Source organism: Janthinobacterium sp. SUN026 (assembly GCF_030397625.1).
Classification (GTDB): domain Bacteria; phylum Pseudomonadota; class Gammaproteobacteria; order Burkholderiales; family Burkholderiaceae_D; genus Janthinobacterium; species Janthinobacterium kumbetense.
Map to the genome: position 1 here is coordinate 1 of NZ_JAPQNU010000001.1, position 54,251 is coordinate 54,251.

The 54,251-nt window shown below is 62.1% G+C and carries 62 protein-coding genes and 1 pseudogene (1 of these 63 running past the window's edge); 17 read left to right on the top strand and 46 right to left on the bottom strand.

Annotated elements, in window-relative coordinates; translation table 11 throughout:
- A pseudogene (locus OX459_RS00005) lies at positions 1-115 on the top strand (IS30 family transposase); the annotation flags it as partial.
- Positions 116-144: 29 nt separating this feature from the next.
- Here the strand turns inward: OX459_RS00005 and OX459_RS00010 are convergent.
- The 10 genes from OX459_RS00010 to OX459_RS00055 form a co-directional block, all read right to left on the bottom strand.
- Entirely contained in the window at positions 145-1,134 is a 990-nt protein-coding gene (locus OX459_RS00010) for a tyrosine-type recombinase/integrase (RefSeq protein WP_289903209.1), read from the bottom strand.
- Between the two features lie 19 nt (positions 1,135-1,153).
- Entirely contained in the window at positions 1,154-1,399 is a 246-nt protein-coding gene (locus OX459_RS00015) for a DUF4224 domain-containing protein (protein ID WP_289903210.1), read from the bottom strand.
- Between the two features lie 9 nt (positions 1,400-1,408).
- Positions 1,409-1,621, bottom strand: coding sequence for a hypothetical protein (locus OX459_RS00020; protein ID WP_289903211.1), 213 nt, complete (start codon positions 1,619-1,621; stop codon positions 1,409-1,411).
- The gene (locus OX459_RS00025) at positions 1,615-1,767 is read right to left on the bottom strand and encodes a hypothetical protein (RefSeq protein WP_175445254.1); all 153 of its coding nucleotides are present in this window, start codon (positions 1,765-1,767) and stop codon (positions 1,615-1,617) included. The genes OX459_RS00020 and OX459_RS00025 overlap by 7 nt, the downstream gene beginning before the upstream one ends.
- Positions 1,764-3,602: a replication endonuclease gene (locus OX459_RS00030; protein ID WP_289903212.1), complete on the bottom strand. Its 1,839-nt coding sequence runs from the start codon at positions 3,600-3,602 to the stop codon at positions 1,764-1,766. Before OX459_RS00030 ends, OX459_RS00025 begins: the two co-directional genes overlap by 4 nt.
- On the bottom strand, positions 3,592-3,945 hold the full coding sequence (locus tag OX459_RS00035; protein ID WP_070313738.1) for a hypothetical protein: 354 nt from the start codon (positions 3,943-3,945) through the stop codon (positions 3,592-3,594). Before OX459_RS00035 ends, OX459_RS00030 begins: the two co-directional genes overlap by 11 nt.
- 101 nt (positions 3,946-4,046) lie before the next feature.
- Positions 4,047-4,448 carry a hypothetical protein gene (locus tag OX459_RS00040; RefSeq protein WP_289903213.1) on the bottom strand — a complete coding sequence of 134 codons (402 nt, stop codon included), beginning with the start codon at positions 4,446-4,448 and terminating at the stop codon, positions 4,047-4,049.
- A 120-nt stretch (positions 4,449-4,568) separates the two neighbouring features.
- Complete coding sequence (locus tag OX459_RS00045; protein ID WP_071079002.1) at positions 4,569-4,832, bottom strand: ogr/Delta-like zinc finger family protein; 264 nt, start codon at positions 4,830-4,832, stop codon at positions 4,569-4,571.
- The gene (locus tag OX459_RS00050; RefSeq protein WP_086138170.1) at positions 4,829-5,017 is read right to left on the bottom strand and encodes a hypothetical protein; all 189 of its coding nucleotides are present in this window, start codon (positions 5,015-5,017) and stop codon (positions 4,829-4,831) included. The genes OX459_RS00045 and OX459_RS00050 overlap by 4 nt, the downstream gene beginning before the upstream one ends.
- 48 nt (positions 5,018-5,065) lie before the next feature.
- Positions 5,066-5,263, bottom strand: coding sequence for a hypothetical protein (locus OX459_RS00055; RefSeq protein WP_289903214.1), 198 nt, complete (start codon positions 5,261-5,263; stop codon positions 5,066-5,068).
- Between the two features lie 312 nt (positions 5,264-5,575).
- On the opposite strand from OX459_RS00055, the gene OX459_RS00060 reads away from it, so the two are divergent.
- From OX459_RS00060 to OX459_RS00070, 4 genes are all read left to right on the top strand, one after another.
- Positions 5,576-6,022: a helix-turn-helix transcriptional regulator gene (locus tag OX459_RS00060; RefSeq protein ID WP_289903215.1), complete on the top strand. Its 447-nt coding sequence runs from the start codon at positions 5,576-5,578 to the stop codon at positions 6,020-6,022.
- A gap of 121 nt (positions 6,023-6,143) precedes the next feature.
- Positions 6,144-6,296, top strand: a complete 153-nt coding sequence (locus OX459_RS28045; RefSeq protein WP_354669645.1) for a DUF1496 domain-containing protein — start codon at positions 6,144-6,146, stop codon at positions 6,294-6,296.
- A gap of 187 nt (positions 6,297-6,483) precedes the next feature.
- Complete coding sequence (locus tag OX459_RS00065; protein ID WP_289903216.1) at positions 6,484-6,954, top strand: hypothetical protein; 471 nt, start codon at positions 6,484-6,486, stop codon at positions 6,952-6,954.
- Between the two features lie 176 nt (positions 6,955-7,130).
- Complete coding sequence (locus OX459_RS00070) at positions 7,131-8,306, top strand: ATP-binding protein (RefSeq protein WP_289903217.1); 1,176 nt, start codon at positions 7,131-7,133, stop codon at positions 8,304-8,306.
- Positions 8,307-8,656: 350 nt separating this feature from the next.
- Here OX459_RS00070 and OX459_RS00075 read toward each other — a convergent pair whose 3' ends face one another.
- The 25 genes from OX459_RS00075 to OX459_RS00195 form a co-directional block, all read right to left on the bottom strand.
- The gene (locus OX459_RS00075; protein ID WP_289903218.1) at positions 8,657-9,229 is read right to left on the bottom strand and encodes a hypothetical protein; all 573 of its coding nucleotides are present in this window, start codon (positions 9,227-9,229) and stop codon (positions 8,657-8,659) included.
- Positions 9,230-9,428: 199 nt separating this feature from the next.
- Positions 9,429-10,664, bottom strand: a complete 1,236-nt coding sequence (locus OX459_RS00080; RefSeq protein WP_289903219.1) for a phage late control D family protein — start codon at positions 10,662-10,664, stop codon at positions 9,429-9,431.
- The gene (locus OX459_RS00085) at positions 10,661-11,269 is read right to left on the bottom strand and encodes a phage tail protein (protein WP_289903220.1); all 609 of its coding nucleotides are present in this window, start codon (positions 11,267-11,269) and stop codon (positions 10,661-10,663) included. Before OX459_RS00085 ends, OX459_RS00080 begins: the two co-directional genes overlap by 4 nt.
- Positions 11,270-11,284: 15 nt before the next feature.
- A complete protein-coding gene (locus OX459_RS00090; protein ID WP_289903222.1) occupies positions 11,285-14,125 on the bottom strand; it encodes a phage tail protein in 2,841 nt (946 codons plus the stop codon).
- Between the two features lie 30 nt (positions 14,126-14,155).
- On the bottom strand, positions 14,156-14,269 hold the full coding sequence (locus tag OX459_RS00095; RefSeq protein ID WP_071650284.1) for a GpE family phage tail protein: 114 nt from the start codon (positions 14,267-14,269) through the stop codon (positions 14,156-14,158).
- Between the two features lie 8 nt (positions 14,270-14,277).
- Positions 14,278-14,580: a phage tail assembly protein gene (locus tag OX459_RS00100; protein ID WP_289904798.1), complete on the bottom strand. Its 303-nt coding sequence runs from the start codon at positions 14,578-14,580 to the stop codon at positions 14,278-14,280.
- A gap of 45 nt (positions 14,581-14,625) precedes the next feature.
- Positions 14,626-15,135 carry a phage major tail tube protein gene (locus OX459_RS00105; protein WP_289903223.1) on the bottom strand — a complete coding sequence of 170 codons (510 nt, stop codon included), beginning with the start codon at positions 15,133-15,135 and terminating at the stop codon, positions 14,626-14,628.
- A gap of 50 nt (positions 15,136-15,185) precedes the next feature.
- Positions 15,186-16,361 carry a phage tail sheath protein gene (locus OX459_RS00110; protein ID WP_289903224.1) on the bottom strand — a complete coding sequence of 392 codons (1,176 nt, stop codon included), beginning with the start codon at positions 16,359-16,361 and terminating at the stop codon, positions 15,186-15,188.
- Positions 16,362-16,395: 34 nt separating this feature from the next.
- A complete protein-coding gene (locus OX459_RS00115; protein ID WP_289903226.1) occupies positions 16,396-16,938 on the bottom strand; it encodes a hypothetical protein in 543 nt (180 codons plus the stop codon).
- A 2-nt stretch (positions 16,939-16,940) separates the two neighbouring features.
- Entirely contained in the window at positions 16,941-18,506 is a 1,566-nt protein-coding gene (locus OX459_RS00120) for a phage tail protein (protein WP_289903227.1), read from the bottom strand.
- On the bottom strand, positions 18,503-19,123 hold the full coding sequence (locus OX459_RS00125; RefSeq protein ID WP_289903229.1) for a phage tail protein I: 621 nt from the start codon (positions 19,121-19,123) through the stop codon (positions 18,503-18,505). The genes OX459_RS00120 and OX459_RS00125 overlap by 4 nt, the downstream gene beginning before the upstream one ends.
- Entirely contained in the window at positions 19,116-20,027 is a 912-nt protein-coding gene (locus OX459_RS00130) for a baseplate J/gp47 family protein (protein ID WP_289903231.1), read from the bottom strand. The genes OX459_RS00125 and OX459_RS00130 overlap by 8 nt, the downstream gene beginning before the upstream one ends.
- Positions 20,024-20,368 (bottom strand): GPW/gp25 family protein, encoded by a 345-nt coding sequence (locus OX459_RS00135; RefSeq protein ID WP_289903233.1) that lies wholly within the window; start codon positions 20,366-20,368, stop codon positions 20,024-20,026. The genes OX459_RS00130 and OX459_RS00135 overlap by 4 nt, the downstream gene beginning before the upstream one ends.
- Complete coding sequence (locus OX459_RS00140; protein ID WP_289903234.1) at positions 20,365-21,027, bottom strand: phage baseplate assembly protein V; 663 nt, start codon at positions 21,025-21,027, stop codon at positions 20,365-20,367. The genes OX459_RS00135 and OX459_RS00140 overlap by 4 nt, the downstream gene beginning before the upstream one ends.
- Positions 21,028-21,274: 247 nt before the next feature.
- A complete protein-coding gene (locus OX459_RS00145) occupies positions 21,275-22,069 on the bottom strand; it encodes a hypothetical protein (RefSeq protein WP_289903235.1) in 795 nt (264 codons plus the stop codon).
- Positions 22,070-22,326: 257 nt separating this feature from the next.
- The gene (locus OX459_RS00150; protein WP_289903236.1) at positions 22,327-22,794 is read right to left on the bottom strand and encodes a phage virion morphogenesis protein; all 468 of its coding nucleotides are present in this window, start codon (positions 22,792-22,794) and stop codon (positions 22,327-22,329) included.
- Complete coding sequence (locus tag OX459_RS00155) at positions 22,791-23,279, bottom strand: phage tail protein (RefSeq protein ID WP_289903237.1); 489 nt, start codon at positions 23,277-23,279, stop codon at positions 22,791-22,793. The genes OX459_RS00150 and OX459_RS00155 overlap by 4 nt, the downstream gene beginning before the upstream one ends.
- Positions 23,263-23,775 (bottom strand): lysis system i-spanin subunit Rz, encoded by a 513-nt coding sequence (locus OX459_RS00160; protein WP_289903238.1) that lies wholly within the window; start codon positions 23,773-23,775, stop codon positions 23,263-23,265. Before OX459_RS00160 ends, OX459_RS00155 begins: the two co-directional genes overlap by 17 nt.
- Positions 23,772-24,332 carry a glycosyl hydrolase 108 family protein gene (locus OX459_RS00165; RefSeq protein ID WP_289903239.1) on the bottom strand — a complete coding sequence of 187 codons (561 nt, stop codon included), beginning with the start codon at positions 24,330-24,332 and terminating at the stop codon, positions 23,772-23,774. Before OX459_RS00165 ends, OX459_RS00160 begins: the two co-directional genes overlap by 4 nt.
- Positions 24,332-24,703: a hypothetical protein gene (locus tag OX459_RS00170; RefSeq protein WP_070224671.1), complete on the bottom strand. Its 372-nt coding sequence runs from the start codon at positions 24,701-24,703 to the stop codon at positions 24,332-24,334. Before OX459_RS00170 ends, OX459_RS00165 begins: the two co-directional genes overlap by 1 nt.
- 65 nt (positions 24,704-24,768) lie before the next feature.
- The gene (locus OX459_RS00175; RefSeq protein ID WP_070313760.1) at positions 24,769-24,978 is read right to left on the bottom strand and encodes a tail protein X; all 210 of its coding nucleotides are present in this window, start codon (positions 24,976-24,978) and stop codon (positions 24,769-24,771) included.
- Entirely contained in the window at positions 24,978-25,481 is a 504-nt protein-coding gene (locus tag OX459_RS00180) for a head completion/stabilization protein (RefSeq protein ID WP_289903240.1), read from the bottom strand. Before OX459_RS00180 ends, OX459_RS00175 begins: the two co-directional genes overlap by 1 nt.
- 105 nt (positions 25,482-25,586) lie before the next feature.
- Positions 25,587-26,303 (bottom strand): phage terminase small subunit, encoded by a 717-nt coding sequence (gene gpM, locus OX459_RS00185; RefSeq protein WP_289903241.1) that lies wholly within the window; start codon positions 26,301-26,303, stop codon positions 25,587-25,589.
- Positions 26,303-27,322 (bottom strand): phage major capsid protein, P2 family, encoded by a 1,020-nt coding sequence (locus OX459_RS00190; protein WP_289903244.1) that lies wholly within the window; start codon positions 27,320-27,322, stop codon positions 26,303-26,305. The genes gpM and OX459_RS00190 overlap by 1 nt, the downstream gene beginning before the upstream one ends.
- Before the next feature lie 46 nt (positions 27,323-27,368).
- A complete protein-coding gene (locus OX459_RS00195) occupies positions 27,369-28,157 on the bottom strand; it encodes a GPO family capsid scaffolding protein (protein WP_289903246.1) in 789 nt (262 codons plus the stop codon).
- Between the two features lie 136 nt (positions 28,158-28,293).
- On the opposite strand from OX459_RS00195, the gene OX459_RS00200 reads away from it, so the two are divergent.
- The 7 genes from OX459_RS00200 to galE all read left to right on the top strand — a co-directional run bounded on the left by OX459_RS00200 (position 28,294) and on the right by galE (position 35,752).
- Entirely contained in the window at positions 28,294-30,096 is a 1,803-nt protein-coding gene (locus tag OX459_RS00200; protein WP_289903248.1) for a terminase ATPase subunit family protein, read from the top strand.
- A gap of 14 nt (positions 30,097-30,110) precedes the next feature.
- Positions 30,111-31,157 (top strand): phage portal protein, encoded by a 1,047-nt coding sequence (locus tag OX459_RS00205; RefSeq protein ID WP_289904799.1) that lies wholly within the window; start codon positions 30,111-30,113, stop codon positions 31,155-31,157.
- Entirely contained in the window at positions 31,154-31,369 is a 216-nt protein-coding gene (locus tag OX459_RS00210) for a hypothetical protein (RefSeq protein WP_287770852.1), read from the top strand. Before OX459_RS00205 ends, OX459_RS00210 begins: the two co-directional genes overlap by 4 nt.
- Before the next feature lie 717 nt (positions 31,370-32,086).
- Entirely contained in the window at positions 32,087-32,713 is a 627-nt protein-coding gene (locus OX459_RS00215) for a hypothetical protein (RefSeq protein ID WP_289903252.1), read from the top strand.
- A 165-nt stretch (positions 32,714-32,878) separates the two neighbouring features.
- The gene (locus tag OX459_RS00220; protein ID WP_289903254.1) at positions 32,879-33,529 is read left to right on the top strand and encodes a hypothetical protein; all 651 of its coding nucleotides are present in this window, start codon (positions 32,879-32,881) and stop codon (positions 33,527-33,529) included.
- A gap of 376 nt (positions 33,530-33,905) precedes the next feature.
- Positions 33,906-34,586, top strand: coding sequence for a tRNA (guanosine(46)-N7)-methyltransferase TrmB (gene trmB / locus OX459_RS00225; protein ID WP_099394995.1), 681 nt, complete (start codon positions 33,906-33,908; stop codon positions 34,584-34,586).
- Positions 34,587-34,732: 146 nt separating this feature from the next.
- A complete protein-coding gene (galE, locus tag OX459_RS00230) occupies positions 34,733-35,752 on the top strand; it encodes a UDP-glucose 4-epimerase GalE (protein WP_289903255.1) in 1,020 nt (339 codons plus the stop codon).
- Between the two features lie 158 nt (positions 35,753-35,910).
- On the opposite strand, the gene OX459_RS00235 is transcribed toward galE, so the two are convergent.
- The 7 genes from OX459_RS00235 to OX459_RS00265 form a co-directional block, all read right to left on the bottom strand.
- Positions 35,911-37,197, bottom strand: coding sequence for a Glu/Leu/Phe/Val dehydrogenase (locus OX459_RS00235; protein ID WP_034785857.1), 1,287 nt, complete (start codon positions 37,195-37,197; stop codon positions 35,911-35,913).
- A 162-nt stretch (positions 37,198-37,359) separates the two neighbouring features.
- On the bottom strand, positions 37,360-38,337 hold the full coding sequence (locus OX459_RS00240) for a LysR family transcriptional regulator (protein ID WP_034785859.1): 978 nt from the start codon (positions 38,335-38,337) through the stop codon (positions 37,360-37,362).
- Between the two features lie 44 nt (positions 38,338-38,381).
- Positions 38,382-38,864: a hypothetical protein gene (locus OX459_RS00245; RefSeq protein ID WP_289903258.1), complete on the bottom strand. Its 483-nt coding sequence runs from the start codon at positions 38,862-38,864 to the stop codon at positions 38,382-38,384.
- A gap of 11 nt (positions 38,865-38,875) precedes the next feature.
- Positions 38,876-40,699: a DNA helicase RecQ gene (gene recQ / locus OX459_RS00250; RefSeq protein WP_289903259.1), complete on the bottom strand. Its 1,824-nt coding sequence runs from the start codon at positions 40,697-40,699 to the stop codon at positions 38,876-38,878.
- 6 nt (positions 40,700-40,705) lie between these two features.
- The gene (locus OX459_RS00255; RefSeq protein WP_289903260.1) at positions 40,706-41,551 is read right to left on the bottom strand and encodes an undecaprenyl-diphosphate phosphatase; all 846 of its coding nucleotides are present in this window, start codon (positions 41,549-41,551) and stop codon (positions 40,706-40,708) included.
- 167 nt (positions 41,552-41,718) lie between these two features.
- On the bottom strand, positions 41,719-42,867 hold the full coding sequence (locus OX459_RS00260; protein ID WP_289903261.1) for an MFS transporter: 1,149 nt from the start codon (positions 42,865-42,867) through the stop codon (positions 41,719-41,721).
- Between the two features lie 32 nt (positions 42,868-42,899).
- Entirely contained in the window at positions 42,900-43,670 is a 771-nt protein-coding gene (locus OX459_RS00265; protein ID WP_289903262.1) for a DeoR/GlpR family DNA-binding transcription regulator, read from the bottom strand.
- 145 nt (positions 43,671-43,815) lie between these two features.
- Here OX459_RS00265 and OX459_RS00270 point away from each other — a divergent pair, with 145 nt between their 5' ends.
- On the top strand, positions 43,816-44,052 hold the full coding sequence (locus OX459_RS00270; RefSeq protein WP_289903263.1) for a hypothetical protein: 237 nt from the start codon (positions 43,816-43,818) through the stop codon (positions 44,050-44,052).
- Positions 44,053-44,088: 36 nt separating this feature from the next.
- On the opposite strand, the gene OX459_RS00275 is transcribed toward OX459_RS00270, so the two are convergent.
- From OX459_RS00275 to OX459_RS00290, 4 genes are all read right to left on the bottom strand, one after another.
- Positions 44,089-44,361, bottom strand: a complete 273-nt coding sequence (locus tag OX459_RS00275; RefSeq protein WP_289903266.1) for a YkgJ family cysteine cluster protein — start codon at positions 44,359-44,361, stop codon at positions 44,089-44,091.
- A 70-nt stretch (positions 44,362-44,431) separates the two neighbouring features.
- On the bottom strand, positions 44,432-45,301 hold the full coding sequence (locus OX459_RS00280; protein ID WP_289903267.1) for a head GIN domain-containing protein: 870 nt from the start codon (positions 45,299-45,301) through the stop codon (positions 44,432-44,434).
- 181 nt (positions 45,302-45,482) lie between these two features.
- The gene (locus tag OX459_RS00285; RefSeq protein WP_289903269.1) at positions 45,483-46,730 is read right to left on the bottom strand and encodes an ATP-binding protein; all 1,248 of its coding nucleotides are present in this window, start codon (positions 46,728-46,730) and stop codon (positions 45,483-45,485) included.
- On the bottom strand, positions 46,720-48,072 hold the full coding sequence (locus OX459_RS00290; protein WP_289903270.1) for a sigma-54 dependent transcriptional regulator: 1,353 nt from the start codon (positions 48,070-48,072) through the stop codon (positions 46,720-46,722). The genes OX459_RS00285 and OX459_RS00290 overlap by 11 nt, the downstream gene beginning before the upstream one ends.
- 257 nt (positions 48,073-48,329) lie before the next feature.
- On the opposite strand from OX459_RS00290, the gene OX459_RS00295 reads away from it, so the two are divergent.
- The 4 genes in view from OX459_RS00295 to OX459_RS00310 are tightly spaced (at most 32 nt apart) and all read left to right on the top strand, a layout consistent with a single transcriptional unit that may run on beyond the window.
- Positions 48,330-49,625, top strand: coding sequence for an efflux RND transporter periplasmic adaptor subunit (locus OX459_RS00295; protein ID WP_289903272.1), 1,296 nt, complete (start codon positions 48,330-48,332; stop codon positions 49,623-49,625).
- Positions 49,626-49,657: 32 nt separating this feature from the next.
- Positions 49,658-50,338 carry an ABC transporter ATP-binding protein gene (locus OX459_RS00300; protein WP_289903273.1) on the top strand — a complete coding sequence of 227 codons (681 nt, stop codon included), beginning with the start codon at positions 49,658-49,660 and terminating at the stop codon, positions 50,336-50,338.
- On the top strand, positions 50,335-52,728 hold the full coding sequence (locus OX459_RS00305; protein WP_289903274.1) for an ABC transporter permease: 2,394 nt from the start codon (positions 50,335-50,337) through the stop codon (positions 52,726-52,728). The genes OX459_RS00300 and OX459_RS00305 overlap by 4 nt, the downstream gene beginning before the upstream one ends.
- A 16-nt stretch (positions 52,729-52,744) precedes the next feature.
- A protein-coding gene (locus OX459_RS00310; protein ID WP_289903275.1) for an ABC transporter permease crosses the window boundary here: on the top strand, positions 52,745-54,251 show its 5' portion. Its footprint extends 914 nt past the window's final position; only the first 1,507 of its 2,421 coding nucleotides appear in the window; the start codon lies at positions 52,745-52,747; the stop codon falls past the right edge of the window.

Below are 54,251 nucleotides of genomic sequence, written 5' to 3' on the forward strand. Positions count from 1 at the left end.
TTCGCAAGAGCAACTCGACGCGGTAGCCAGACGACTCAACGAGCGCCCCAGGAAGACGCTACACTACCAAACACCGGCTCAACGATTTGAACAGTGTGTTGCGTTGACCGATTGAATCCGCACATAAGAACGGTCATAGTATGGCTATTTCGTGGGTGCTACGATCTTTCCTCGCCGCAGGTAGTGCCGTTGTGTCGTTTTCACACTGTCGTGGCCCAAAAGATCGCTAGCCGCCTGGTCACCGCGATCATCCGAAGTATCATCGGCCGCCTTCGCGCGTAGGTCGTAAAACCAAAATTCCATGATGTCCTGCGCCAACTCGGGCGCATGTTCTGCGGCTTGCTTTTTTGCCGCGTCGAATTGGGTGCGCAGTGCCGGCGCCGTTAGGTGCTTACCATGCATATTGGTCAGTAGGGCACCTGTAACAACCTTGTGCGTTGTCTTGCGTGCCCGGATGCGTTCCATCAGCCTGGCCAGCTCGCCTGTAATCGTGATGCGCAGTGGCTGTTTGGTCTTTTGCTGCGTGATGATTAAGTAGCCGTCGACGATGTCCCGTTCTGTCATGCGCAACGCATCGGCAGGTCGCTGACCTGTCAGGTAGGCCAAGTCCATCGCATCGAGTAAAGGTGCACTGGCATGCTTGCGTACTGCGGCAAATACCTCGTCCGTAATATAGACGGTTCGTTTTGCCAAAGAATGGCCCTGGATGCCTTCGCATGGGTTTGGCAGGTCTGTATAGCCCCAGCCCCGTGCATGGTTCCACATGGTGGAGAAAACGCGTTTGCAACGGTTCGCTGTGGTCGGCTTGTCCGCATGGTCATCAAGAAACTGCCGAATGTGCATCGGCTTGATTTGATCCAGTGGAGCCTCGTGAAAGGCGGCCAGCAGATGCTTGATGTCTGATCGATACATACGGGCCGAGCTGACGGCCAGCTTCGGCACGGCCTCGACCAAGTAGCGCTTTTGCACATCGGAGAACGTCGCGTTGGCGGTAACCTCGACCACGATGTTCAGTTCAGCATATTTTTTCAGGGCCAGGATGAAGTCGGGCCCAAGTGGAATTTCCTTGCGCGGCTTGTCCTTGGTGTACATGTAGTAGTACACCTTGCCGCTGCGCTGGGTGCGCGGGTGCATACACGGCGGCATGTTCAAATTACGTGTGTTTCGTCGGCCCATTTTTATTGATCCTTGGCATTACCCATGTTTTTTCCCGTGGCGCTTCCTTGCGCCCCTCAACTGCAGCGACCGCGACAACCGGCCGCCCGATGGCATTGACCCAAAAGGGGAGGCCCATCTTCCGCAGTGCCTCAATTTGCTTCGTTTTCATCTTCCGGCCGGTCAGGGCGCAAATATCGTCCATCGACAGGAAGGTGGCATTCGTCGCGATGTGGTCCGCCATACTGTGTCCCTAACTCAATACGGGCATGATGGCCGCTAGCGGCACCGCCCGGAACATGCCCGGCCACTGGTGATCCAGCTCCACCCACGCGTGCAGTTCGCCATTGCCCACGTCGCGGCGCAGGTCGTTGACGGTGCCGGCCTGGTAGCCTTCGTCGGTATCGAATGTCACGCGGTCGCCCAGGGCGATTTGCCGCGGTGAATCGGTCAGGGTGGTCAGCATTGTGGTGCTCCTTTCAGTTTGGCGGTAACGCCGCACACGCCGTAGCGGTCGATGGCAGCGTCGATCACGTCGCCGCTGGATGCGGCGTCATCAAAAAATTCAAAGCGTTCGGTTTGGGTGCGAACGATCACGGCAAAGGTTTTCATGTGGTAGCTCCTTCATGCGATGGGTTGTCGGGGACGATCAGCCGGGGATATGGGCAGGCGTTGACGGCCGCCCAGGCGGCAATCAGTGCTGTTTTTGCCTCGTCCGATAGGTTCGGTATGGGTGCCGCTGGCGGCGTGGCCGGGGCAGGGCGGTCGGGGTGCGTACAGTTATTTACACGAGTCCGAGGAACGGCAACCCCAACAGCCACCCCGCGCCCGCCTGTGGCCTGTACCGGCGTCCACGTATGGCGCACGGACTTGAAGACCACCCCAATCAGATCGCTGCAGCGCACGCCGTAGGGCGTGGTGCGCAGCGTTTCGCCGTAGCGGCCGATGACGGTTTTTTCGTCCTTGGCCAAGGTGACGACCAGTTCCTTGCGCGGCACCAGCGCGCCGCCCTGGGCGCGCAGGTATTCAGCCCAGCAGGCGCGCTTTTCGCCGTCGATCTTTTGCACGGCGTCCCAGGCGCGGCGCATGGCGGCCGGGGCTTCGTTGAGCATGCTTTCCTCGATGCGGCGCAGTTCGCGCCACACGGTGACGGGGGCACCGCCCCATTGCTGGAATTGACGGATGCCCCAGCACGCCGCCCAGGACTCGACGCGTGCCGATGGCGTCAGCTCGACATCGCCTTCGGTGTCGGCCGCGACGACATAGCCTTCTTTCGTCTTGTGCTCGGCCACGCCGTCGATGTTCTTGGCCACATACTTGGCGATGTAGCCGGCGGCGCTGCCCTTGGCCCAGTCGATGCGTTTCACGTCCAGGCGGCGCGCGAAGGCGCCCGGCTCGCCACGGTCCACGCGCCAGGCGTAGCGCTTCATGATGCGGATGGCGCGGCTGGCCACGTCCTGCAGGTGGGCCGTCTTGTATTTCGCGGTGGGGCGCACGAACAGCAGCAGATGCCAATGCGGGCAGCCATCGTGATGCGGCTCGGCGATGCGGAAGCCGTACAGACCGATGCCACGACGCGCCAGCGCGGAGCGGCACAGCGATGTCATCTTGCCGAGATAGGTGTTTGCCTCGCGCGGCGTGGAGCCGTCGAATTTGTCGTTCGGTTTTCCGCTGTGCTGCATGGCGTGGAAGCGCGATGGGCACGTCCAGGTGATGAAAATGCCCTGGTCGCCGCACTCGCGGGCGATCTGCTCAAAGCCGTTGATGCGCAACATCAGTTCGCCGCGCCGGATGGCCTTGTTGGCGGTCGTTTTCTCGGCCAGCTCGGCGATGCTGAATTGCTGGCCGTGCTCGTTCTGCACCAGGGTGGCTGCCAGCGCTGCCGCGTTGCGGCGGTTTTGCGCCAGACGCGACAGCACGGCATCATTGCTGGCGTAGGGTTCGCCGCGATAGTTCACATAGCCCAGGCGGATATTGCCCGCCTCGAAGGCGCGCTTAACGCGCTTGCGCAGCTGGCGGCGCCACCAGCGGGCATCCACCAGGCGGGCGATGGTGTCGGCCAGCACGTCGAACTCGGGCAGCTTGATGCCATACGAGGCGCATTCGTCTTCCATGATTTGCAGGGCGTGCGTGTCGGATACTGCCATCCACAGCATTTTGGTAACGCCGGCCGCCGCGTGTTCGGCGGTGGCCACGATGTCGGCATCGCTTTGCGACAGGTCGACGCCGGCCGGCACGTACTGTTCGGCGAACTCGCGCACAAAGCTGCTGGCGATGGATTCATAGATTTTGTACCAGGACGACCAGGCCATTTTTGCCATGGCGGCTGTGATAACGCGGTTGCGCCACTTGAACGGAATGCGGGCCAGCTCGGGCGCGAACTGGGCGGATCGCAAAAAGGCTTCGTGGCGTTGCGGGGCAGGCAGCAGGATTTGTTTAGATTGCATTCAACAGTCTTTCGTACACACGGATAGCGGCAGAGGTGGCGGCGCGCAGCTCGATGCGCTCTTCTTCGGTAAATGAGTGGATGGGCGATTCCCAGCGGTCGGCGTCCATGCCGGCGGCGATCAGCACGGAGCGGCGCGCGCCACGCGGCGACAATCCCCAGGCCTGGGCAATGAAGGGCGCCAGGTTGCGCGGCTTGATGCTGCGCAACTGGGCCTTGGCTTCGGCGATGGCGGCCAGCGCATGCCCGGCGCCCGGTGGCGTCGGCATGTCCTTGTCGCGCGCCGCCAGAATCTCGGCGGCAGGCTGGAAAGACAGGTGATTGTCGATAAGGGACGCCGGCATGGTTCAGTCCTTGATGACGCCGATGGCCCGCAGCACGCTGGGGGTGATGAGGATCAAGACCGACAGCAGCCAGATGCCGCAGGTTTTGGCCAGGCGCAGCATCAGCGCGCCCCTGGCTTGAGAAAATGTTCTGCCCAGTACGGGAGCGTGTGCGATGTGCCGCAGCAGTGCCGGGAACCCGCTTCAGTAGCGAAAATGTAGTTCACCTCGATGGGCAGCTTGCCGACCAGGGCGCGTTGCTTGGCTGGCGCGAAAAAGCCGTCACGCTCCAGTGCCTGCGCATCGCTGACGATGAAGGTTAGATTGGCGGCGCCGTAGGCGTGATAGGTCTTGGCAATCTCATGGATGTGGGCGGTCAGCGCCGCGATGCCGATACCCGCGCTGGCTTGCAGCAGGAAACACGTTGGTGCCACGGGGACAATACAATTTTGCAAGGTCGGGCGGATCGTGTTTGATGCCATGGATTGGTCGTCATGACGGGTGGCGTGCAGCGTGTTTTCCATCGGTTTTCCTTATTTCAGGTTGAACGAATCCCGCACGCTCAAAAGGGAGCGCAGCAGGGCACAGCAAAAGAGGGGAGTTACGGCGGCCGGGCTACGGCGGCGCGAGGATCGGGATAGTCATCAGCAGCCCGCAGTCAGGTCCAGGGCCAGCTGGCTGGTGGCCGCCGTGCGCGCATGCTGGGACATCGGGATGCGGATATCAGGCTTGGGCATAGCGGACAGCGAGAGGGTGCGCAGCACTTCCAGGCCTGCCACGAAGGAGTGCCCGCAGTCCGGGTTCTGGCACATGTAGGTGATTTCCTTGAACATGGCGGACATCGTGCGGCTTTTGACGGCGCGAACGGTGTATTCGCAATGCGGGCAGGGCAGGCCGATGACTCTCATTTCAGCTTTCTTTCCACTTGGTACAGGGCGCGACCGCGACCCGTCATGTTTTTTGACTGCTTGCGTAAGCGCGACTTGACGAGCCATTCAGCCGCCTGCTCGATACTTGCCAGCCCTTGCCGTTGACGAACGACTTCCAGCGCTGCAAGTTCTTCGTCGTTGATATGAATTTCGTGATCGGGCATGTTCGGCAGCTTTTCAGTTACTCAAAAGTTACTATTCAGGGACTCGGTTTAAGCACTGCGACGCTGTACGCTGTCGATGTCGTCTGCAGCAATGGCGGCAAGAGCTTCACGCATGACGATCTGGCGTACCAGAACGGCTAATTCTTCACCCTGATAATTGGCGATCGAGGAAACGAGTTGGTGCTCATAGTCGTCCAGGCGCAGCATGACTTTATGTTTTCGGATACGTTTTGCATCGGGGTACATGGGCCTGCTCCTGCGCAGTTAAGCGTGATGGACAACGGATAATTGGACGAGTTCGGCCTCGTAAGAGTTCAGGCCGCGCAGTAGCATCAAGCGCATAAATGACGCCCGTGAACGGGAGTCTTGCTGTGCGAATTTTTCCACGCGCTCGATCTCAGGAGGGAGCAAGCGAATCGGGATTGGCTGCGAAAGTGGGTTCTTCGGCTGGCGCGTGACTGGAGCGGTAGATGTCATAGGATATGATTTGTATACGTCACATGGTAATGACGTCACTTTAGTACAAAAAATTGTACTTTGTAACTAAAAGATCGACATATGGATACATTCGGGCAGCGCTTAAAAAGCGAACGGAAACGACTTGGCATGACTCAACCGGAATTCGCACTGGTTGGGAAGGTCGAGAAGGGTACGCAAATTAATTATGAGCAAGACAAAAGATTTCCCAGTGCGGATTATCTAATTGCTATCGCATCAGTGGGCGTCGATACGCAATATGTGCTACATGGCACGGCGGCAAGTAGCGCATTGACGGATGACGAGAATGAGTTGCTAGTCGGCTATCGTAAGTTGGATCTGCGCGGGAAGGCGCGCGTACTCGGCGTTGTCGAGGGGATTATAGAACCGGCGACCGTATCGTCAGCAAGGTCAGTAGAGCGCAATACCCAGATGGTATTTCATGGCAAAGTAGGCCAGCAAATTCATGGAGATATTACGGCTCCCCAAACGATCAACGTTGGTCGCAAAAAAAAATCTCCTTCGTAAATTGCGGAGGAAAGATAGGCTGTCGTTGCTATGGTCAGCAGTCAGATGGAAAGTTGCAGTTTTAACCCCTTTGCTCTTTGCGTGCTGCTGGCCGCACTACCGATGTGACACGATGACTTCCATGGCCAACGGGATTGTCAGAAATTCATGCTATTTCGATGGTAAGGCCTACACTGTCGGTGTTGTCATTGAGACTGCACGAGGTATTAAATGTGAGTGTGCATCTGCAACTTCCGATGGCCTGCCCACGTGGGTGAGCGGCACATGGAGTTAGCTATATGTTCGCCGATGGCAATGCCGGGCATCGGCCAATACCAGAAGTGCCGCACCGCTGTCTCTGTTACCGTGCCGCCATCAAAATCTTCTTGTGACATTTTGCGTATTTTTGCGTTGGTCTGAATGTTATCCTCCGATTCGTAGCTTGCCGGACATTTTGAGCCGACACGCGTTTTACGAAGATTATGCAAAGATTAACTTACCTATTTGCGGCAGCGTTGATGCTGTCAGTTCCTGTTCTGGCAAATTCAGCGGCGAAAACAGTACCTCTTTCATCTGTTGAGGAGCGGCAGTGGATTAGCGCAGTGAAAGCTCACAAGACTTCAGACGGCAAGACTGTCATGGAGGTCCTTAGCCGTGTTGAAAAACGTGCGCTTGGCCGTTTCAAAGTAGCTTCCTACGATGTGTTTTACGACTGGAATGGGCAGCCCAGCACGGTCGTAATATCGTATTGGATTGGTACAAAGCGTAAGCGAGATTTAACGTTTTCAGATCTTGCTTATCCAATGAATCGTAATGGAACGATTGCGAAAATTTCGCTCGTTGACCGGCCAACTCTAGCGGCTTTAGAAAAGGGTGTTGAAGCAATGCTTGCTGAGGTTGATGAGCGCTACCATATGGACTGCCCAACTGACATGCCATCGGAAAACTGCTGAAAGATGCCCTGGCACTATCCGATACCTACTGGCGGGAATCAGCTGCCAAGAGCTGATGTCGTTGGTGGTGGCTGAAAAATCGAGGATGGTAAAAATAGATGAATCGATTATTTCGTGACGCGTAGGCTCAAAAAATTGTGGGAAATAGCCGAAACTAGCTGCCAACGGAGATTTGAATGCTGAAAATTGATATTAATTCAATTGATGAGAATTATTTGCGCCAGCTATGTGAAGACGCATGCCCAGAGTCTGAAACTTTGGATTTCAAACGACAGCTGCCAAGCAAGGCTGACCATGACAAGACCGAAATTTCAAAAGACATTTGCGCCCTAGCGAATTCAGAGGGTGGGGTTATCATCTATGGAATTGATGAGAAGGATGGCGTCGCCTCCTTAATATGCCCGATTACTTCAGAGACTGCAGATTCTGCCTTACGTCGAATTGCTCAAACCACGGATTCAGGTATCGAGCCGAGAGTGCCAAGTGTTCGCACAAGGGCAATTGACGTAGAAGGTGGCTACGTAGTGGTGATCCGTGTAGAGGCTTCTTATGATGGTCCACACTGCGTCCGTTCAAATAGTAACCGGAGATTCGTAATGCGAAACGGAACTACGACAACAGACATGATATACGATCAAATACGTACTGGTTTCACAAGAACAACTGCTTTAATCTCGAAAGCCCGACGGTTCGCGTCTTTAAGAAATATAGAAATTAAAGAGGGGCGCGCAGCGCTTCCTCTTACCGACGGTGCATTGTTAGTCGTTCACTTTACCTCATTGGTGACGCTGGCCGAACGGGCAAAAGTCGATATGGCATCGCTCTATAGCACCGGCTACCAGGAATTGATTGATCCGAATGATGGCGGTGGCACCCGTTCTCTGAATTTGGACGGATTGGTGATCCATGATTGGAGCGGGTCATCCCACGGGTATCGCTTCGTTTTTAGAGATGGAAGTATGGAAGCCGTTTTTCTTGCGGGGCAAGTGACAGAGTACGGTGGACAACAACCGCAACGTATTTTGTGGGGAAAAGAGATTACCCAGGATCTGCGCACCGTTACCCGACAGTTCCTGAAGGTCGCTAAACTCTTGGAGATGAATGGAGCGGCAATCCTGCAATGCTCTATAGTTAATGCAACAAACTATAAATTGGGCACCGGGAATACTTGGGCGGAGGTCAGCAAGCCCGGTGATCGTGGCTTTTACGAACTGCCTCCAGAATGGATAGACAGCATCGAAAACGCAGAAGTCGACAAGGTAATAGCGCCTGTCCTGCATACATTATGGCAGTCTTTCGGACGATCCACTTGCCCCCACTTTGACGGCAACGGGGACTATATCTTTAAGTGATGGCTCTGTTAGTCTATGCAGACGGTTTGGCGTAGCGGTCTTGAAAGGACGATTTTCTTCCTGTTTGGGCGTAGGAATATACGAAGGTTCGGAACGGGGGAAGCAGCCGTTGAGCAGAGGTGATTTGTGCACGTTCATGCCTCTTCTGCGTTGACTATTGCTTGCGTAGGCCACCAGGTTCCTCGCTATTCTCACGGATGATGTCCGGAACTTCGTCGATGCGTTTTCATGCATGCAGAGCCGCCCGCCTGGCGGCCTGTTTGCTCCTATAAAGATGCTCCAGCATCTCGAGCGTACCGAGTCATTGCCTTGCTACTGGCCCGCTTTTTTCTTTTCGCCGCCACGTCCTTCTACTTAGCGCCCCCCGTGATGCCCTCGTCCGGGGCTTGGAATTGTTGAATCGATGGTTCCAAGTTCACAAGACGACTAACACGTTCACTTAGACTTGGCGTTCCATATGGGTGAAATCCATCAAGGGAAATTACATTCTCAAGCTCAATTCCAAATTTTCTTTGAATTTCGTGAAATATTATTTCGATAGCTTTTTCGAATGGCGAGTATGACCTCAATCCTGCAATAAGATTTTTTTCCGCGCTGCAGTACTTCCATCCATCTGGATAAAGTTGGTTGACATTGGTTATGAAATTCTCACATAAGCTTACCATTTTTTCAAATTCTTCTTCGTAATTATCAATTTCCTCATGGGCTGCAAGATCTCTGGCTTCTTTTAATAAGTCCAATAATTCCCCAATCTTGCTGTCCATTTCTGCTATTTTTTTAAAACCATTCTTATGATTGCCATTGCCTATTGTCTTTGCCAACTTGCGTTCAATGCCCGTACGCGCAGAAATTATTGATCCTAATAAAATGGCATAATTTTGGTTAATTGAAATGTTGCCTTTGAAAAGTATTTTTGTTTTCATGTTTGCATTCCTTGAATTTTCAAAATTGAATTGAACGATATTTTTTAAAAGTACCATATTATTGTTATGGATACACTGTACTTGTGAGGTGTATTTCAGTCAAGTTATGAAAGGCCAGTTGAAGCTATCATGTAACCGGTCGTGAAACTTCAGTGCGATCCAGTTAGTATCTGCATCATTCGGTGTAAAGAGTGGCCGATTAAGCGTTTTTGTCGTCGTTTTCTTTGATAATCTCCCGCACTTCCTTGATGTGCTCCCACGCAAGTTTCGCCGCCCGCTTGGCGCCGTGCTTACTCTTGTAAACATGCTCTAGCGTCTTGAGCGTGCCCGTGGCGCCGGCCTGTTCCTGCCCCGCCTTTTTCTTCTTCGCCGCCACGTCCTTCCACTTGGCCACTACGCCTGTGATACCTTCGTCTGGGTCTTTCTCTTCCTCGCGCTCGGCCTCGACCGCTTCCGTCTTCGTTTCAAATTCCACGCGCGTGGTAAAGCCGTTGCCGCCCAGGCTGTGCGTGACCTTGACCGATAGCCATTCGGTGGCGTCGATCTCGGGCTTGAATCCTGTCACGGTGACGGGCGATTGCGGGAACACGGCCGGGTTGCCCAGGGCCAGGCTCATTTCAAACGTGGCCAGGCCGCGCAGGATACGCTGCCATTCGGCCACGGCCGCCGCGCGCGCGTCGGTTTCGCTGGCAAAGGTCGTGCGCAGGCGCTTGCTGTTGCCGGGCACGCCGGCCACGACGCTACGGCGGCGCGCGTAGCGATCGTCGTGCCAGAAGGCGCGCACGCCCGTGTAGGCGTCGCTTTCGGCGCTGTGGTAGCGGTGGCCGTCGCCCAGGGCGCGAGTGATGGGGATGACGGGTAGCGCCTTGCCGCTGGCGGTGCGGCTCTGGTTGATGGGGATGAAGAGTAAGGTGTCGTTCTTGACGGTGGCCACCGCGTCGTATTTCCTGCCCAGCCGGCGCAGGAAGGCTGCATCGCTTTCGTGGGTCTGGTCGATGTGCTCGATGGCGGTGTCGCGCAGGCGCGCCGACACGCCCGACGCCAGCTCGTTGCGAAAGGCGATGGCCTCGATGATGGCGCCCAGGGTGGTCTTGTGAAAGCTGTGTTCCTGCTGCTGTTTGAAGGTGTCGATCAGGTTGGCCGACCTGGCGCGCAGGGTGATGGTATCGGGTGCGCCGCTGTGCTCCACCTCGTCCACGGTGAACTTGCCCATGCCCACTAGACCGGTGGTTTGCCAGCCCAGCGCCAGGGCGATCTGCGCGCCGCGCGGCGGCAGGGCCAGTTTGCCGTCGCTGTCGTCCAGCGAGATATCGAGCTGGTCGCTCTCGTCGCCACGGCACAGAGTCAACGTCAGATTGATCAGCCGCGGCGAGACGATGGCCGTCAAATCCTTGTCCTCGATGCTGACCTTGAAGGCGGGGATATGCTCGCTCATTTGAACTTGTCCGCCGCGCTGCCGATGGCGCCGCTGATGCTGCCGCCGATCTTGTCTTTCATTTCGCTGACCACGCCGCCGTATTTCGACGTGATGCCGCCGACAACATTGCCGATCACGCTACCCACGGCATTCTTGGCCGCGCCAGCAATGCTGCTGGTCATGCCGTCGATGCTGAGCATGTTTTTCAGGTCGCCGATGTCGCCCAGGCCCACCATGGCCAGCACGCCGTCGTCGTCTCGCTTGAGAGAAATGGAAAATTCGACGCGGCGCGCGCCGCCGCTGCCGTCCAGGATGCTGCGCCCCTCGGTCATGCTGGTGATGCGGTATGAGCCGAGAATGCGGCCCGTGCCCTGGATCAGTATCCACGATTTACCGGTGCCGGCCATCATGCGCAGCGCATCGAGCGAATACAGGGAGCCGGTCAGTTCCGGCGCCACCCAGCCCGACAGGGTGATGGTGTCGTCGCCGGGCCCCACATACTGGTGCGCGTCGCGCAGGCCCACGCGGGCCGTGCTGGCGTGCTTCCATTCCGTTTGCCGCTGCAGCTCGTGATAGGCCAGCGTGGGCAGGCTGAAGACGAACATTCCTAAAATCATCATCATGGTGGTGTTTCCTTCTTAATCGTGGTCGCGCAGGGACGAGCGGATGCGTGCCGCCTTTTCGCGGTCGCGTTGTTCCATGGCCGCGTACACGGCGCGCGCGATGGCCTGGGGATCGGAACCGGCTTGTGCCTGGATCGTGATTTCGATCTTGTCGCCCTGAATCGTCATGCCGGCACCGAACCCGCCTTGTGAGAGCGGGGCGCGCGTGTCAAAGGCGCTGGCCGGCAGGGCAGTGGCCGTGCCGATGGCGATGCCGGCGCCCAGTTGCGTCAGGCGCTGCGCCAGGCCCGATACCTTGGCAATTGGCGCACCCTCGCTGCGGTCCAGGCCCACGGCCAGCCCCTGCATGGTGTAGTCGCCGAGCTGGGCAAACACGCGGCTCGGGCTGTGGATGCCCAGCTTTTCCTTGAACCAGGCAATGGTGCTGGAACCGGCATTGCTGATGGCGTCCTTGACGGCGCCCATGGAGCCGGTGATGCCGTTGACCAGGCCGCGCAGGATGTTGGCGCCGAACTCGGTGAACTGGGCCGGCAGCTTGATGCCGAACCAGCTCATGACGCCAGCGAACGCCTGGTAGAACACCCCTGCGGGTGACCAGTTGATGATCAGGGCGGTGATACCGGCCATACCGCCGCTGAAGGTGGTTTTCAGCTGCGACCACAGGCTGGCAATGAAGCCTGTCAGCGGAGCCAGTCCCTCGACAATGCTGTGCCGGATATTGGCGGCAAAGTCGGTGAACTTGGCCGGCAGCGCAATGCCGAACCAGCCCAGCACACCCGCGAAGGCGCGATAGAACAGGCCCAGCGGCGACCAGTTGGCGATCAGGCTATTCACGCCGACGAAGCCGCCGGAAAACGCCGTCTTGACGTCGGACCACAGGCCGCGAAAGAAACCCTTGATTGGCTCCCAGTATTGATAGATCAGGAAGGCGGCGCCGGCAATGACCGTGACGGCAATGCCAATCGGGTTCATCAGAAGAGCGCGGCCCAGCCACAGCACGGCACGCCCGGCCCACATGAAGGTGCCGCCCAGGCTGCGCAAGATGGGCGTGAGCACGCCGCCCGTCACGCCCATCTTGGCGAACATGACGTGCAGCATGGCATACGGGCCGATCAGGGCAGCAATGCCCAGCATCAGCGGGCCGAGCACCAGCAGCAAGCTCGCCAGCACGGCAAAGCCGGCGATCATGACCTTGGCCACGGTCGGGTTGCGTTCCATGAAGGCATTCAGGCGTGTAATTGCGCTGATCGCCATTTCCAGCCCCTGCGCGTACAGCGGCAGGATTTTTTCGCCCATGGTCAGTTTCAGGTTGGCCAGCCTGGCCGTCGCTTCCAGTTCGGCGCCGCCGGCCTGCTGCTTGCCCAAGTCATAAATCTGCTCGATGTCATACGCGCCTGCGTTCAGCTTGGCATTCTTGTGCATCTGGATGCGCTGCCGGAACATGTCCAGAAACTGATTACCGGCCGTGCGGTTGGAAAACAAACTGCCGATGGTGTCCTCAATTTGCTTGGGATCCGTGATGCCTTTCTTTTCCAGTTGTGGCAACAGCACTTGCTCCAGCCACTCAAATTGGCTGCGTCGGAAAATGTCACTGCCCAGCAGGGCGCCAGGGCCAAGGGTGGCACTCTGCGCCACTTTGTCGTGCTTGACCTGACCACGGTCTTTAATCAGCCCCAGTCTTTCCATGTTGCTGACGGCACGTTTCGTGGTGCGCCCCTGATACAAGTTCGTATAGCCGGACATCAGGGCCGTACCGGCGCGGTGGCCGCCGACTTCCTGCACCAGCGGTTCCATCTGGTAATAGAACTGCTTGTCGTCCATGATCTTGGCGGCAATGCCGCCCGTCTTGATGAAGTTCAGCCATTCCGTCGGCCCCACGCGCCCGCCCGTGGCCGTGATGACCTTTTGCATCATGTTGGCCTGGTCGTGGAATTTCTCCGAACTGGCCGTGCCGCCGCGCTGCTCGATGACTTTCAGCAAGTCCATGAAGATGCGCTCGTTCTCTTCGCCCGACTCGGCGCCAAAGAAAGCCTTGTTGGCAAACTTCATCTTGGCCAGGGTGGGCGCGACCATTTCCGCATGGTGTAAGTCGCCAAAGATCGACATCGCGTCGCGCACCAGTTCCAGGTTTTCGTTTTGGCTGGTGCCATAGGTTTTCATGTTTTGGGCGAACTGGATCGCCTGCCGGCTGGTTTTCGGCCCCAGGCCCAGCGCATTCACGCGGGCTTTCTCTAACTGGTAGTGCTTCGCCTCGTGCAGCCCCTTGGCGATGGGCATGGCCATGACCGCGCCGGCCGCTGTCGCGCCGGCGCCGGCCGTGGCAATGTTGCCCGCCTTGCTGCGTAGCTTGTCGGCGTGCTGGGTGGCGTTGGTGACGCGCTGCTGCTTGGCGGCGGAGGCGGCCAAGCGCTTGTGTTGCGAGGCCAGTTCAACGTTCGTCAACTGGATACTGTTTTTTAGCCATTCCTGGGTCTTGCCCAACTGGCGCGTGTCGATGCCGGCGTCTTTCAGACTGGTGCGCAGGACGCGGAATTGCTGGCTCTGTTCTCGGCCTTTCAGCGTCAAGGCCTGCGTGACTTTGACTGCCGCATTAAATTCGCGCGTCAGGGCGCGCGTAGGCGTTGTGGTCTGCTTCATTTTCGCCGCAAGATCATTCAGTTTGTCCTGCGCTTCCTTGAGCTTGGTACGCGTCGCATTGATCCCGCTATGCAGTTCGCGGAATTTCCCCAGGTTCCTCTGCTGCGCGTTCAGCTCGCGCAAGCGGTCGCTGGTCGCCTTCAAGACCTTGGCCGTGTCGCTGGAACCGCCCATGATCTTTTTCAGCGGGCCGGTGATCTTGTCCAGTGCCGCAAACACTACCTGTAACTTCAAATCCCGACCAGCCATCTATTCCGCTCCGCTTCGTTGCCTGGCGCGTTCGCGCCAGGCCATCAGTTCATCAATCGTAAAGCCATCCATCGCTGCCGGCGTCCAGTGGAAGACGCCGGCAATGTCGGCCATGGCGTCTTCTACTTCGCCGGGGATACCGAAAGGCGATCGGCTTTGCTCGCCAAAAAACCGGCAACCTCGGCGCCCACGGCCAGCAGGTCGGCGGGATCCATGTTGGCGATGTCGTGCGTGGTCAAGGTCGGTTCGGTGATGCGTGGCAGCACGATCTGCAGGGCCGACACGTTCAGGTTGGCCAGCTCGATCAGGGAAATGCCGCGCAGGGCGCCCGCCTTGGGCTTGCGCACGGTGAGCGAGGTAATAAGGTTTTCGCCGCGCTTGATCGGTTCGTCCAGTTCGATGACGGCTTGGTTTTGGGTATCGATGTTCATGCTGTGTTCCTCGTGGTGTGGTGGTAAGTGAAAAGGGGATTACAGGCCGATGGCGTGGCGGATGGCTGCATTGGTGTCGCCGCCGCCGAAGTTCTCGGTGCCGCTCATGAAGTCCAGTTCGATGACGGTAGCGCCGTCGATCATCAGCTTGTAATAGCTGCAGGCCATGGTGTATTTATGGGTCGTGTCGTCGCCCATCTTGGCCGCGCCCATGTCGATTTCCTTGTAACGGCCGCGCACGACGACCTCGACGGCGGCAACCGTGCCGTCATCGTCTTCCTGGTAGGCGCCGGCAAAGCGCAGTTGCACGGCGCCATGCGTGTGGGCGCCGTACTGTTTCAAGGCTTCGGCGATCAGGCCGCCAGCACTCCATTCCAACGACAGCGCCTCGTTGCCGAAGTCCACGGACACGGGGCCGCTCATGCCGCCGGCGCGGTACTCTTCCATCTTGCGGCTGAGTTTCGGCAAGGTGACTTCGGGCACCATGCCCATGAACAGCACGCCGTTTTGAAATACGTTGAATTGCTTGAGTTTGTGGGGCATGCCCATAGTGTTCTCCAGTGGTCAGTTGCGCCCGCACGCGGCGGGCACGGTGATAGTTAAGTCGCGATGCGCGAGGCGAAGTCGGCCAGGTAGCGGTCGGTAATGCGTTGCTGGAATTTCAGGTTTTCCAGCGGCGGCACGGGCGTGTAGTCGTAATCGATGGCCAGCTTGCCGTCTTTCAGCGCCGTCTTGTCGTTGTATTGCTCGTCATACCAGGCGTGGCCGTCGATGATGTAGCCCTGCAGTTTCAGGTCGCGGAACTTGGCATTGATGCTTTCCAGCAGGTCGCGCACCAGGGACGGATGCAAGGGCACATCGACGTAGGCGAAGTGCGCCTCGGCGATGGTGTCGGCCAGCACCTGGGCCGTGCGCGTGTAGCTTTCGAAATAGAAGAAGCCGCCCGGCGCCTCGCAGGTGCGCGAACCCCAGAAGCGGTAGCCGCCCATGTTAATCAGGGTGGTCACTTCCTTTGCGTTGAGCACGCCGGCGTCGGTGGCGGGGTCTTGCAGGTCGAAAAACACGTCCTTGCTGATGCCGGTCGGGCCATTCACGACCACGTTGGATAACGTTTTATGCCAGCCCGTTTCCTCGTCGATCTTGGCGCGCAGGCCCATGGCGTAGGCGACGGCCGAAATGCCGGCCTCTTCATCAAGGGCGGTATCCCAGTTCACGAAGTCCGGCCAGATCATCATCACTTCACGCTGGCCGAACTGGCCGCGATAGGTGGTGGCCGCCGTGACCGTGGCGCAGCCATAGGCGGATGCGTAGACGAAGCCGCGCAGGCGCTGTGCCACGCTGGCCATGGCATTCGTCACGGCCTGGGTGTCCAGCCCCGGCGCTCCCAAGATGCGCGGTTTCACGCCCAGCTTGCTTTGCGCGGCCAGCAGCGCCTGCGCGCCCAGGTACTTGCCATCGGGCGACACGCCGCCCACGGCATTGGTGGTGGTTTCCGCTTCCGTCTCGCCTTCGGCCACGCGCACCACGACCGTCAGCGGTTTGGTCTGCGCGGCGATGGCCGCCAGGCTGCGGTACAAGGTGCCAGTCTTGCCGGCCTTACCCATGGCGGCCAGCACGTTGGTGACGAGCACGGGCGTGTCGAGCGGGAAAGCGGCCGGGTCGGCATCGTCGGCCGTGGCGATCAGGCCCAGCACGGCGGTGGACACGGTGCGGATGGGGCGCGAACCCTCGTTGATTTCAATGACGCGCACGCCATGGTGGTAGTCGGTGGCCATGTTGTTCTCCTGGTAGGTGGTGAATGTTGGGGCGTTACGGGGTGACGGGTGACGCCAGCGTTATGCCGGCGTCGGCGAAGGCGCGCCGCGCCTCGTCGGACAAGGTGGCGGCGATGCGCGCGTATTCGGCGCTGACGGCCGCTTGCAGCGTCTCGATATCCTGCGCGGCGGCAACCGTCGGGCAGATGGTGATGTCGAGCAGCCAGGCGCGCGCCGCCGCAATGGCTTGCACTGTGTCGGCGTCGCCATCGGCCACGGCGGCAAAGCCGATGCCGGCCAGGCGGTTGAGGATGGCGTCGCGCGTCTGGCGCACGCTGGCCAGATACGGCGCGGCCAGCATGGAAAACGGTGGTGGCGGCGGCGCGGTGATTTTCCACTTTCCACCAGCGGTCATGCGGATGGATGCGGACGCGGCAATGGCGTCGCGCAGGCGTGTTTCGTCTTCGGGCGATACTTCAACGGCATCATCTGGCCAGGTGCCTGCGGCATCGTAATCGGCACGCATTTGCTCTGGATAGAAGCCGCGCGTGGCGCTTGAAAAGAACATGGTGGACTCGCTTTCGATAATAGACGTCATGCTCAGTTGCCAATCGCGCGCCAGCTGAGAACGTCGGGAACGGCAGTCACGCCGTTGGAGTTGGAAACCCACGCGCCGGTGCGTGAGAGTGTTTTATCTGTCGTGCGACCGCTGAAACCAGCTGACGACAGTTCATTCATGCACTGCACCGATATGGATCGGCAGGCATTCGGGAAAGCGATGGGAAACGTCAGGTTCGGGGTGAACGGGGCCATGCTGGCGGACCCGGAGATGGTTCCCCATTGTTCGATGTCGCCATTCGGAAGGCGCCGCCAATTTCTTAATACGCCAAGCTCGCCAGCAAAATCAGCGTTGCGCCACAGCTCTGCAGTTGAATCGATGACTTGCCATGTATCTGCCGTGATAGCGACCAAGGAGACTGACTGGCCGAACTTCACGAGTATTGATGCGATGTTTGCAACGTCATAGCGAAGTAATGCATTGGCGGCCGGGGCGACGGTGCCATCGATCTTGTTGAAGCCAAAGAAGGTGACCTTGCGGCCGATGATCTGGCCGGTGCCGAGACTGTCGGGGCGAGGTAGGGTCGCCATGACGGAACCGTTGCTGAAATAGAAAGCCTTGCCAAAATCGGCGGCGGCCAGCGCGCGCGAATTAGGAAAAGCCGACATACCTGAAAGGTTCCCCAGTTCCTGCTGCACAAACTCAGCATTGGCCAGCTTTTTAGACGCGTCAAATTTTGGCAGCGTTGCTACTTCCTTCATGCTGTATTGCGGATGCGGGTCGGCGGCAGCCTGGTGCTTGGCCAGTTGCTGGTCGCCGTAGGTGCGTGCACTGGTGTCTTGCTGATCGACATAAGCGATCTTGGCCAGGAGCGGATGCGGGTCGGCAGCCGCCTGGTGCTTGGCCAGTTGCTGATCGCCATAGGCGCGCGCGCTGTTGTCTTGCTGATCGACATAAGCGACCTTGGCCAGGAGCGGGTGCGGGTCGGCAGCGGCCTGGTGCTTGGCCAGTTGCTGGTCGGCGTAAACGGCGACTTTGCCGTCTTGTTGATCGACGTAGGAGATTTTGGCCAGCAGCGGGTGCGGGTCAGCAGCGGCCAGGTGCTTGGCCAGTTGCGCATCGCTGTAGGCACGGACGACGATGTCCTGGTCATCCACATACTTGCGCGTAGCCAAGATGATGGACGGATCGATTTTCAGCTCGATGGCGGCCGTGCTGGCGACGATCAGCACGATGCGTACCACTTGCGTGCGGCCGCTGCCCTCGGCCATCAGGGGCTTGTAGCTGGGCGGGCAGTTGGCGACCGCGCACAGGTCGCCCGCCTCGTCAAAGATGCCGATTTCGCGTATCCACCAGCCGCCCACGTCTTCGGGCAAGACTTGCTCGACGATGATCTGGCTGGTGTTGGCCGGGTCGATGGTCAGCTGGTTCAGGCCGGCGCGGCGCACTTCGCGCACCAGCGTCTTTTGCGTGCGGACTGGCATGGGCAGATTGCCGTTGCCGTCGCCCACGGCGAGGTTTTTCAGTTTCAGGGTTTGACCCAGGGCGATGGCGTTGGCCAGCTTGGCCTCGCCCACTTCGGTCAGGATGGCAAAGTATGTGCTCATGGATAGATGGTCAGGGTGTCGATGGTATGGGATGCGCCGGCCTGCAACAGCGTGCCGCGCACTTCGATGGTTTCCGCGATCCAGGGATACACGGTCATGCTGTCGCCGTGGTAGGCGCAAGCGCCCGCGTAGACGGTGCCACGGCTTTCCAGATAAATGGCCAGGCCCGTCATGTGGCGGCTGACGGGCTTGGCGTCGGCAATCAGGCGTTCCATTTCTTGAAACATGGCGTCCGTGATGCCCGTGTCCAGCACGCCCACGTCGAGGCGGAAGGTGCCCGGCACGCCCGGTGGCGTGGTCTGCCACCATTCGGTGATGCGGATCAAATAGCCCAGGGACTCGACCACGCGGCGCACGGCGGCAATCGTGCCCTTGTGCTTGTGGATGAAATAGGACGCCTTGATGGTGCCGCGCTTGGTCGATTCGGGCCAGGCGTCGTCCCAGCGGTCAACGGAACAGGCCCAGGCCAGAAACGGCAGCAGGGCGACCGGGCAGCGATCGGCGCTCCACAGGTCGCGCAGCGGCACGGGCACGTTGACCAGCTCGGCGCAAGCCACGGCAATGGCACGTTCCAGTGCCGTGGTGTTGGGCGGCAGGGTCGGAACAAGCTTATTCATCGCGCACCACGACATTGAGCTTGATGGCCGTGCAGCGCGCGGCCTGGGTGGCGTTCAGTTCGATGTCCGCAGCCGGGCTGGTCAAGACGACCTTGCGCACGCCTTCAACATGCACGGCGGCGCTGCAGGCGGAACGATAGATGCTGTGCCCCAGCGGGCGGCGCGGCTGCGACACGCGCACGGCGTTGGCGCGCGCGGCGTCCAGCAGAATCGGTACTTCCGGCCCGACGCCGATAAACAAGGTGGCCTCGATCTGGTAGTCGATCACCTGGGCCGCTTGTACCGTCAGGCGGTCGCCCAGGGGGCGCACGTCCTCGGCGTTGAGCGCGCGCGCCACGGTGGCCAGCAGGTCGGCGCTGGGAATGCCGGTGGCATCGTTGGCCAGCACCGTGACGGTGACGCTGGCCGGCGCGGGGCTGGTGGCGCTTGCGTCCTTCACGCGGCCGTCGCTGCTGCGGGCGTGGAATTCATACGCCGCCTTCGGGCCGGCCACGGACAGGCCATCCGGCGCTTCCTGGATGCGCAGGCGGTATGCGTCGTTATCTTCCATGACGGCGGCCACGGGCGGCGGGGCGTTGGGATTGGCCGGCGTGATGGTCAGGCGTGCCACGTTGACGTTGGCGCCCAACTGGTCCAGGTCGCCATCGAGGGCAAACGCCAGCATGACGGCCTTGCCCGCCTCGTTGACGCGGTTGCGCAGGATGGTTTCTTGATAGCTGTTCTCTTCCAGCAGCTTGGTGGCCGGTTCCGATTCCAGCTCCAGCAGGGCCGCGACGGCCGCGCGCTCGGCTTCCGGCAGCAGGCTGACCAGGTGGGCTTTGCGCGTGGCCAGGATGGCTTCGAAATCCAGCGCCTCGACCACGCTGGGCGCGGGCAACTGCGTCAGGTCGATGGGCGTGCTCATACGGTGCCCCCTTGCTTGACGGGCACGGACAGGGTGATGCCCTGGCCATTCGCCGTGCCATCGAGCAGCAGCGCGATGGCGCCGTCCGTGTCGCGCGTGAGCTGCACGCTGGCCAGCTGCAAGCGCGGCTCCCAGCGGCGCAGCGCAAAGGCGGTGGCGGCGTAGATGCGCAACTGCGTGGCGCTGTTCAGTGGCTGGTCGATCAGCTCGGGCACTTCGGAGCCGTAACGGCGGCGCCGGATGCGCGAACCCATCGGCGTGGTGAGAATGTCGGCAACCGACTGGCGCAGGTGGCCCAGGCCCGTCAGGCTGCGCCCGGTGGCGGCGTGCATGCCCATCATGCTTGCGGCCCGCCCGACTGGTCGCCGCCGGCCCTGACGCCGCCGTGCGTGTGCTTGGCCAGGCTGATGGCGCCAGCCAGCACGTCGTCGGTCGCCTTGATGGAACCTTGCACGGCCATGGCCACGCCACCGGCGGCGCCGGCCTTGGCATTCACGCCGCCATTTAAGGTGGTAACGCCTTCCACGGTAGTGGATTGTTTGACGATCAGGTTTTTCATGACGGTCAGGTCGCCCGTGCAGATGGTGCTGGGCGCGTTCGACGTCACCTTGTCGGCGGTGACGGTGGCGGTGCCGCCGGGCAGGGTGGCCGTCAGGGCATGGGCCGCATGGTCGTACTGCACCACGGCGCCATCGGGGTAATGCGTGGTGTGGATGGTGTCGCTCGATTCGGGCGCGTCAAATGCCTGGGAGTACAGCGCCGGCACGATGATGCCGCGCGTCAGGTCGCCGCCGGGGGAAAAGACGATCACCTGTTCGCCCACGGTGGGCGCGGACCAGGTGCGTGTGCTGCCAGCGCGCCGTGTGGCCCAGTTCAGCCATTCAGTGATGAGATTAGGGCCGAGTCGGACGCGCGCCTTGGCCCCTTTGACCTCGGCAATGGTGCCCAGGCGGATCAGGTTTTGCAGCAAGCGGAGGAGGTCGGACAGGTCGGCGTTCATGCAGTGCATGTTGCCGAAGTCCGCGTGCGGATGCACGCGGGGACGGGTTGATAAGTCGATTAGCGACTATGGCAGTCCGTAAGGCATAAACTCATATTTTCCAAGCAGGGAGTGAGGAGATAGGCAGCCACCTCCCCATAGGGGGCATCACGGGGGAGCCCTTCTAAGAATGATTTAAATGTATGTGAATTCGACCATATCCTCTGCAGAGAGCCACGAAGCAAATCGTGGATTGATCACCGACGCTTCAATTTTTTTGATGTGGCGCATTTTGATTAGACCGTTCTTGATCTATTTTTTGCAGCCGCATAATCTGCTGTTGGTATAGATCGAGCCATGTCGGTTTACCAGGTCGAAGCGTAATCAACTTGGTTGTCGGCGAAAGCTCAACCGCGCGCGGAATATTTTTTATAAACGCGCGTATTGCCGCCGCAGCATGGCCCGGTGACGCCTCATTCTCAAAAACCAGCATAAAGAAGACCAACGCTCCAATAATGACGAGGCGAAGAGCATAATTTTTCTCCCCTGGCACATGGCCATAACAAATACGAACAAAAAACGGGTTCATATTTTCCGAAACGTTGGTAAAAAAAGAAAAATTCTCCTGTTTTGTCTTCGCGGTATTAGGAGTGTCAGGGCCAGAGAAATATGCCAAAATCGCAATCTTTGATCGATGGACGCGGTTCGTTCCATTGAGCATATAGGGTATGTGTGGATCAAACATGTAGCTGTGAACCCCGTCTGTGCGTGTCGAGTTAAAGGATACTTTGAGTAACCACCGGACCAACAGATCAAAGTCGTACTTCAGTGTTATCGTGCTCCGCGTATAGTTGCTAACAAGCAAGTTTGCCTCGGCAAGCAGCCGCTTTGCCGCATCATCTAAAGGACCAAGCTTTTTGCCATTGCAATCTTCGCATACGTCTTTCACAGTGGCTTCGCCTCGTATCATCTTTTCTGCTACTTCGTTCCAGCCGCTATACGACGCACTCAATGTTTTTTGAAACTCATGAAGAAACTTTGGAATAACGTGTTCCCGTGTCATTTTTGCTTCTTCTATACAGTATGCGCATTTCGGCATAATAAATATTGCCTTTTTAGTATTAAATTGATAAATTTTAGATGGTGCGATTGGGAAAGCGCGGCATTAAGGGGAGTAATATTAGGCAGTCTATATCAGCTCATTGGTAGGGTGCCGAGATTTTGTGTACGCCGATTGAGTCCGCAGCCGATAGCGATCAGCATTATGCGACTCTAACTCATTTGATAACTAATGTCAGTTGACGATTGCATTGAAGCATCTTAGTTTCTTTCCATGTGACGCAGCAACGATTCACGTATCAACGTCCGATCCGGTTCACTTAAGCCCAGCAATTGTCGCTCCGGGTACTTGTATGCCTGTCCTTTTTTTGACACGCGGTCTTGCCGGCCAAACTGGTGCACATGCGCCACGCGTGCCACCCAGCCAAAGAATCCGACCTCGATCTGTTCGCCGCTCGCCTTCACCTTCAGGTGTTTTGCGGTACGGATTTTGGCGAACATCGCCGCCTTCTGCCGCTTGATGCGCCCGTTCTTTCCTTTCAATTCCTTGCGCCGCTTGCGCGCCGGATAGGCCGCGCCGTCTGGCCCCTGCTGAGCCTTGATGCGCTGCGCCTGGCTGCGGCGCAGGTCGATGGCCACCTTGTGATTGATGGCGCGGCGCTGGGCCGGCTGCAGCTTGGCCAGCAGGGCGCCGGCCCAGGCTTCCAGCGCGTGCAGGTCGTCGCTCATGGCGTGACCTCGGGCGTGCGCCATTCGGCCAGCAGGGTCTCGCCGTCATACAGCTTCCAGAACTCGTCCGCGTAAGCGGGCATGTGCTGTATCTCGGCCAGGTGCTTGATGTCCAAGCGGCCCGCCTCGCCGGTCTTGACGGCCACGCGCTCGGTCAGGTCCAGCTTGATGGAAATGTCGACCGTTTCATGGTTATTAAAATCGACTTCGAAGGCGATGCCGTGCTTGCGCGCTTCCTCGTTGGCCATCAGGTCGAGCTGGTGCACTTTCAGCCAGGCGATCAGGGCCACCATGATGGCGTCGGCGTCGCCCGCGTAGTCGGTGACGATCAGGTTGAGTTTGAACCGATATTCGAAGGAGAGCGAGGCGGTGGCACTCGCCACCACGTTGCCCTCGTCGGCGAAGACCAGCAGGCGGTCGGGATCGCGCTGCAGGTCGGGGATGGCGGCGGCCAGGTGCTGGCGCAGGCTATTTGGTTTGTACATGGTAGGTGTCTCGTACTAGGTTGTAGGCGTCGATGCAGGCGTTCAGCTGGCGGGTGGCGTCGTCGCCTTCGCCGGCAATGGCGTCAAGAGCTGCCGCAGTCGCTGGGTCAAGTTCGGCGCGCGCTTCAATCCGATGGCCTGCGGTAGCGGTGGTATCTGCAGTGGCGGCGCAGTGGCCGCTGGCGACGGGGATTGACAGGCGCACAGCGCCGCTGCGCACATCAAGGCTGAAACGGTCACGTTCAGTTTTCGCATGGGTTTGCTCCTGGGTGAGGTGGTCGGCGCGCTGCGCCAGGGCGGCGCCGGCGGCGCGCTCCAAGGTCAGCACGCGGGCGGTGGCCTGGGCCAGTTCGGTGGCGGCGTTGGATGTTTGGATAGCCGCCGCCCGCTGCAGTTCGGCGATGGCGACATTCTTGCGCCAGCCCTGCGCCGTCCAGCCTGCGATGGCGCCGCACAGCATGCAGGCGGCCAGAGGGCGCCAGGTGCTTGCGGTCACATGGCCACCCGTTCCTTGATCCAGCCGAACAGAAAACGGCGCTGGGCCTTGTTTGCCTCGGTGATTTCCAGATAGCGCGCCGCCTGCAGACCGTTCAAGGCACGCAGCAGCACGGTGGCGCCTTCCTGGCCGCGCCATTTGAGGAAAGCGGCCAGCGCGCCCAGCGACTGCGCGCCCAGGCGGCCATCGACAAACAGGGAGGGATAGCGCGCGCCCGTGTCGTTGAAACCGTTCAGCCATCGCTGCAGGAACTCGGCCGCGCGGTGCGGCCCCATGTTCACGCCCGTGTCGATCAGCTCGGCGCCGATGCCGGCATGCAGGGCCAGCACCTGGTCGAACTTCGGTTCCGTGATGTAGCGGGCCGTGTAGATGGCGCGCGCTACCGCCACGGGCAGGTCGTGCATCCGCCCCGTGTAGCCGGTCGCGCGCGCCACGGCGACCGTGATGCCGTAATTGGTTTCGCCGCCTTTGTCTTGCGGGTCGTTCACGTAGCCGCCTTCGGCGCGCAGGATGGCGTCGATGACGCGCGCGATCAGCAGGTTTTCAGGGGTGGCCATCAGTGTTCCTTTGCGTCTTTGACCAGTTCGGCGATGTCCTTGTCGCTGCGGCGCTGGAACCACAGGGCCACGGCGCGCGATACCCACCAGCCGGGCGCGCCCACGATCAGGTCGATGGCGGAAGCGTTGACCATGGCGCCGATGGCGGGGAGCTGGGCGCACAGCAGCTGGTACACGGTGCCGCCCAGCAGGCACGAGAACACGCCTGCGCAGGCCAGCCGGGCGACAAACTCGCCCTTGTTGAAGGTGCCGTCGGCATTTAGCGGCGGCAGCACGATATACAGCATGGCGGCGCCGACCATGCCCAGCGCCGCCTTGAAGCCGTACAGTTTGACCAGGGTGGCGAAACCACCAAACGATTCTGCAGACATTGCTTGATACTCCGGGGTGAGGGGTGAGAGATTTTTCATGATGGATAAAAGGGTAAATGCCAGGATCAGTCCCATAGCTGCACGATGTCCGCCGCCTGGCCGGTGCTGGGCGCCGGCTCGGGCAGGGTGACGACCAGGCCAGCCGGCAGCACGGCGCCGTGGCGCGCCAGCGCGGGATTCATTTCCAGGGTTTGCTCGACGTATCCCGCGCCGTCGCCCAGGTAGCGCCACACCAGGGCGTCTACCGTGTCGTGCTGCTGCGTGCGCACCTGCATCAGATCAGCTCCACGGTCAGGTGCGTGCGCCCGACGATATCGGCGATGGCCCATTGCGCATTGCGCCGCTGCGCGCTGGGCGCCTCGTCCAGCCACTCCATGCTTTTCTTGTCGCTGACGGAGGTGGCCGTGCTGTCGTAATCGCGGTAACGCTCGATCAGATCCGCTTTCGCCGTGCTGTAGACGGCGCGCCGGTACTGCGCCAGCAGGCGGGATTCGCGGTTGATGCGCGTGGCCGGCACGTCCACCAGGGCGGCGATGCCTGCTTGCGCATGCTTGCCTTGCCAGTCGGCCAGCTCACGGTTGACGTGCAAGATGGCCTCGACCACGGCTTGCACCAGGCGCGCATCGGTGACGGTGCCGTCCAGGCGCATGGCGTCGCGCATATCGGTCAGCGCAATATCGGGAAACCAGCCGTCGTTCTCGATGATGCCAGGGGCAACCGCTGGCGGCGCAGGGGCGGTGCCTGGCTGGTTTGACGGGGGCAGGGCCATGAAGGACATACGGGCGCTTTCAAAATGGGGCGGTGGACGGGGTTCATCAGGTCAACATCGTTGCCGATGCGTGGCCGGAATCCCCCCGTGCCGCCGTGCTGCGGGGGATGCTCTTTACGTGGAACCGGCCGCGCGCTTGAGGCGCCGCTCCAGCCGTTCCATATCTTTCTTGACGCCGCACGACTCGGACAGGGCGCGCGCACGTTTCAGCTGGGTCATGGCCGTTTCCGCCTGCGTCACCAGCGCCGGGGCGATGTCCGCGTCGTCGGCCTGATCCAGCACGGCGATCATGGCCAGGCCGATGGCCTTATGCAGCTTGGCGCGCGCCTGGTCGGGTGCATCGCTGGCGGCCGTCAACTGTTCCACCTGGCCCAGCACCTGGGCGGCGTGCTGCGGAGCGCTGGCCAGCTTGCCGTGCAAATAGCCTTCGGCAAACTCGTCCAGCATCAGGGTGGCGATGTCACGGCTGTAAGTCTCGGGCAGGGTGAATTTGTGCGCCAGGGCGTATTCGGCCATGACCAGGGCGCGCGCGTACTCGCCCGTGTCGATGTGCCATACCAGCAAGGTGGCGAAGACGTCATCCTGGGCGCCCTTGCCGCCGGCCAGCACGCCGTCGATCCACTGCGCATAGTCGGGCAGCAAGGTGGCCTTGACCTCGATCTTGCGCTCGACGGACTGGATGGCTTTCAGGCGGCGGCGGTCGTCGGCCAGCTTGTAGAGCATCATTTCGTAGGCCGTGCCGGTGGTGACGCCCTGCGGCGCGGCGGCGCCGGCCGTGCGCTCGGCCAGCATGCGCGCACGGTGGCGCAGGGCGGGGGACTGATTCGCCATTATTTGTCTTTCAGCTCGATGTTTTCCACCAGCGCGGCCAGGCCCAGGTCTTCGATTACATAGGCGTCATTCGACGACTCGTAGTTTTCGATGCGGTCGCGCTTGGGCACGTCCTCGACGCGGCGGCGGCGCGCGCCTTCCTGGAAGTAGATCGACAGATTGTCAAAGCGCGTAATCAGGATGGCGTTGTCCGGGAAGTAGGGCACGCGCGCCGCCGGCAAGCCGCCGATGCGCTTCTGGCTGATGATGATGTCGGCTGCCAGGGTTTCCGTGGGCGCCTGCTTGGTGTTGACCAGCGGGAAATACTTGTCGTTCAAGAGCTTGCGCCCGACGATGGCCACCAGATTGGTGTCTTCCTGATACCACGGGTCCAGCAGGTTGACGGCATCCGTCACGGCCGCGTCGAGGTTGGCGTAATCCGCATCGGCCACGTCGCCGATGATGACCTTGCCCGGCATGCCGTTGGCCACCAGGCCCAGCACGCGCTCGGGCGCCAGCTCGCGCAGGTGCTGCAGCCAGCCTTTATTGACGTCCTGCAGCAGCGGATTGGCGTCCAGATCGGTGTCGGCCATGGCCTTGACGCCATTGAAGCCGATGACGATGCGGTCGAGCGCCTGGCGCGTCAGGATGGCATTGGCCACGCGCGACTGGAAGTCGGCGAACTTGGCCCAGGCGTCCAGCTTGGCGTAGTTCAGATGCGTGTCGAAGTTGGTTTGCTCGCAGCGGTATTTGGTGCCGTCCAGGGTGGACAGGTCGCGCGTCTTGCGTTCCTTGTCCTTGGTGTTGGTGCGGCCGGCAATCGGGCCGGATACGCCCAGGCCCAGCTTTTCGCCTTCCTGCTCGGTCACGCCGATGATGTTCACCTTCGACAGGAACTCGCTCGATTCCTGCATCTTCGTTTCCAGCTTTTGCTGCACGCTGGGCGTGACGCTGAAGGTCTTGGCCACGTTGTCCGTGTCGTTCAGTTGGCCCAGGCGGGTTTCATATTGGCCAAAGACCTGGCGCGTTTGCTTTTTCATAAATCAGTGCTCCGTTGTTGAATGGGGTGTGGTGGATGGCGCGCGCTTAAAACTCGGTCTGCACGGCGCCGTCGTTGCCGGTGGCGGCCGGGCGGCGCGGGCCGTTGCCGGGCGCTTCGTCCATCTGCGCCTTGAAGGTGGCCAGCTCGTCCTGCGTCGCTTTCTGCGCCTTTTCCGCGGCATCGAGGCGCTTGAGGGCATCGGCATAGTTGTCGTTGGCGGTGACGACGTGGCCGGCCAGCGCATGCACCGCTTCGCTGATGTCGGCGAACTGCGCGGCGTCGCTGCCGGATTTATTCGAAAAGCGCGACAGCAGGTTTTTCACGGCATCGGCCAGCTTGATGCCCTGCGGCTCGTCAAATTCCAGCGTCACCTCGACGGCAGAAGTAAACAGGTTGGTGCTTTGCAGCTTGCGGCCGGCGGAGAATTTCAGCGCCTCGGTGCCCAGACTGGCGGGGCTGTCGGTGACGCCCAGGCCGACCAGGTAGGGCTGCGACGAGTCGGCAAAGTCGGGCTGAATTTCGAGGCTGGTGTACAGCTTCTGTTTTGCCTTGTTGATGGCCACCAGTTCCGGCGTGGGTTCGATCTGCGCGAACAGGGCCAGTTTCTTGCCGCTGTCGGTGTCCACTTCCTCGGCCTTGACGGCGATCACGTCGCCGTAAGCCTTGAACTGGCTATCGGGCAGGATGCCGCGAATGTGTTCCAGCCAGATGCGCGCGCCGTAGGTCTTCGGGTTGTAGGTGGCGGCGATCTGCTCGATGGTGGTGCGGTCGATGTTGCGGCCGTCCGTGGTGGCGCCTTCGGTGGCGACGCGGAAGAATTTCGATTTGGACATGGTGGGCGTTCTCGGTTGATCGGATAACGCCATGGTCAACGTCTTGGCGCTGCGATTCAATGCGCTGCGGGTTGCTATGGGCCATAGCGACTTTTGCCTTTCCCCGTTCCGCGCGCGCGCGGCCTACGCTGGCGGCATGCTAGTCATTGAACAAAAACCCGAAGAGAAAATCGCCGAACTGGCCGTACCAGAATCCGAGCCGCGCCGCGCCGCGCGCGCCCTGTACTGGAAGGGCTGGCGCATTTCGTCCATCGCCCGCCACCTGGGCATCAAGCGCAGCACCATCAATAGCTGGAAAGAGCGCGACGAGTGGGACAAGGCCCAGGCCATCGAGCACGTCGAGGCGTCGGCCGAGCTGCGCCTGGTGAAATTGATCGAAAAGGAGGTCAAGAGCGGCAGCGATTACAAGGAAATTGACTTGCTGGCGCGCACCATCGTGCAGATGGCGCGCGTGCGCCGCTACGAGCAGCCGGGCGGCAACGAGGTCGATCTCAACCCCAAGCTGGCGAACCGCAATGCAGGGCCGAAGAAGAAGCCCACGCGCAACGATTTCAGCGAAGAACAGAAAATCCAGCTGCTCGACGCTTTCCAGGAATCGCTGTTCGACTATCAAAAGGTCTGGTATCGCAACGGCGACCAGCGCACGCGCGCCATTTTGAAGTCGCGCCAGATCGGCGCCACCTGGTACTTCGCGCGCGAAGCGCTGGCCGACGCCATGGCCACGGGCCGCAATCAAATCTTCCTGTCCGCCTCCAAGAGCCAGGCCCACGTCTTCAAGCAATACATCGTGCAGTTCGCCCGCGAGGCGGCCGGCATCGAGCTGACGGGCGACCCCATCGTGCTGCCGAACGGCGCGCACCTGTACTTCCTGGGTACCAATGCGCGCACTGCGCAGGGCTATCACGGCAATTTCTACTTCGATGAATTCTTTTGGACCCAGAATTTCCAGGAGTTGAACAAGGTGGCCTCGGGCATGGCCATCCACAAGAAATGGCGCAAGACCTACTTTTCAACGCCATCCTCGACCACGCACCAGGCTTACCCGTTCTGGACGGGCGAGCTGTTCAACAAGCGCCGCGCCAAGGCCGACCAGGTGAACATCGACGTGAGCCACGCCCGCCTGTCGTCGGGATTTACGGGCGAGGACAAGATCTGGCGCCAGATCGTCACCATCCTGGACGCCGAGCGCGGCGGCTGCAACCTGTTCGACATCGACGAGCTGCGCAACTTCGAATACAGCCCGGACCAGTTCGACAACCTGCTGATGTGCAATTTCATCGACGACTCGGCCTCGGTCTTTCCGCTGGGCGATCTGCAGCGCTGTATGGTCGATTCCTGGGTTGACTGGGACGACTACAAGCCGTTGTTGATGGCGCATCGCCCGTTCGGCAACCGGCCTGTGTGGATCGGCTACGACCCGGCCTTGAACGGCGACAGCGCCGGCTGCGTCGTGCTGGCACCACCCATGACGGCAGGCGGCAAGTTCCGCATCCTGGAGCGCCACCAGTGGCGCGGTAAGGACTTCAAGGACCATGCGGAAGAAATCCGCCTCATGACCCAGCGCTACAACGTTGAATACATCGGCATCGATACCACGGGCATGGGCATCGGTGTCTTCCCCATCGTGCGCATGTTCTTCCCGGCGGTCACGGCCATCAACTATTCGCCCGAAGTCAAAACGCGCATGGTCTTGAAGGCGAAAAACATCATCAGCCGCGCGCGGCTGGAATTCGACGCCGGCTGGACCGACATCGCGCAATCGTTCATGGCCATCCGCAAGACCCTCACCCCCAGCGGGCGCAACGTCACCTACGTGGCGGGGCGCACCGATGAAACCGGCCACGCCGATCTGGCGTGGGCCTGCATGCACGCCCTCGATCACGAGCCATTCGAAGGCACGACCGACAACAACCAATCTTTCATGGAGATTTATTCTTGAGCAAAGCACGACACTTGCGCGCGCGCGGCCGCCAGGCCCAGGGCGCGCCATCAACAGCGGCCACAGCGCCGGCCGCCGCCGGCATCGAGGCGTTTTCTTTCGGCGACCCCACGCCCGTGCTCGAGCACGCCGACATTCTCGACTGCTTCGAATGTTGGAAGAACGGCCACTGGTATGAGCCGCCCGTCAACCTGGCCGGCCTGGCCAAGTCCTTCAACGCCGGCGTGCACCATAGCAGCGCGATCCACTTCAAGGCCAACGTGCTGGCGTCCACCCTGATCCCCAGCAAGTACCTGTCGCGCGACGCTTTTAAACGCATGGCCCTGGATTTCCTGACGTTTGGCAATGCCTACCTGGAAGACCGGCCCAGCCGCAGCGGCAAGGCGCTGGCGTACCAGCACGCCCTGGCCAAGTACATGCGGCGCGGCGTCGATCTGGATACCTACTTTTTCGTGAACGGCTACCAGGCCGTGCACCAGTTCGACAAGGGCCGCGTGTTCCACCTGATGGAACCGGACGTGAACCAGGAGCTGTACGGCGTGCCGCAGTACCTGAGCGCCTTGCAATCGGCCTGGCTCAACGAGGCGGCTACTTTGTTCCGCCGCAAGTACTACAAGAACGGTTCGCACGCCGGTTTCGTCTTCTACATGACAGACGCCGCCGCCAACACCCAGGACGTGGACAACCTGCGCCAGGCCATGCGCGACAGCAAGGGGCCGGGCAACTTCCGCAACCTGTTCATGTACGCGCCGAACGGCAAGAAGGACGGCATCCAGATTCTGCCGGTGTCGGACGTGGCCGCCAAGGACGAGTTTTTCAACATCAAGAGCGTGACGCGTGACGACCAGCTGGCCGCGCACCGCGTGCCGCCGCAGCTCATGGGCATCCTGCCGAACAATGCCGGCGGCTTCGGCGCCGTCGAGCCGGCCGCGCGCGTCTTCGCGCGCAATGAGCTGGTGCCGTTGCAGGCGCAGTTCATGGCGATCAACGAGTGGGCCGGCGTGGAAGTGGTGCGTTTCGCCCCGTATGACCTGGCCACGGGCGGGGAGGGCGCGGCATGAGCGACCACATCGACAACACGGACAAGATCATCTTCGCCGAGGTGGCGCGCGGCCTGGCTGCCGTACGCGGCCGGCCCGCCTTGGTGGCGCATGGCTGCTGCCACTATTGCGACGAGGCGCTGGCGCCCGCGCTGCTGTTCTGTGACGTGGATTGCCGCGACGATTACGACAAGGAGCAGGCGGCCAAGGCGCGCGCCGGCCGCCCAGGATGACCGTCCTGCCGCGATAACTGGCGGGGTGGGGCCGCGACAACCCAGCCGCGCCGGAGCGCCCCAGCCACCGCACAAGCCGCCCACGAGGCGGCTTTTTCACGCCCTGATGATTGATGTTGCTCTAGATGCAAGAAAAAGCCCCATTTCGGCCCGGCGCGCGCAGTTGTCCCCCCTCCACACCTGCCCGCTATATAGGGCTCTTTTGACTCAAATTTGCGCCATGGCCGAAGGCGCATGAGGGCTGGCGCGGCGGGGCGAAGAGGGGGCATGCGATTTGACGCATTTTGACGCACTTTGAGGGGTTTTTCGTGCGGGTGGTGTGGCGACGTGGGAACGGCGTTGTTTTGGGAAAGACATGCTTTGTCCCTGCTGCCATTGAGGGCTAAATCAGTTGTATTGGAATGCCTCGTTTCAGGCATTTTCGACCCTATGCTCCTCCCCTTAAGAATCCCAGGAGCACGGTGAGCACGTTAGCACGGAGTACAGGATAACGGGAGCACACAAAATTTTTGTAGGTTATTGATAAATATGGAATAAATTATTTTATATGCGCCATATCGCGCAATTCAGCCTGGTAAATTGGGTTATTTCGCTGTTCTCACTACATTGTGATGTTGATTTGGTCGTGTGAACTGCGCGATGTAATGTGCGTATTGCCTCGTTGATATTTCCTTTCTCGTAGTGGATGATGGCAACATTGATCAGAAAGAGGCAATCATGTTGAATACGAAACAATCCAATGCTGTCCGCCTTAAGATGTCCGAGCGTGCTCAGCAACAATTGGAGCTACATTTTCCAGGTTGGGCTGAACCTTGGATTTGGAGTCGCAAGCGCGACAACGGATTTATCACTATACCGCGCATTCTGCCAGTTGCTATGCAAGCCATAGATGCTTGTTCAAAGGGCACTCCAGCGGGACATACTTTGTTCTGCTTGTGGGCTCGATCACCAGACCACGTCTTGGTAACAGTTGAAAATCCAGCATCTTTTGCAGCTGAGGCAGGTTTTCAAGGCGAGCGCGCTGTTGATACTTGGCGTAAGCGAATGAAGGTACTGCGCGACTTGCAATTTATATTTACGAAGAAGGGGGCGAGCGGAGAGTTTCACCATGTTTTGTTGATGAATCCTATCGCGTCGCTGGAGCGTCTTTATCAATCTGGACGTGTACAGACAGAGCTGTATAGCCGTTTTCTTGATCGTCTGGCAGACACCGGCGCTCATAACCAGTTGACTGCATTTCAGGACGTTTGGGCGGCCGAGCGTGCAAAGGCTGCGGCTGCTGCGCCAACATCAGCTGTACCCGCTCCTCCTGTCCCTACTGTGCCGCCAGCGCCTACAGCGTAAATGTGAAGAATTTAGGCCAAAAATGCGAATGGCCCACCGAAGTGGGCCATTCTAACTCTCTTGTCCCTGGGGGGAGGCATTGCCAACAAGTCCCAGAAATCACAACCAAATTATATACAACATCAGCTTCGTTGTACAACCACATTTTGTAGAATGCCATAGGATATGCCACTTTCGCCGCAACAAACAGCCTCTATCGCAGCCGCCCTTTCGCCAGTTCGTCTCGGGACTTACCTCAATGCAACTGGCTTCGGGGCAGGTGCAACGGCCTTAGATATTTATGTCTGGAACGCATTGGCTTCCGGGGCTCTATTTTCATCCCTACACATCTGCGAGGTTGTTGTTCGAAATGCAGTATCACATGCCCTCGACCTTAAGTACGGTACGAACTGGCCTTGGGACAGTGGTTTTGAACGTACACTCAATGCATGGTCGAGAGCCGAATTGCAACGCGCACGGGGTCGCATTCGATTAGGTTCACCAGGGAAAGTTGTCGCAGAGTTAAAATTTGCCTTTTGGTGCAAAATGTTTACGGCTGGACAAGATCAGCACATTTGGAATGCATTTTTGCATACGGTGTTCCCTTTTACTCCTTACCCGCTAAGTGTCGCTGGGGCTCGCACACAATTGTATGAGGACATGGAGGCACTTCGCTTGATCCGTAATCGGATAGCACACCATGAGTCGATAATCAATTATCCGTTGGCAGTATGCCAATCACGCGTCATCCGTCTCATCAATCTTCGTTGCGAAGAAACGCAACAATGGCATGCGCTTTGGGAGACTTTGAGTGCTGTTTTGGCTGCACGTCCTTGAATATGGTTGCAATTGCGGGAGGAGGGGCAAGAGAGTCGCTGTCGATGTTGTGTAGCTTGCACTTGGAGCCGACTTGTGGAGTGGGTAGCCTTCAATCATCTTAAGCGCTGCTGTCCTTAATTTGCTCCTCAAACTCAAAAAACTCCGCATGGATTCTCGTTTGTACGGCTGCTATAATGTCACCTTTGCGGAGCAGAAACGGGTCGCAAGCCCGCATGGCTGTTGAGTTCCTTGTCGAGCTTCCCAAGCTTACGACGAGGGTTCGATTCCCTTCACCCGCTCCATTTTTCGCTGGCGCCTGGCTTGATGCGGCGCAGCCACTTATTTCTCCATTCCCATGTCTTCTGATACCCCAGCAAACGGCCCGGCGCGGCCGATGATGTACGATCCGACCGAACACCGCATCCGCAGTTTCGTGACCCGCGCGGGACGGCTTTCCGTGGCGCAGGCGCGCGCGCTCGAGACCCTGGGCCCGCAGTTCCTGTTGCCTTTCGCCAAAGAACCGATGGATTTCGAGCAGGTGTTCGGCCGCAAGGCGCCCGTCATCCTGGAAATCGGCTTCGGCATGGGCGCGACGACCGCGCATATCGCCAAAGCCATGCCGGAGAAGGATTTCATCGGCGTCGAAGTGCATACGCCTGGTGTCGGCAGTCTGTTGAAGCTGATCGGTGAAGAGTCGCTGACGAATCTGCGCCTGCTGCAGCACGATGCCGTGGAAGTGCTCACGCACATGATTCCCGCCAATTCGCTGGCCGGTATCCACGTTTTCTTCCCCGATCCATGGCACAAGGCGCGCCATAACAAGCGCCGCCTGATCCAGTCGCCGTTCGTCAAGCAATTGACCGATCGCCTGGCGCCGGGCGGCTATCTGCATTGCGCCACCGATTGGGAAGATTACGCGGTGCAAATGCTGGAAGTACTGGGCGCCGAGCCGCAGTTGCACAATAGCGCCGATGGCTATGCGCCGCAGCCGGCGTATCGTCCTCTGACCAAGTTTGAAAACCGTGGCTTGAAGCTGGGCCATGGCGTGTGGGATCTGGTGTTCATCAAGAAATAACCTGGCGGTTTGCCCACCCGTGCCGTTTGCACGAGAACAAGCCTGCCGCGGCGACGCCGCAGGCTTTTTTTAATGCGCGCTAGTGCGCTGGCTAGGCAAGGCGGGGGAATTACGGTAGTCTTATCTTTTTTGCATTGATTGATATTATGTCCAAGAAAATACTCGTGACCGGCGCATCCGGTTTCATCGGCTCGCATACCTGTGTCGAATTGCTGGCTGCCGGCTTTGAGGTCGTTGCGGTGGATAACCTGTGTAATAGCGCGCGCGAAGCGATGGCGCGCGTGGAGCGCATTTCCGGCAAAAGCGTACCCTTCTATGCAGCGGATGTGCGCGACCGCGCGGCCATGGCCGCCGTCCTGCGCGAGCACGCCATCGATGCCGTGATCCATTTCGCGGGCTTGAAGGCGGTGGGCGAATCCGTGGCGCAGCCACTGATGTATATGGACAACAATGTCACGGGCACCGTGGCCTTGCTGGAAGTGCTGGCGGCGGCGAACGTGAAGCGTTTTGTGTTCAGCTCGTCGGCCACCGTGTATGGCGACCCGGAAGCCTTGCCGATCCTGGAAACGTCGCGCCTGTCCGTGACCAACCCGTACGGCCGCTCGAAGCTGATGGTCGAGCAGATCCTGGCGGATCTCGTGCATGCTGATGCCCAGTGGCAAGTCGGCGTGTTGCGCTACTTCAATCCGGTCGGTGCGCATGCCAGCGGCTTGATCGGCGAAGATCCGGCCGGCATCCCGAACAACCTGATGCCGTTCATCGCCCAGGTGGCCGTGGGCCGGCGCGAACGCCTGGCGGTCTTCGGCAACGACTACGCCACGCCGGATGGCACGGGCGTGCGCGACTATATCCACGTGGTCGACCTGGCGCTGGGCCACGTGGCCGCGTTGAACCGCCTGTTTGCCACCGAGGGTGGCTTTACCGTCAACCTGGGCACGGGCCACGGTTACAGCGTGCTCGACACCGTTCGCGCCTTCGAAGCCGCCAGCGGCCGCCAGGTACCGTACGACATCGTGTCGCGCCGCCCCGGCGACATCGCCAGTTGCTACGCCTCGGCCGACAAGGCGAAGGAACTGCTGGGCTGGCAAGCACAGAAAAACATCGACGACATGTGCCGCGACCACTGGCGCTGGCAGCACCAGAATCCGCAAGGCTACGCAGCGTAAACAAGTCCGCAGATACAAAAAATCCCGCTCACACGCAAGTGTGGCGGGATTTTTTTAGAGCGCCATCAACCCAATGGCGTCAAAGGTAGCAATGGCGCCTGAAAAATGTCGGGGGCTAGGCACGGCAACAACGCCCCGGGCATTTTCTCAGGCAGCCATTAAGGGTACAGGCCGCGCACTTCGCGAGCTTGCAGCACGCGCGTGCACGCCAGGATGAAGGTCGCGGTACGCATCGACACTTTCTTCTCTTGCGACACTTGCCATACGGCGTCGAACGCTTCGCGCATGATGCGGGTCAGGCGGCTGTTGATTTCTTCTTCCGTCCAGAAGAAGCTCGAGAAGTTCTGCGCCCATTCGAAGTAGCTGACGGTCACGCCGCCGGCGTTGGCCAGCACGTCCGGCACGATCAGCACGCCGCGGTCCGTCAGGATGTCGTCCGCTGCCGGCAGAGTCGGGCCATTGGCGCCTTCCAGGATGATCTTGGCGCGAATGACTTGAGCGCGTTCAGCCGTGATCTGCTGTTCCAGCGCGGCCGGGATCAGGATGTCGCAATCGATGCCCCAGAAATCTTCGCGTGGCACGAATGCCTCGGCGCCCGGGAAGCCTTCGACGCTGCCCACTTCGGCCACGTGTGCCAGCAGTTGCGGGATGTTCAAGCCGCCAGCGTGCACGACGGTGGTCTTGTGGTCTTGTACCGCCACCACTTTCGAGCCGGCTTCAGCGAACATGCGTGCAGCGACGCCGCCCACGTTGCCGAAACCTTGCACGATGACTTTCGCGCCTTCGAGCGACATGCCGACCTTGGCGGCCGCATCGCAACCGACGACGAACACGCCGCGGCCCGTCGCATCGCGGCGGCCCAGGCTGCCGCCCAGCGAGATTGGCTTGCCCGTCACCACGCCGGTCGACATATTGCCACCGATCATGGCATAGCTGTCCATCATCCACGCCATGACTTGCTCATTCGTGTTGACGTCCGGCGCCGGGATATCCTTGTTTGGTCCGATGATCATGCTGATCTCGCTCGTGTAGCGGCGGGTCAGACGTTGCAGTTCGTTGCGCGACAGGGTCTTCGGATCGACACGGATACCGCCCTTGGCGCCGCCGTATGGCACGTTGACGGCTGCATTCTTGACCGTCATCCAGGCCGACAGGGCCATCACTTCCGACAGGGTCACGTCCTGGTGGAAGCGCACGCCGCCCTTGCCCGGGCCGCGCGACAGATTGTGCTGCACGCGGTAGCCTTCGTAGTGGGCAATGGTGCCGTCATCGCGCTCGATAGGCACGTCGACCGTCAGGATGCGCTTTGGACGCTTCAGCGTTTCCACCCAGCGCGACAGGTTGCCCAGGTACGGCGTAACGCGGTCGATCTGCTCGAGGTAGACGCCCCATGGGCCAAGGTCTTCAGGATTCAGGTAGGAAGGAAGTGCGTGCTTGCTGGTCATGCTTGATAAGCTCCTGGACAATACGAATACGTTAGAGGCACAGCCGATATGCAGCTGCGCGCAGCGGAACCGCATCGTAGGCGATAGCCTCATGCCCCGGCCAATGCTTTGTGCGCATCCGGTTATGCATTTATTGCATAGTTGTGTTGCCAGGATTGCCAGTCAGGACTGGGTGGCCTCGGTGGCGCGTTTGCGGCGCTTGCCCATGCGCGCCTTGCCATCCTGCGACTGCACCAGGTATTGCCACAGGCTTTCGACGATCTGTTTGCCTGGACGCAGGCTGGACGGGCGTTCACGGTACAAACGGATTTCCAGCTCGATTTCCCAGCCTGGCGCGCCGCCATCGGCGCGCGCCAGGTGTTTGTATTTGACGTCGCGCATGACGGCCGATTCGGGCAGGAAGGCGATGCCGCGGCCTTCCAGCGCCATCATCTTCAAGCCTTCGGCCATGTCCGTTTCATAGCAGGTTTCCAGGAACAGCGGCGCCTTGGCGTCGGCCACCAGCAATTCCACCATGCGCCCCAGGTAGGCGTTGCTGGTGTAGGAAAGGAAGGGCAGCGGCTCCTTGGCGCTGCCGGGCAGGACGAAGTCCGGCACCTTGTCCTGGCCGCAGCGCGCATAGGCGCGCAGGGTTTCGCGGCCCATCACCAGCATGTCGTAGCGGCCCGGGTCTAGCTGCACCGGCTGGCGCGGATGGTGATAGCACAGCAGCAGGTCGCAGCCGCCGTCGACCAGCTGCAGCACGGCGTCGTGCACGTTCAGGGCCATCAGGCGGCTGTTGATCGGCGCAAAACCTTCTTCCAGCGCCGTCAGCCATTTCGGCATGAAGGTCAGCGACAGGGTATGCGGCACGGCGAAATCCACGCTCGTTTGCGTGGCCGCGCGCTTGCCGCGCAACAGGGCGCGCACGCCGTTGATTTGCCCCAGCATTTCCAGCGCCTGCTCGTAGAACACGGCGCCGGCCGGCGTCAGTCGCGTCGGGTAGGACGTGCGGTCGACCAGGTCGATGCCGAGCCAGTTTTCCAGCGACTGGATGCGCCGCGAGAAGGCCGGCTGGGTGACGTGGCGCAGGGCCGCGGAACGGCTGAAGTTATGCGTTTCAGCGAGCGAGATGAAGTCTTCCAGCCATTTGGTTTCCATCGCGGCAGCGTTCTCTTATCAAGGACAAGGGCAAAGTGTGGTGGTCAGGGCGTATCGGGCGATGCCGCCGGCTGGTAGAGGGCGGCGGGCAGGCCGAAGAAGGACGGCGGACCCAGGGTCGTGCCGTCGAGCGAGCCGCCCGCATTCAAGGCCTTGTTGATGGCCGACAGCAGGGAGCTGCGGCTGGCCAGGTTTTGTATCAGCGCGCGCGGGCCGTTGTGGAAGGTATGCTGGGCGATATCCGCGGCGACGACAAAGATCGGTTCGCGGCGCATGGGAAACTCCACCCATTCGCCGTCCTCGTCCTGGGCGCAGAAGGTATGGGGCAGGGTCATGTTTTCGGCGCCGGGAAGGTGCGACGCCAGCACCAGGCCGAAGGCTTCCGGCACCACGTCGGCCAGGCGGCGCACGGTGAGATCGTCCTGCACCAGTAACCGTACTTGCGCTTCCACCTCGTCTTCGGCATCGGGCTGGGCGCCGAGAATTTTCACGGCCTGATAGATCAGGTCGGACGAGAGTGCTTCCATCAAATCTTCCATTAAATCATCTCCAGGATCATGGCGACGATTTCGTCGCCGTACGAGGCCAGTTTTTTCTCGCCCACGCCGCTCACGCCGCGCATCTGCTCGAGCGAGGTGGGTTTGGCCTTGGCGATTTCGCGCAGAGTGGCATCGACAAAAATGACGTAGGCCGGCACGTTGTGCGTGCGTGCCGTCTCCACGCGCCACCAGCGCAGCTTGTCGAAGATGGCCTGTTCGCTGGTCGACAGATCCGTCTCGACATAGCCCTTCGCCACGCTGGTGCTGCGCTTGCTGGTTTTCACCGGTTTCTGGTATTGGCGCAGCTGCACCTTCTGGCCGCCCTTGAGCACGGGGCGCGAGGCGTCCGTCAATTTCAGCGAGCTGTATTGTTCATGGTCGACCGAGACGAGGCCCAACGCGATGGCCTGGCGCAGAATCGATTTCCATTCCGCTTCGCCCAGGTCCGAGCCGATGCCGAAGACGGACAGTGCATCGTGGTGCCAGGTCTTGATGCGTTCCGATTCCACGCCGCGCAGCACGTCGATCACGTGGCCGCCGGCGAAGCGCTGGTCGACGCGGTAGATGGCCGACAGCAGTTTTTGCACGGGTACGGTGCCGTCGAACGAGATTGGTGGCACCAGGCAGGTGTCGCAATTGCCGCACGGCGAAGCCGGTTCGCCGAAGTATTCGAGCAATCGCATGCGGCGGCAGCTCAGCGTTTCGCACAGGCCCAGCATGGCGTCGAGTTTGACGCCCAGCACGCGCTTGAAGGTGTCGTCCGCCTCCGATTCGTCGATCATGCGCCGCTGCAGCACCACGTCCTGCAAGCCGTACGCCATCCAGGCATTGGCGGCCATGCCGTCGCGGCCCGCGCGCCCCGTTTCCTGGTAATAGCCCTCGATGCTTTTCGGTAGATCCAGGTGGGCGACGAAACGCACGTCGGGCTTGTCGATGCCCATGCCGAAGGCGATGGTGGCGACCATGACGATGTTTTCTTCGCGCAGGAAGCGCGCCTGGTTGGCGCTGCGCTTCGCGTACTCCATGCCGGCGTGATAGGGCAGGGCGCGGATGCCGCTCTGGTTCAGAAATTCCGCCGTCTCCTCGACTTTTTTACGCGACAGGCAGTAGACGATGCCGCAGTCGCCCGCGTGTTCCGTGTTGATGAAGTCGAGCAACTGCTTGCGGCCATTCGCCTTTTCCACGATCTGGTAGCGGATGTTCGGGCGGTCGAAGGACGAGACGAACTGGCGCGCGTCTTCCAGCTGCAGGCGCAGGGCGATTTCGGCGCGCGTCTGCGGATCGGCCGTGGCCGTGAGCGCGATGCGCGGCACGTCCGGAAACTGCTCGTGCAGCACCGACAGCTTGATGTATTCGGGGCGGAAGTCGTGGCCCCACTGGGCCACGCAGTGTGCCTCATCGATGGCGAACAGGGAGATCTTCGAGGCCTGGAACAGGTCCAGGCAACGCTGCGTCATCAGGCGTTCTGGCGCCACGTAGACGACGTCGATGCCGCCCGTGCGCACCAGGCGCTCGATGCGGCTCGCTTCCTCGTAGGTTTGCGTGGAATTGAGGAAGGCGGCACGCACGCCGACTTCTTCCAGCGCGTCCACCTGGTCCTGCATCAGCGCGATCAGCGGCGAGACGACGACGCCCACGCCATCGCGCAGCAGGGCGGGAATCTGGTAGCACAGCGATTTGCCGCCGCCCGTAGGCATCAGCACCAGCGCGTCGCCGCCATGGCTGACGTGGTCGACGATATCGGCTTGCTGGCCACGGAAGGCCGGGTAGCCGAAAACCGTTTGCAGCAGGTGCAGCGCGCGCTGGTTAAGATCTTGATTCATAGTGCCTTATTCTGCCCAAACAACCCAGCCGTAGTGGGCGCTGGCCAACACCAGCAAGCCGAACACAATGCGGTACCAGGCAAAAAACGTGAAGTCGTGCGAGCTGATGTAGCGCAGCAGCCAGCGCACGCACAGGAAGGCGGAAATGAAGGCGGCCACGGTGCCCAGGCCGAACAGGGGCACGTCGGTGGCCGACAGGATGTCGCGCGCTTTGTACAGCGAGTAGAAGGTGGCCGCGAACAAGGTCGGGATGGCCAGGAAGAACGAGAATTCGGTGGCTGTCTTGCGCGACAGGCCCAGCAGCATGCCGCCGATGATGGTCGAGCCGGAACGGCTGGTGCCAGGGATCAGCGCGAATGCCTGCGCGCAGCCCACTTTCAGGGCGTCAAACGGCGTCATTTCATCGACCGAGTTGACGCGCACGGTGACGGGATTGGTGCGTGCGCGGCGCTCCACCAGCAAGATGATGATGCCGCCGATGATGAAGGCCATGGCGACCGGTACTGGCTTGAACAGCGCATGCTTGATCATCTTGCCGATGGCCAGGCCGATGACGGCCAGTGGAATGAAGGCGATGGCCACGTTCAGCACGAATTTGCGCGACTTGACTTCGGTGCCGAAGGTGGACAGCACGCTGCCGATGCGCTGGCGGTATTCCCAGCACACGGCCAGGATGGCACCGGCCTGGATGGCGATCTCGAAGACGTCCATGACTTCTTTCGAGACATCCTTGGTAAAGTCGAGCAGACTGCCGGCCAGGATCAGATGTCCCGTGGACGAAATCGGCAAGAATTCGGTAAAACCTTCGACCAGCCCCATGATGATGGCTTTTAACGCAAGAATGAGATCCATAGATGTATAAAAGGGTATAAGTACGGGTATAAGTGACAGGATGGGGTGACCGCGTGGCGCCAGCAATGTGCGCGGGGTCGAAGCTTACCATGCCGCAGGCCCGCGGACCTTATTTGGACGCAGTTGGGCGGCGCTTTTTTAGCGCCGTCCGCCAGGCGAGGGAGGCTTCAGGAAGCCTGTTTTGCCGGCGCCACCAGGCGCGCGCTGGCCGCCACCAGCAGCAGGGCGGCGCCCAGCATGGCGAAGGCGATGTTCAGGCTGGTGGCGTGGGCGACGAAGCCGATCACGGCCGGGCCGGCCAGGATGCCCGCGTAGCCGATGGTGGTGATGGCCGCCACGGCCAGGCTGGCCGGCATGGCATGCTGGTTGCCCGCCGCCGTGAACAGGATGGGCACGATATTCGCCGCGCCCAGGCCGATCAGCACGAAGCCAAGCATGGCCAGGCTGGCGTGCGGCGCCAGCACGGCCAGGAAAAAGCCTGTCGCTGCGCACAAGCCGCCAAAAGTGAGCACACGCTTTCCGCCAAAGTGGCTAACCACCTTGTCGCCGGTGAAACGGCCCACCGTCATGGCGATGGCGAAGGCGGCGTAGCCGAGGCCGCCCTTGGCTTCTTCCACGCCGCGCGTGGTGGTAAGGAACAGGGCGCTCCAGTCGAGGATGGCGCCTTCGGCCAGGAAGACGATAAAGCACAACAGGCCAATGAAAATGACGGCGCCATGCGGCATGACGAACAGCGGCGTCTTTTCGCCGGAGGCGGACGCCGTCGGCAGCAGATGGCCTTGCGCCGCACCCAGCACGCCGCACAGCAGCAGCATCACCACCACGCAGGACCAGGCCGGCGTCAGGCCCAGCCACAACAGCAGGGCCATGCAGGCCGCACCGGCGAAGCCGCCCACGCTGAACAGCGCATGAAAGCCCGACATCATGGCGCCGCCGTTGGCTTTTTCGATGATCACGGCCTGGATATTGATGGCCACGTCGAACGTGCCCATGGCCGCGCCGAACACCAGCAGCACCAGGCCCAGTTGCAGCGGCGTGGCGGCCAGCGCCAGGCCGGGCAGGATGGCGGTCAGGAGCAGGCCGGCGCCGACGATGACCTTGCGGCAGCCGAAGCGTGCCGTGAGCATGCCCGTAAACGGCATTGCGCACAGCGAGCCGGCGCCCAGGCACAGCAGCAAAATGCCGAGGGTGGCTTCATCGAGGCCCAGGCGCGACTTGGCGTAGGGAACCAAGGGCGCCCAGGCGGCCATGCCGAGGCCGGCGGCGAAGAAGACCAGGCGCGTGGCGCGTTGTTGCAGGGTGCCGGTGAGATGCATGGGGGAGCTTTTCAAAGTCGGGGTGGATAAAATCAGGCGCGGGCGCGCAACACTTGTACGCCCAGCCGTTCAAAGGCGGCCACGTGGGCAGCGTCGGCATCGGCTTCCAGCACCAGGTGCTGCAGCAAGCCCGTGGCCAATACGCCAAAGGGTGCGGCGGTGCCCAGCTTGTCGCTGGTGACGGCCACGACCACCGCCTTGCTGGCGCCGGCGATGCTGCGCTTGAATTCCGCCTCGTCGTAATTGAAGGCCGTTACCCCCGCGTCCGCATCGGCGCCGCAAGCGCCGAGGAAGCACAGGTCGGGATGCATGCGCTCGACGGTGCGCAGCGCCTGCGGTCCCAGGCTGGCGCCGGCGCGGCGGTCGACCCTGCCGCCAGCCATGATCAACTCGATTTCCGGGCGTTCCATCAGGGCCATGGCAATGGCTGGTGCGTTGGTGATGACAGTGAGCGCTAACTCTGGCAGGGCGCTGGCGATGGCCAGGTTGGTCGAGCCCGCATCGAGAAACAGCACCTGTCCCGCGCGCAGGAGGGAGACGGCGGCCTGCGCCAGGCGCGCCTTGCGTTCCGGCGCTTCCTGCTTGCGCTGGCTCAAGGTGCCGCCGTCCGGCGCCAGCGGCAAGGCGCCGCCATACACGCGCTGGCACAGGCCGGCCGCAGCCATCTCGCGCAGATCGCGCCGTATCGTATCTTCGGATACGTCGAGCTGGCGCGCCAGGTCCAGCGCCAGCACGCGACCGTCGGCATGCAATTGTTGCTGGATCAGCGCGTGGCGTTGTTTGAGGAGCAGGGTGGCGGACATGGTGAACCTGTAAACGTGCAAGAATGTGCATGAATATACGCAAACGTGCAAACAGAGTCAAGCGTACGCAGGTTTCAGTCAAATATTGCCGAAAAGATATAAATTCTGTTGGTGTTGTAAAAAACAAAATAAAATAAGGGAAGCCATGTTTTCAAGTACCTCTTTCAAGGCAAGTTTGTCGGGCCGCGCCCTGCGCCGCAGTGGATGGTTGATCCTGGGCATGATGATCGTGTTGAATGCGCTGCATTGGATGCGTCATGGCACGCTGGGCTGGAGCGATGTACGCGATTCCGTGTGCCTGCTGCTGATCTATCTGGGGATTGCCACCTTGCTGGAATACAAGCGGCAGCGCGACGCCGAGGAAGCGGAAGACGCGCGCTAAGCGCGACGCAAGCAGGGACGCCGTACGCGTCGCAGCTCAGGGCGCCGTCAGCCGTTCCAGTTCGGCCAGCCAGTGCACCGCGTGTTCGCGGCTGTCGCCGCACATCTCCTCGGATGGCTGCAAGCCGCCGCAAAACGCGGGCCGTTCCGGCTGGCCAAAGATCTTGCAACGGTTGTCATCGGCCAGCTGCACGCAGCGCACGCCCGCCGGTTTTCCCTCCGGCATGCCGGGAATCGGGCTGGTGATGGACGGTGCGGTGCAGCAGGCGCCGCACGAGGGACGGCATGCCAGGGTGGCAGATGGTGACATGGGAGTTCAGACGGGCGGGTGAGGAGCCGACAGTATAGCAAGCCGGCTCCCATGTGTTGCCCGGGCGCGTTCAGCGCACGATGCTGACGCGCTTGCCCGATAAAGTGCGGCGGGCCGGATCGCCATGCACGGTGATGCGGCCGGAACCGCTGGCGCGGGCGTTGACTTCATTCTGGACGCTGACGTCGATGTCGCCGGAGCCGTTGCTCGCCAGATAGGCAACGTCGCTGCGCAGCGACGCCAGGTTGACATCGCCCGAGCCATTCACGTTGGCGTCCAGGCGCTGCACGGCGCCGTTGGCGCTGATGCTGCCCGAGCCGTTGACGGCCACGTTGATGCGTTCGCCGTGCACGCTGCCCAGCTGGATGCTGCCGGAACCGTTCTGCACCGCGTCCGTGTTGCCGCTGGCGAGGGCCGCCGCGTTGATGCTGCCCGAGCCATTGTTGGCCACGTCGAAGCGTCCCGTCGTGCCCGACAATTCGCTCTTCATCGACCCGCGCTGTTCCAGGCTGAAATCGTCGCCATTCAGGCCGCTGACCACCAGGCGGCCCGAGCCGGAGATGTTGATCTTCCTCAATTGTGGCGTCGTATAGATGACATGGATGCCATTGCTGCTGCGAATGTTCGTGTCGCTCCACAGGCGCAGCGTATTGCCGTTTACGTCGCTATGGATCAGCGGTTGCAGATTGCTGTCCGCTTCGATCACCAGCGATGCCGTCGGGCCGACGCGCACGTCGATCTTGATGTCGATGCGCTTCATGTTGTCGATGTCGAGCGCGCTGATGGTGCTGACCTGGCGCACGTCGCGGCTCACTTGCCCATTGCCCTGGCTGACATTGCTGCTGGAATCGGCATAGCGTACTTCGCCATCGTTGGGGTTGATGACGATGGCGCAACCGCCAAGGGCAACGGCACAGCACAGGGCCAGCAAGATACGCATGGTGTTTCCTTTATGATTGTTTTAGTTCGGGACAAGAAAAGAGCCGGCTGCCGCGCCGCGGCTGCCGTGCTGTCGATGAGAAGATAGCAAAGCGGTGCGCTGGCTGGCAGGGAAATGCGACGAACTGCGTAAAACGCGGGGTGAACTGCAGGCGCGTGCGCCTGACGTGGTGCCGTCCGCCTTAAAAGCTGAGCAGGAAACAGGCGCCGGCGCCGACGGGCCGCGCATGGCGCAAGGTGCCGCCGTTGGCATGGGCCAGGTGGCGCACCAGGGCCAGGCCGATGCCGCGCCCTTGCTTCCTGGTCGAGAAAAATGGCATGAAGATGTGCGCGGCCAGCGTATCGGGCACGCCATGGCCATTGTCGCGCACTTCGATGCGCAGGCGCGCACCCCGGCTCAGGCGGGCGCTGACCGTGACGCGCGGCGCGGCAATCCCCTGCGTGGCTTCGGCGGCATTCTTGAGCAGATTGATCAGCGCCTGTTCCAGCTGGCCTGCATCGATCCGCACTTCCAGCGATGCCGGTTCGACGGAAAATTCCGCCCTGCCGCCGCGCGCCTGCCAGGCTGGCGCCAGCAGCGCTTCCAGGCGCTGGAACAGTTGTTCCAGGCGCACCGCTTCGGGTTGCGGCGCGGGCACGCTGGACAGGCTACGGTAGCTGGCCACGAAGTCGGCCAGGCTGGCGGCGCGGCGGGCGATGGCGTCGAGCGCCGTCGCCAGGTCGGCATGGGTGTCGTGCGGCAGCAGGGGGCGCACGTCCGCCAGCAGGTCGCAGGCCGTGCGGGACAGCGAGGCGACTGGCGTCAGCGAATTCATGATTTCATGCGTCAGCACTTGCACCAGGTCGCGCCAGGCGTTGAGCGCCTCGGCTTCCAGTTCGCTTTCCACGGGCATCAGCGCGGCCAGGTGCTGCGGCGCGCCTTGCACGGTCAGCGCCGCAACGGCCACGAGCGCCCGTTCCACGCCTCGCTCCGTGTCAAAACTGAGCAGGCGGCGCTGGCCGGGCGGCTGCGCCGCCAGCAGTTGCTGCCACCGTTGCGGTTCGCTCGCATGTCCGGGCGCCAGCTGGCGCCGTGCGCTTGCATTGAGGGGCGTTACCTTGCGTTCCTCGGCGTCGTTCCGGATGCGGAACAGGGCGATGGGCGCGTGTTCGAGACAGGCTTCGAGTGCCCTCAGCGACTCTTCATCGGACGTAGGCGACGGCGCCGCCGTCACGGCCGTTGCCATTGTCGACTCCTGGCGCGACAGGCGCGGCGCGAGGCGTGTCAGGCAGCGGGACAGCAGCCACGCCGGCGCTATCGACAGCAGCAGGCACAATACGCTCAGGCGCGGCGACGCCAGCGCGACAAAATACCCGGCGCCGCCGGCCAGCGCCAGCATGGCGGCGATGCTGGCGCTGGCCGTCGTCTTGAGGCTGCGCTCAGATGCCATGTTTGTTCAGCTTGCGGTACAGGGCGGCGCGGCTGATGCCCAGCGCCTTGGCCGCATGGCTGATATTGCCGTCGACCTGCTCCAGCGTGCGGTGGATGGCATCGCGTTCCAGCGCGCCCAGCGTCTGACGTGCGTGGGCGGGTGCGACGGGCGCCGCTGGCGCCTGGCCGGCGCCGTCGAACAGGCCGAAATCGCCGCGCGTGTAGTGCGCTTCGCTCCCCAGGATGACGGCCCGTTCGCAGGCATGGCGCAGCGCGCGCACATTGCCAGGCCAGTCATGCTGCTGCAGGTAGTCGAGCGCCTCGGCCGCGGGCGCGCGCGCAGGGCGTTGGTACTGGCTTTCGTAGTGTGCCAGGTAGTGCCGCAGCAGCATGGCGATATCCTCGCGGCGCGCCCGCAGCGGCGGCACGCGCAGCACGATGGTATTGAGGCGGAACAGCAGGTCGGGCCGGAACACGGCCGGATCGAACAGCCGCGCTTCATCGACATTGGTGGCGCTGAGGATGCGCACGTCGATCGCTTCCGGACGGTCGGCGCCGAGCGGCGTCACTTCGCGCCGTTCCAGCGCCGTCAACAGCTTCGCTTGCGCCGCCAGCGGCAGGTTGCCGATTTCATCGAGAAAGAGCGAGCCGCCGCGCGCCGCCTGGAAGCGCCCTGCGCGTTCATGCCTGGCGTCGGTGAACGCGCCCTTGCGGTGGCCGAACATTTCGCTTTCGAAGGTTGTCTCCGGTACGGCGCCCATGTCCACCGGCAGCAGGGGGCCGGCGGCGCGGCGCGAGGCCTGGTGCAGCGCGCGCGCCACCAGTTCCTTGCCGACGCCGTTTTCACCGAGCACCATCACGTTTGCCTCGGTGGGACCGACGCTGGCGACCATCGCACGCAACTCACGCATGGCCGGGGAGTCGCCCATCAGGTCCGGTGCTGCCGTGCCTGGCGAGGCCATGCCGGCGCGGCGCGCCAGCGCCTGTTCCACGGCGGCGGCCAGGCGCGCGTTGTCCCAGGGCTTGGTGATGAAATCGCCGGCACCGCGCTGCAGCGCCGCCACGGCCAGCGGCACGTCGGCATACGCCGTCATGGCGATCACACAAGGCGGCCGTGGCAGCGCGCGCAGCAGGTCGAGCAAGGCCAGGCCTTGTGCGCCATCGGTCTGGCCGGGCTGGAAATTGAGGTCGAGCAGCACCACGTCGGGCACGGCCCGGGCCAGCAGCGCGGGCAGCCCCGCCGGGTCGCACAGCGTATCGACCTGGCCGTCGCGGTAGCGCCGCCGCAGCAGCAGCTGTGCGGCACAGGCGACATCGATATCGTCGTCGAGGATCAGGACGTGGGCTGCGGTGTGGGCCATGGAGAGCATAGTGAGCGTCGGTCAGTGGCGCATTCTAGCAGCCGCGCAGGGGGCGTGGCAGCTGCTGCGGGCATGCCCGTTTGCCGGTGCTGTGCGCTTGCGAACAGCCGCTGTCCGGAAATGGACACTGCGGGACACCGCGCCGCACCGCCGGTGCCGGCGCGCGGCTGCAGGGCGCCTGTCCGCGTGGCGCCTGCCGCTGGCACGCTGCTTGCTGATGCAGGGACAAGACCAGTGCGAAAGACGTGAAAATAAATATGCATGCTCCCCGATCTTCGATCCCCCCTTTGCCGGCCAGCGGCGCCGCCATGGATACGCGCGTGCCGCGCAGCCGGCGCAAGCTGGTCGCCGCCGGCCTGGCGGGCGTGTTGCTGCTGGCCGCGCTTGCCGCCGCCGGGTGGTGGGCCATGCCGCGCGGCTTGCAGGTGCCTGCCGCCGAATTGCGCATCGGTATCGCAGAGCGCGGCATTTTCCTCGATGAAGTGGTGGTGCGCGCCAGCGCCGAGCCGCTGCATTCCGTGCTCCTCGATTCGGTCGAGTCGGGCCGCATCGACGAGGTGCTTGCCAGTGACGGCGCGCTGGTCAGGAAGGGCCAGCTGCTGTTCCGCATCTCCAATCCGCAGCGCAACCTGGAACTGCTGGCCCGCAAGGCCGAACATGCACAGCAGATTTTCAACTTGTCCAACTTGCGCGTGGCGCAGCAGGCCAGCGCCAGCGAGCACCAGCGCCGCCTGGACGATCTGGCGTTTGCGCTGCAGCAGGGCGGCAAGCAGCATGCGCGCCATGTCAGGCTGGCGGCGCAGGGCTTCATTTCCAGCGTGGCGCTGGAGGAGTCGGCCGACAGCCTGCTGCAGCAGCAGCGCGCGCTGGCGCAGGAACAGCAGGCGGCGCAGGCCGAAGCGCGGGTGCGCCGCGATGCGGCCAGCCAGCTTGAGGCGTCCATCGCGGGCCTCAGTTCGGGCCTGCTGCTGGTCGGCGCCACGGTCGATGCCCTGGCCGTGCGCGCGCCGTCCGCCGGCCGGCTGACGGACTTCCGGCTGCAGGTGGGCGAGTCGATTGCGACGGGCAAGAATGTGGGCCGCATTGACGACCCAGTGCGCTACAAGCTGTCGGCCAGGGTGGACGAGTTTTACCTGAACCGCATGGCGGCGGGACGGCAAGCCAGCATCGTCCAGGATGGCCGCGCTTACGCGCTGAGCGTGCAGACGATTTATCCGCAGATCAAGGAGGGCCGCTTCACGGTGGAGCTGGTGTTCACGCACGGACAGCCGCCCGTGCTCAATCCGGGACAAAGCCTCGATGCGCAGATCACCCTGGGCGAGCCGGCTGCCGCGCTGCTGCTGCCGAACGGCGCCTTCGTCAACGACAGCGGCGGCGCCTGGGTCTACGTGCTCGATGCGTCCGGCGGCCAGGCGCAGCGGCGCGCGGTGCGTATCGGCCGGCGCAACAACAGCCAGCTCGAAGTGCTGCAAGGGCTGCAGGCAGGCGAACGCGTGATCCTGTCCGCCTACGCCGCCTATGGAAATTCCCCCAGATTGCACATAAGCCGGTAAATTCCCTCTCATCTTCCATAAAGGTTCCACCCATGCTCAAATTAGTCGGCGTCAGCAAGCTGCATCAGTCAGGCGATATCCAGACCAAGGCCCTGGATCGCATCGACCTCGAAATCGAGGCGGGCGAATATGTGGCCATCACGGGCCCGTCGGGCTGCGGCAAATCGACCCTGCTGGGTCTGCTGGGCTTGCTCGATATTCCCAGCCAGGGCGAATACTGGTTCGAGGGCCAGAACGTGGCAGGGTGGAGCGAGGCGAAGCTCAATGTGCTGCGCCGCGGGCGCATCGGCTTCATTTTCCAGAGCTTTAACCTGATCGAGGAACTGAGCGTATTCGAGAACGTGGAGCTGGCGCTCGAATACAACGGCACGTCGGCGCGCGAACGGCGCCAGCGCGTGGCCGCCATGCTCGACAAGCTGGGCGTGGCCCACCGCGCGGGACACCGGCCGTCGCAGCTGTCCGGCGGCCAGCAGCAGCGCGTGGCGATCGCGCGCGCGCTGGTGGCCGGGCCGGCCGTCTTGCTGGCCGATGAACCGACGGGTAACCTCGATACAGCGCACGGCAATGAAGTCATGCGCCTGCTGCGCAGCATCAATGCGGAGGGCACGACGGTGGTGATGGTGACCCACTCGCCCGACCATGCGGCGCAGGCATCGCGCACCCTGCATTTGCTGGACGGCCGCATCGTGGTCGACGCCTTGCAAGCCGCATGAAGGCGGCCGATTTCCGCATCGGCTGGCGCCTGCTGGCGCAGCAGCGTGGCGCCTCGGCGGCCGTCATCCTGGGCCTGGCGGTGGGGTTCGCGGCCTGCTTTCTGCTGCTGGGCTTTGTCGGCTACAGCCTGGGCTACGATAGCCAGGTACCGCAGCGCGAGCGCGTGCAGCTGGTCAAGCAGCGCATCAATCTGTTCATCCGCCCCGAGTGGCAGAATTACGCCTATCTGTCGCTGCGCGACGTGGCGCAGCGCAGCGGTGCGGTGGAGATGGCGAGCATCGTCAGGCAACTGGCTTTGCCCGTGCAGCGCGGCGAGCGCCCGTATGCACTGAACGTGCAAGCGGTCGATGCGGATTTTGCCAGCCTGTTCGGCGTGACGGCGCTGCAGGGCGACTTGCGCTCCACGCTGGCGCAGCCCGATGCCGTGGCGCTGACGCAGACGGCGGCGCGCAAGCTGTTTGCCGACGCATCCGCGCTGGGCCAGTTGCTGCAGGTCGGCGGCGTCACGCTGCAGGTGCGCGCCATTCTGCCCGACCATCAGCGCAACACCACGGTGCCGTATGAAGTGCTGGTGGGTACGCTCAGCAGCGCCTGGCCGGCGGCGCAGCGCGAGGCCGCTTTTTCCGGCACGGGGCGCGGCGCCATTTACCTGCGGATGCGCCCCGGCGCAGACCCCGATGCGCTGGCGGCGCTGCTGCAGCGGGCCGTCAACGATTCGCCGCAAGACCGGCAGGTGCGCGGGGCCTCGATGGGGCGCGCGCTCGAGGGACGCAACGTCACCGACATCGCGCTGCTGCCGCTGGCGCAGGCTTACTTCGATGCGGACCTGTACAACAGCCGCGCGGCGGCGCGGCATGGGCAGCGCGCCAGCGTGGCGGGACTGGCCGTGCTGGCGCTGCTGATACTGGCCCTGGCCGTCATCAATTACGTCAACCTTGCCACCGTGCGCACCTTGCGCCGCCAACGGGAAATCGGCGTGCGCAAGCTGCTCGGCGCCAGTGCGGCGCGCCTGGTGCGGCAGTTCCTGGCCGAGTCGGTGCTGACGGCGCTGCTGGCGGCCGCCGCCGGCTTGCTGCTGGCCTGGCTGGCGCTGCCGCTCTTCGCCGAGCTGGTCCAGCGGCCGCTGGACGATATGTTCACTGCCTGGCGCTGCGCCGGCGCCTTGCTGTCCGGCGTGCTCACGGGCTTGTGCGCGGGCGCCTATCCCGCCTGGTGCGCGCTGCGCGTGCGGCCCGGTCCCGCGCTGGCTGGCCGCGGCAACAGCGAAACGGCGGCTGGCCTGTGGCTGCGCCGCGTGCTGACGGTATTGCAGTTCGGCGCCGCCATGGCGCTGTGCGCCGCGACCCTGGCCGTCGGCTGGCAAGCCTGGTATGGCAGCCATGCCTCGCCGGGCTTTGCGCCGGATGGCTTGCTGGTGCTGGACTTGCCGCCCGGGAGCGAGGACAGCCCGCAGGCGCGCGCCTTCGAAGAGGCGCTGGCGCGCCTGCCCGGCATCGCCGGCGTGGCAGGCATCCTGGAAGCGGTCGGGCGCGATGGCAGCAAGGTCGTCGGCAGCGTCAGGACGCGCGACGGGCGCGACGTGCGCCTCGAATACAAACCCATGACGCCGGGCTGGTTCGACCTGCACCGCATCGTGCCCCTGCACGGGCGATTGTTCGATGCGGCGCGGGACAGGGTCGGCAGCCAGGTGGTGGTGCTCAATGCGGCGGCGGCGCTGGCGCTGGGCTACCCCACGCCGCAGGCCGCCGTGGGGCAGGCGATGCCGGACGGGCAGGTGATCATTGGCATTGCGCCGCCGATCCGCTTCCAGGACATGCGCCAGGCGGCCCAGCCGATGCTGTTCGATTTGCGCCATGGCGGCACGCTGTCCTTGCGCAGCGCGGACGCCGTGGTAGCGGCCCATGCGCGCATCGAACCGCTGTGGCGGCGCTATTTTCCGGAGCGGATGCTGGAACTGCGTACGGCGCAAAGCCTGCTGACGGGGATGTATGCCGAAGATCTGCGCCTGGCGCGCATGCTCGGCCTGGCCAGCCTGATCGCCTTGCTGCTCGCCGCCTTCGGCATCTATGTGCTGTCGGCCTACAGCGTGCAGCGCCGCAGCCGTGAAATTGTGCTGCGCAAGTTGCATGGAGCCGGCCGCGCCGCCATCGCCCGCCTGGTGGGACGCGAGTTCATGCTGCTGCTTGCCGCCGGCGCCGTATTGGGCCTGCCGCTGGCGGCCTTGGGCATCGCGCGCTACCTGGCCGGCTTTGTCGAACGCGCGCCGCTGGGCGCCTGGCCCCTGGCGGCGGCATTGCTGCTGGCTATGCTGGTGGCCCTGCTGGCCACCGTGCGGCACACCTGGTCGGCCATGCGCATGGCACCGGCGCTGGCCTTGCGCGCTGACTGATACTTCAAGGGATAGCATGATGTCTGCACGAAATTTTCGCATCGGCTGGCGCTTGCTGGCGCAGCAACCGGCGTATTCCGCCGCCGCGCTGGGCGGGCTGGCGACGGGTTTTGCACTGTGCCTGTTGCTGCTTTGCCTGGTCCGCTATTCCTTCAGCTTCGATGCCGCCGTGCCGCAAGCCGAGCGCGTCTATGTGCTGAAGCACCGGCTCAACTTCATTCCGCAGCCGCAGTGGCTGGAATACACGCCATTTGCCCTGCGCGACGTGGCGCTGCGCAGCGGTTTCCCCTTGCAAGCGAGCGTGTTCTGGCCGCGCAAGGCGACCTTCGAGCAGGATGGCCGCCAGCAGGAACTCGAGATCACGGCCGTCGATCCCGCTTTTGCCGCCATCTTCCAGCCGCGCGTGCTGGCCGGCGACCTGTCGGCGGCGCTGAGCCGGCCCGATGGCCTGGCCGTGACGGAGTCGATGGCGCGCCGCCTGTTCGGCCACGCCGACGTGCTGGGGCGCGTGCTGGGGCGCGATATCGCGCTGGACCGGCAAAGCTTGCGTGTGCGCGCCGTGCTGGCCGATCCGCCGCTGGCCAGCACGGTGTCCTATGCGCTGCTGGCGGGCACGGGCAGCGTGCTGTGGCCGGCGCCCCAGCGCGACGCGGCGCTGGCCAACTGGATGGGCATCGCCGGCAAGATTTATGTCAAGACGGGAGCGGGCGTGAGCGCCGAAGCCTTGCGCGGCGCGCTGCAGACTGCCACTGACCAGGGACCATGGAACAGCCTCGTGCCGCCGCAGCAGCGCGCCGCGCTGGGCGAGCGCAAGCCCGTCGAGATCGCGCTGGGGCCCCTGCGCGACGCCTATTTCGACACCACGGTGGCCAACACCATCGGCAGCGGTCCGCGCGCCGACCGGCGGCTGGTGCTGGGACTGGGCGCCATCGGCCTGCTGATCCTGCTGCTGGCCGTGTCCAACTACATCAGCCTGGCGGCCGTGCGCACCTTGCAGCGCCAGCGTGAAATCGCCGTGCGGCGCGTGCTGGGCGCTTCCTCGGGGCAGTTGCTGGCCCAGTTCCTGGCCGAATCGCTGTTGCTGTCGCTGGGGGCCACGGTGCTGGGCGTGCTGCTGGCCTGGTTGCTGCTGCCCCTGTTCGCCGCGCTGGTGGCGCGGCCGCTGGACGATATCTTTGCACCGTTGCCGCTGGTGCTGTGCGTGCTGGCCGGCACGGCGGCGGGCGCCTATCCGGGCTGGCTGGCCTGCCGTGTCGACATGCGCCAGGCGCTGGCACAGCGCAGCGGCGACACCCGCGGCAGCGCCGGCCTGCGCCGCGTGCTGACGGTGTCGCAGCTGGCCCTGGCGATGGGCCTGGGCAGCGTGGCGCTGGCGGTAGCCTGGCAGACGCGCTATGCCAGCGAGGCTGGGCGCGGCTTCGATGCGGCGCCGCTGCTGGTGCTGGAATTGCCGAAGGGGCAGGATATGCGCCAGCCGGCCAGCGTGGCCTTCCGCGACGCCGTGCTGCGCGTGCCCGGCGTGG

Excerpts from the sequence above, each read along its gene's own strand:
- OX459_RS00010 (WP_289903209.1), bottom strand. The coding sequence starts at position 1,134 with ATGCACCCGCGCACCCAGCGCAGCGGCAAGGTGTACTACTACATGTAC.
- OX459_RS00015 (WP_289903210.1), bottom strand. The coding sequence starts at position 1,399 with ATGGCGGACCACATCGCGACGAATGCCACCTTCCTGTCGATGGACGAT.
- OX459_RS00020 (WP_289903211.1), bottom strand. The coding sequence starts at position 1,621 with ATGCTGACCACCCTGACCGATTCACCGCGGCAAATCGCCCTGGGCGAC.
- OX459_RS00025 (WP_175445254.1), bottom strand. The coding sequence starts at position 1,767 with ATGAAAACCTTTGCCGTGATCGTTCGCACCCAAACCGAACGCTTTGAA.
- OX459_RS00030 (WP_289903212.1), bottom strand. The coding sequence starts at position 3,602 with ATGCAATCTAAACAAATCCTGCTGCCTGCCCCGCAACGCCACGAAGCC.
- OX459_RS00035 (WP_070313738.1), bottom strand. The coding sequence starts at position 3,945 with ATGCCGGCGTCCCTTATCGACAATCACCTGTCTTTCCAGCCTGCCGCC.
- OX459_RS00040 (WP_289903213.1), bottom strand. The coding sequence starts at position 4,448 with ATGGAAAACACGCTGCACGCCACCCGTCATGACGACCAATCCATGGCA.
- OX459_RS00045 (WP_071079002.1), bottom strand. The coding sequence starts at position 4,832 with ATGAGAGTCATCGGCCTGCCCTGCCCGCATTGCGAATACACCGTTCGC.
- OX459_RS00050 (WP_086138170.1), bottom strand. The coding sequence starts at position 5,017 with ATGCCCGATCACGAAATTCATATCAACGACGAAGAACTTGCAGCGCTG.
- OX459_RS00055 (WP_289903214.1), bottom strand. The coding sequence starts at position 5,263 with ATGTACCCCGATGCAAAACGTATCCGAAAACATAAAGTCATGCTGCGC.
- OX459_RS00060 (WP_289903215.1), top strand. The coding sequence starts at position 5,576 with ATGGATACATTCGGGCAGCGCTTAAAAAGCGAACGGAAACGACTTGGC.
- OX459_RS28045 (WP_354669645.1), top strand. The coding sequence starts at position 6,144 with ATGGCCAACGGGATTGTCAGAAATTCATGCTATTTCGATGGTAAGGCC.
- OX459_RS00065 (WP_289903216.1), top strand. The coding sequence starts at position 6,484 with ATGCAAAGATTAACTTACCTATTTGCGGCAGCGTTGATGCTGTCAGTT.
- OX459_RS00070 (WP_289903217.1), top strand. The coding sequence starts at position 7,131 with ATGCTGAAAATTGATATTAATTCAATTGATGAGAATTATTTGCGCCAG.
- OX459_RS00075 (WP_289903218.1), bottom strand. The coding sequence starts at position 9,229 with ATGAAAACAAAAATACTTTTCAAAGGCAACATTTCAATTAACCAAAAT.
- OX459_RS00080 (WP_289903219.1), bottom strand. The coding sequence starts at position 10,664 with ATGAGCGAGCATATCCCCGCCTTCAAGGTCAGCATCGAGGACAAGGAT.
- OX459_RS00085 (WP_289903220.1), bottom strand. The coding sequence starts at position 11,269 with ATGATGATGATTTTAGGAATGTTCGTCTTCAGCCTGCCCACGCTGGCC.
- OX459_RS00095 (WP_071650284.1), bottom strand. The coding sequence starts at position 14,269 with ATGGCCGACATTGCCGGCGTCTTCCACTGGACGCCGGCAGCGATGGAT.
- OX459_RS00105 (WP_289903223.1), bottom strand. The coding sequence starts at position 15,135 with ATGGGCATGCCCCACAAACTCAAGCAATTCAACGTATTTCAAAACGGC.
- OX459_RS00110 (WP_289903224.1), bottom strand. The coding sequence starts at position 16,361 with ATGGCCACCGACTACCACCATGGCGTGCGCGTCATTGAAATCAACGAG.
- OX459_RS00115 (WP_289903226.1), bottom strand. The coding sequence starts at position 16,938 with ATGACGTCTATTATCGAAAGCGAGTCCACCATGTTCTTTTCAAGCGCC.
- OX459_RS00120 (WP_289903227.1), bottom strand. The coding sequence starts at position 18,506 with ATGAGCACATACTTTGCCATCCTGACCGAAGTGGGCGAGGCCAAGCTG.
- OX459_RS00125 (WP_289903229.1), bottom strand. The coding sequence starts at position 19,123 with ATGAATAAGCTTGTTCCGACCCTGCCGCCCAACACCACGGCACTGGAA.
- OX459_RS00130 (WP_289903231.1), bottom strand. The coding sequence starts at position 20,027 with ATGAGCACGCCCATCGACCTGACGCAGTTGCCCGCGCCCAGCGTGGTC.
- OX459_RS00135 (WP_289903233.1), bottom strand. The coding sequence starts at position 20,368 with ATGATGGGCATGCACGCCGCCACCGGGCGCAGCCTGACGGGCCTGGGC.
- OX459_RS00140 (WP_289903234.1), bottom strand. The coding sequence starts at position 21,027 with ATGAACGCCGACCTGTCCGACCTCCTCCGCTTGCTGCAAAACCTGATC.
- OX459_RS00145 (WP_289903235.1), bottom strand. The coding sequence starts at position 22,069 with ATGACACGGGAACACGTTATTCCAAAGTTTCTTCATGAGTTTCAAAAA.
- OX459_RS00150 (WP_289903236.1), bottom strand. The coding sequence starts at position 22,794 with ATGAGCGACGACCTGCACGCGCTGGAAGCCTGGGCCGGCGCCCTGCTG.
- OX459_RS00155 (WP_289903237.1), bottom strand. The coding sequence starts at position 23,279 with ATGTACAAACCAAATAGCCTGCGCCAGCACCTGGCCGCCGCCATCCCC.
- OX459_RS00165 (WP_289903239.1), bottom strand. The coding sequence starts at position 24,332 with ATGGCCACCCCTGAAAACCTGCTGATCGCGCGCGTCATCGACGCCATC.
- OX459_RS00170 (WP_070224671.1), bottom strand. The coding sequence starts at position 24,703 with ATGTCTGCAGAATCGTTTGGTGGTTTCGCCACCCTGGTCAAACTGTAC.
- OX459_RS00175 (WP_070313760.1), bottom strand. The coding sequence starts at position 24,978 with ATGCAGGTGCGCACGCAGCAGCACGACACGGTAGACGCCCTGGTGTGG.
- OX459_RS00180 (WP_289903240.1), bottom strand. The coding sequence starts at position 25,481 with ATGTCCTTCATGGCCCTGCCCCCGTCAAACCAGCCAGGCACCGCCCCT.
- gpM (WP_289903241.1), bottom strand. The coding sequence starts at position 26,303 with ATGGCGAATCAGTCCCCCGCCCTGCGCCACCGTGCGCGCATGCTGGCC.
- OX459_RS00190 (WP_289903244.1), bottom strand. The coding sequence starts at position 27,322 with ATGAAAAAGCAAACGCGCCAGGTCTTTGGCCAATATGAAACCCGCCTG.
- OX459_RS00195 (WP_289903246.1), bottom strand. The coding sequence starts at position 28,157 with ATGTCCAAATCGAAATTCTTCCGCGTCGCCACCGAAGGCGCCACCACG.
- OX459_RS00200 (WP_289903248.1), top strand. The coding sequence starts at position 28,294 with ATGCTAGTCATTGAACAAAAACCCGAAGAGAAAATCGCCGAACTGGCC.
- OX459_RS00210 (WP_287770852.1), top strand. The coding sequence starts at position 31,154 with ATGAGCGACCACATCGACAACACGGACAAGATCATCTTCGCCGAGGTG.
- OX459_RS00215 (WP_289903252.1), top strand. The coding sequence starts at position 32,087 with ATGTTGAATACGAAACAATCCAATGCTGTCCGCCTTAAGATGTCCGAG.
- OX459_RS00220 (WP_289903254.1), top strand. The coding sequence starts at position 32,879 with ATGCCACTTTCGCCGCAACAAACAGCCTCTATCGCAGCCGCCCTTTCG.
- trmB (WP_099394995.1), top strand. The coding sequence starts at position 33,906 with ATGATGTACGATCCGACCGAACACCGCATCCGCAGTTTCGTGACCCGC.
- galE (WP_289903255.1), top strand. The coding sequence starts at position 34,733 with ATGTCCAAGAAAATACTCGTGACCGGCGCATCCGGTTTCATCGGCTCG.
- OX459_RS00235 (WP_034785857.1), bottom strand. The coding sequence starts at position 37,197 with ATGACCAGCAAGCACGCACTTCCTTCCTACCTGAATCCTGAAGACCTT.
- OX459_RS00240 (WP_034785859.1), bottom strand. The coding sequence starts at position 38,337 with ATGGAAACCAAATGGCTGGAAGACTTCATCTCGCTCGCTGAAACGCAT.
- OX459_RS00245 (WP_289903258.1), bottom strand. The coding sequence starts at position 38,864 with ATGGAAGCACTCTCGTCCGACCTGATCTATCAGGCCGTGAAAATTCTC.
- recQ (WP_289903259.1), bottom strand. The coding sequence starts at position 40,699 with ATGAATCAAGATCTTAACCAGCGCGCGCTGCACCTGCTGCAAACGGTT.
- OX459_RS00255 (WP_289903260.1), bottom strand. The coding sequence starts at position 41,551 with ATGGATCTCATTCTTGCGTTAAAAGCCATCATCATGGGGCTGGTCGAA.
- OX459_RS00260 (WP_289903261.1), bottom strand. The coding sequence starts at position 42,867 with ATGCATCTCACCGGCACCCTGCAACAACGCGCCACGCGCCTGGTCTTC.
- OX459_RS00265 (WP_289903262.1), bottom strand. The coding sequence starts at position 43,670 with ATGTCCGCCACCCTGCTCCTCAAACAACGCCACGCGCTGATCCAGCAA.
- OX459_RS00270 (WP_289903263.1), top strand. The coding sequence starts at position 43,816 with ATGTTTTCAAGTACCTCTTTCAAGGCAAGTTTGTCGGGCCGCGCCCTG.
- OX459_RS00275 (WP_289903266.1), bottom strand. The coding sequence starts at position 44,361 with ATGTCACCATCTGCCACCCTGGCATGCCGTCCCTCGTGCGGCGCCTGC.
- OX459_RS00280 (WP_289903267.1), bottom strand. The coding sequence starts at position 45,301 with ATGCGTATCTTGCTGGCCCTGTGCTGTGCCGTTGCCCTTGGCGGTTGC.
- OX459_RS00285 (WP_289903269.1), bottom strand. The coding sequence starts at position 46,730 with ATGGCATCTGAGCGCAGCCTCAAGACGACGGCCAGCGCCAGCATCGCC.
- OX459_RS00290 (WP_289903270.1), bottom strand. The coding sequence starts at position 48,072 with ATGGCCCACACCGCAGCCCACGTCCTGATCCTCGACGACGATATCGAT.
- OX459_RS00295 (WP_289903272.1), top strand. The coding sequence starts at position 48,330 with ATGCATGCTCCCCGATCTTCGATCCCCCCTTTGCCGGCCAGCGGCGCC.
- OX459_RS00300 (WP_289903273.1), top strand. The coding sequence starts at position 49,658 with ATGCTCAAATTAGTCGGCGTCAGCAAGCTGCATCAGTCAGGCGATATC.
- OX459_RS00305 (WP_289903274.1), top strand. The coding sequence starts at position 50,335 with ATGAAGGCGGCCGATTTCCGCATCGGCTGGCGCCTGCTGGCGCAGCAG.